This is a genomic window from Leptolyngbya sp. FACHB-8 (genome assembly GCF_014695575.1).
Lineage (GTDB): Bacteria > Cyanobacteriota > Cyanobacteriia > Elainellales > Elainellaceae > Vacuolonema.
Map to the genome: position 1 here is coordinate 1 of NZ_JACJOO010000016.1, position 57671 is coordinate 57671.

At 48.7% G+C, this 57671-nt stretch carries 43 protein-coding genes and 3 pseudogenes (1 of these 46 running past the window's edge); 21 read left to right on the top strand and 25 right to left on the bottom strand.

Annotated features, from left to right (window positions below; all coding sequences use genetic code 11):
• Window positions 1-158 precede the first annotated feature (158 nt).
• A complete protein-coding gene (gene hpsU, locus H6F91_RS03750; RefSeq protein ID WP_190772821.1) occupies window positions 159-773 on the bottom strand; it encodes a hormogonium polysaccharide biosynthesis acetyltransferase HpsU in 615 nt (204 codons plus the stop codon).
• 84 nt (window positions 774-857) lie between these two features.
• Window positions 858-1628, bottom strand: a complete 771-nt coding sequence (locus tag H6F91_RS03755; RefSeq protein ID WP_190772822.1) for a hypothetical protein — start codon at window positions 1626-1628, stop codon at window positions 858-860.
• Between the two features lie 309 nt (window positions 1629-1937).
• Between H6F91_RS03755 and cobU the strand changes: the two genes are divergently transcribed.
• From cobU to H6F91_RS03770, 3 genes are all read left to right on the top strand, one after another.
• The gene (cobU, locus tag H6F91_RS03760; protein WP_190772823.1) at window positions 1938-2489 is read left to right on the top strand and encodes a bifunctional adenosylcobinamide kinase/adenosylcobinamide-phosphate guanylyltransferase; all 552 of its coding nucleotides are present in this window, start codon (window positions 1938-1940) and stop codon (window positions 2487-2489) included.
• 165 nt (window positions 2490-2654) lie between these two features.
• A complete protein-coding gene (locus tag H6F91_RS03765) occupies window positions 2655-3095 on the top strand; it encodes a hypothetical protein (protein ID WP_190772824.1) in 441 nt (146 codons plus the stop codon).
• A gap of 1131 nt (window positions 3096-4226) precedes the next feature.
• Window positions 4227-6137 carry an iron uptake porin gene (locus H6F91_RS03770; RefSeq protein ID WP_347280008.1) on the top strand — a complete coding sequence of 637 codons (1911 nt, stop codon included), beginning with the start codon at window positions 4227-4229 and terminating at the stop codon, window positions 6135-6137.
• Between the two features lie 382 nt (window positions 6138-6519).
• Here H6F91_RS03770 and ftsE read toward each other — a convergent pair whose 3' ends face one another.
• The 4 genes from ftsE to H6F91_RS03790 form a co-directional block, all read right to left on the bottom strand.
• On the bottom strand, window positions 6520-7284 hold the full coding sequence (gene ftsE, locus H6F91_RS03775) for a cell division ATP-binding protein FtsE (protein ID WP_190772825.1): 765 nt from the start codon (window positions 7282-7284) through the stop codon (window positions 6520-6522).
• Between the two features lie 292 nt (window positions 7285-7576).
• Window positions 7577-8350: a WecB/TagA/CpsF family glycosyltransferase gene (locus tag H6F91_RS03780; protein ID WP_190772826.1), complete on the bottom strand. Its 774-nt coding sequence runs from the start codon at window positions 8348-8350 to the stop codon at window positions 7577-7579.
• Between the two features lie 114 nt (window positions 8351-8464).
• Entirely contained in the window at window positions 8465-10450 is a 1986-nt protein-coding gene (locus tag H6F91_RS03785) for an adenylate/guanylate cyclase domain-containing protein (protein ID WP_190772827.1), read from the bottom strand.
• A 165-nt stretch (window positions 10451-10615) separates the two neighbouring features.
• On the bottom strand, window positions 10616-11431 hold the full coding sequence (locus tag H6F91_RS03790; RefSeq protein WP_190772828.1) for a FecR domain-containing protein: 816 nt from the start codon (window positions 11429-11431) through the stop codon (window positions 10616-10618).
• 269 nt (window positions 11432-11700) lie between these two features.
• Between H6F91_RS03790 and H6F91_RS03795 the strand changes: the two genes are divergently transcribed.
• Window positions 11701-13086 (top strand): aldehyde dehydrogenase, encoded by a 1386-nt coding sequence (locus H6F91_RS03795; protein WP_190772829.1) that lies wholly within the window; start codon window positions 11701-11703, stop codon window positions 13084-13086.
• Window positions 13087-13123: 37 nt separating this feature from the next.
• On the opposite strand, the gene H6F91_RS03800 is transcribed toward H6F91_RS03795, so the two are convergent.
• Window positions 13124-13363, bottom strand: a complete 240-nt coding sequence (locus tag H6F91_RS03800; RefSeq protein ID WP_190772830.1) for a hypothetical protein — start codon at window positions 13361-13363, stop codon at window positions 13124-13126.
• An 80-nt stretch (window positions 13364-13443) separates the two neighbouring features.
• Window positions 13444-14907 (bottom strand): DASH family cryptochrome, encoded by a 1464-nt coding sequence (locus H6F91_RS03805; RefSeq protein ID WP_190772831.1) that lies wholly within the window; start codon window positions 14905-14907, stop codon window positions 13444-13446.
• Window positions 14908-15023: 116 nt separating this feature from the next.
• Between H6F91_RS03805 and H6F91_RS03810 the strand changes: the two genes are divergently transcribed.
• The 4 genes from H6F91_RS03810 to H6F91_RS03825 all read left to right on the top strand — a co-directional run bounded on the left by H6F91_RS03810 (window position 15024) and on the right by H6F91_RS03825 (window position 21496).
• Window positions 15024-16058 (top strand): hemolysin family protein, encoded by a 1035-nt coding sequence (locus tag H6F91_RS03810; RefSeq protein WP_190772832.1) that lies wholly within the window; start codon window positions 15024-15026, stop codon window positions 16056-16058.
• 444 nt (window positions 16059-16502) lie between these two features.
• A complete protein-coding gene (locus tag H6F91_RS03815) occupies window positions 16503-17327 on the top strand; it encodes a carbonic anhydrase (protein WP_190772833.1) in 825 nt (274 codons plus the stop codon).
• Between the two features lie 341 nt (window positions 17328-17668).
• Complete coding sequence (locus H6F91_RS03820) at window positions 17669-18130, top strand: tRNA (cytidine(34)-2'-O)-methyltransferase (RefSeq protein ID WP_190772834.1); 462 nt, start codon at window positions 17669-17671, stop codon at window positions 18128-18130.
• 1269 nt (window positions 18131-19399) lie between these two features.
• Window positions 19400-21496: a peptidoglycan DD-metalloendopeptidase family protein gene (locus H6F91_RS03825; protein ID WP_190772835.1), complete on the top strand. Its 2097-nt coding sequence runs from the start codon at window positions 19400-19402 to the stop codon at window positions 21494-21496.
• A gap of 238 nt (window positions 21497-21734) precedes the next feature.
• Here the strand turns inward: H6F91_RS03825 and H6F91_RS03830 are convergent, their stop codons facing one another.
• A complete protein-coding gene (locus tag H6F91_RS03830) occupies window positions 21735-21938 on the bottom strand; it encodes a hypothetical protein (protein ID WP_190772836.1) in 204 nt (67 codons plus the stop codon).
• A 191-nt stretch (window positions 21939-22129) separates the two neighbouring features.
• Between H6F91_RS03830 and gloB the strand changes: the two genes are divergently transcribed.
• The 3 genes from gloB (at window position 22130) to dnaB (ending at window position 25160) form a co-directional block, all read left to right on the top strand.
• Complete coding sequence (gene gloB / locus H6F91_RS03835) at window positions 22130-22903, top strand: hydroxyacylglutathione hydrolase (protein WP_190772837.1); 774 nt, start codon at window positions 22130-22132, stop codon at window positions 22901-22903.
• A 158-nt stretch (window positions 22904-23061) separates the two neighbouring features.
• Window positions 23062-23529 (top strand): 50S ribosomal protein L9, encoded by a 468-nt coding sequence (gene rplI / locus H6F91_RS03840; RefSeq protein WP_190772838.1) that lies wholly within the window; start codon window positions 23062-23064, stop codon window positions 23527-23529.
• Between the two features lie 275 nt (window positions 23530-23804).
• Window positions 23805-25160 carry a replicative DNA helicase gene (dnaB, locus tag H6F91_RS03845; RefSeq protein ID WP_190772839.1) on the top strand — a complete coding sequence of 452 codons (1356 nt, stop codon included), beginning with the start codon at window positions 23805-23807 and terminating at the stop codon, window positions 25158-25160.
• Window positions 25161-25389: 229 nt separating this feature from the next.
• Here dnaB and H6F91_RS03850 read toward each other — a convergent pair whose 3' ends face one another.
• The 3 genes from H6F91_RS03850 to H6F91_RS03860 form a co-directional block, all read right to left on the bottom strand.
• Window positions 25390-26085: a lipase gene (locus H6F91_RS03850; protein ID WP_190772840.1), complete on the bottom strand. Its 696-nt coding sequence runs from the start codon at window positions 26083-26085 to the stop codon at window positions 25390-25392.
• 76 nt (window positions 26086-26161) lie between these two features.
• The gene (locus H6F91_RS03855; protein WP_190772841.1) at window positions 26162-27052 is read right to left on the bottom strand and encodes an alpha/beta fold hydrolase; all 891 of its coding nucleotides are present in this window, start codon (window positions 27050-27052) and stop codon (window positions 26162-26164) included.
• Window positions 27053-27150: 98 nt separating this feature from the next.
• Complete coding sequence (locus H6F91_RS03860) at window positions 27151-27753, bottom strand: hypothetical protein (protein ID WP_190772842.1); 603 nt, start codon at window positions 27751-27753, stop codon at window positions 27151-27153.
• A gap of 299 nt (window positions 27754-28052) precedes the next feature.
• Between H6F91_RS03860 and H6F91_RS03865 the strand changes: the two genes are divergently transcribed.
• Window positions 28053-28505 (top strand): hypothetical protein, encoded by a 453-nt coding sequence (locus H6F91_RS03865; protein WP_190772843.1) that lies wholly within the window; start codon window positions 28053-28055, stop codon window positions 28503-28505.
• A gap of 236 nt (window positions 28506-28741) precedes the next feature.
• Here the strand turns inward: H6F91_RS03865 and H6F91_RS03870 are convergent, their stop codons facing one another.
• The gene (locus H6F91_RS03870) at window positions 28742-28963 is read right to left on the bottom strand and encodes a hypothetical protein (RefSeq protein ID WP_190772844.1); all 222 of its coding nucleotides are present in this window, start codon (window positions 28961-28963) and stop codon (window positions 28742-28744) included.
• Window positions 28964-29021: 58 nt separating this feature from the next.
• Window positions 29022-29183, bottom strand: coding sequence for a hypothetical protein (locus H6F91_RS03875; protein ID WP_190772845.1), 162 nt, complete (start codon window positions 29181-29183; stop codon window positions 29022-29024).
• A gap of 603 nt (window positions 29184-29786) precedes the next feature.
• Here H6F91_RS03875 and H6F91_RS03880 point away from each other — a divergent pair.
• Complete coding sequence (locus tag H6F91_RS03880; RefSeq protein WP_190772846.1) at window positions 29787-29984, top strand: hypothetical protein; 198 nt, start codon at window positions 29787-29789, stop codon at window positions 29982-29984.
• A 99-nt stretch (window positions 29985-30083) separates the two neighbouring features.
• On the opposite strand, the pseudogene H6F91_RS03885 reads toward H6F91_RS03880, so the two are convergent.
• Both H6F91_RS03885 and H6F91_RS03890 read right to left on the bottom strand, forming a co-directional pair.
• Window positions 30084-30911, bottom strand: a pseudogene (locus tag H6F91_RS03885) (arylamine N-acetyltransferase).
• A 1056-nt stretch (window positions 30912-31967) separates the two neighbouring features.
• A complete protein-coding gene (locus H6F91_RS03890; protein ID WP_190772847.1) occupies window positions 31968-32249 on the bottom strand; it encodes a hypothetical protein in 282 nt (93 codons plus the stop codon).
• Window positions 32250-32872: 623 nt separating this feature from the next.
• Here H6F91_RS03890 and H6F91_RS03895 point away from each other — a divergent pair.
• Window positions 32873-33865 carry a methyltransferase domain-containing protein gene (locus H6F91_RS03895; RefSeq protein ID WP_190772848.1) on the top strand — a complete coding sequence of 331 codons (993 nt, stop codon included), beginning with the start codon at window positions 32873-32875 and terminating at the stop codon, window positions 33863-33865.
• 211 nt (window positions 33866-34076) lie between these two features.
• On the opposite strand, the gene H6F91_RS03900 is transcribed toward H6F91_RS03895, so the two are convergent.
• Complete coding sequence (locus H6F91_RS03900; protein WP_190772849.1) at window positions 34077-34697, bottom strand: exopolysaccharide biosynthesis protein; 621 nt, start codon at window positions 34695-34697, stop codon at window positions 34077-34079.
• A 1204-nt stretch (window positions 34698-35901) separates the two neighbouring features.
• Here H6F91_RS03900 and H6F91_RS03905 point away from each other — a divergent pair.
• The gene (locus H6F91_RS03905) at window positions 35902-39171 is read left to right on the top strand and encodes a PAS domain S-box protein (protein ID WP_190772850.1); all 3270 of its coding nucleotides are present in this window, start codon (window positions 35902-35904) and stop codon (window positions 39169-39171) included.
• Window positions 39172-39219: 48 nt separating this feature from the next.
• On the opposite strand, the gene H6F91_RS03910 is transcribed toward H6F91_RS03905, so the two are convergent.
• A complete protein-coding gene (locus H6F91_RS03910; RefSeq protein WP_190772851.1) occupies window positions 39220-40362 on the bottom strand; it encodes a response regulator in 1143 nt (380 codons plus the stop codon).
• 659 nt (window positions 40363-41021) lie between these two features.
• Between H6F91_RS03910 and H6F91_RS03915 the strand changes: the two genes are divergently transcribed.
• The 3 genes and pseudogenes from H6F91_RS03915 to H6F91_RS03925 form a co-directional block, all read left to right on the top strand.
• Complete coding sequence (locus H6F91_RS03915; protein ID WP_190772852.1) at window positions 41022-41504, top strand: PAS domain-containing protein; 483 nt, start codon at window positions 41022-41024, stop codon at window positions 41502-41504.
• A gap of 437 nt (window positions 41505-41941) precedes the next feature.
• Entirely contained in the window at window positions 41942-42286 is a 345-nt protein-coding gene (locus tag H6F91_RS03920) for a response regulator (protein ID WP_190772853.1), read from the top strand.
• Window positions 42287-42332: 46 nt separating this feature from the next.
• Window positions 42333-42542, top strand: a pseudogene (locus H6F91_RS03925) (HetP family heterocyst commitment protein); the annotation flags it as partial.
• A 384-nt stretch (window positions 42543-42926) separates the two neighbouring features.
• Here H6F91_RS03925 and H6F91_RS03930 read toward each other — a convergent pair.
• Together H6F91_RS03930 and H6F91_RS03940 are read right to left on the bottom strand one after the other, a co-directional pair.
• Window positions 42927-45545 (bottom strand): GAF domain-containing protein, encoded by a 2619-nt coding sequence (locus tag H6F91_RS03930; RefSeq protein WP_277874359.1) that lies wholly within the window; start codon window positions 45543-45545, stop codon window positions 42927-42929.
• A gap of 9 nt (window positions 45546-45554) precedes the next feature.
• Window positions 45555-47408, bottom strand: coding sequence for a PAS domain-containing protein (locus H6F91_RS03940; protein WP_190789227.1), 1854 nt, complete (start codon window positions 47406-47408; stop codon window positions 45555-45557).
• 592 nt (window positions 47409-48000) lie between these two features.
• On the opposite strand from H6F91_RS03940, the gene H6F91_RS03945 reads away from it, so the two are divergent.
• Window positions 48001-51069: a PAS domain S-box protein gene (locus H6F91_RS03945; RefSeq protein ID WP_190772856.1), complete on the top strand. Its 3069-nt coding sequence runs from the start codon at window positions 48001-48003 to the stop codon at window positions 51067-51069.
• Window positions 51070-51253: 184 nt separating this feature from the next.
• Here the strand turns inward: H6F91_RS03945 and dnaK are convergent, their stop codons facing one another.
• From dnaK to H6F91_RS03970, 5 genes and pseudogenes are all read right to left on the bottom strand, one after another.
• Complete coding sequence (dnaK, locus tag H6F91_RS03950; RefSeq protein WP_190789228.1) at window positions 51254-53179, bottom strand: molecular chaperone DnaK; 1926 nt, start codon at window positions 53177-53179, stop codon at window positions 51254-51256.
• Window positions 53180-53561: 382 nt separating this feature from the next.
• Window positions 53562-54002 (bottom strand): Hsp20/alpha crystallin family protein, encoded by a 441-nt coding sequence (locus tag H6F91_RS03955; protein ID WP_190772857.1) that lies wholly within the window; start codon window positions 54000-54002, stop codon window positions 53562-53564.
• 347 nt (window positions 54003-54349) lie between these two features.
• A pseudogene (locus H6F91_RS03960) lies at window positions 54350-54610 on the bottom strand (hypothetical protein); the annotation flags it as partial.
• A 343-nt stretch (window positions 54611-54953) separates the two neighbouring features.
• Window positions 54954-55394, bottom strand: coding sequence for a hypothetical protein (locus H6F91_RS03965; protein ID WP_190773173.1), 441 nt, complete (start codon window positions 55392-55394; stop codon window positions 54954-54956).
• A 197-nt stretch (window positions 55395-55591) separates the two neighbouring features.
• A complete protein-coding gene (locus H6F91_RS03970) occupies window positions 55592-56287 on the bottom strand; it encodes a hypothetical protein (protein ID WP_190773172.1) in 696 nt (231 codons plus the stop codon).
• Between the two features lie 785 nt (window positions 56288-57072).
• On the opposite strand from H6F91_RS03970, the gene H6F91_RS03975 reads away from it, so the two are divergent.
• The gene (locus H6F91_RS03975) at window positions 57073-57297 is read left to right on the top strand and encodes a hypothetical protein (protein WP_190773171.1); all 225 of its coding nucleotides are present in this window, start codon (window positions 57073-57075) and stop codon (window positions 57295-57297) included.
• 269 nt (window positions 57298-57566) lie between these two features.
• Window positions 57567-57671 carry the 5' portion of a type 1 glutamine amidotransferase domain-containing protein gene (locus H6F91_RS03980; protein ID WP_190773170.1) on the top strand. 987 nt of this gene lie beyond the right edge of the window, so only the first 105 of its 1092 coding nucleotides appear in the window; its start codon is at window positions 57567-57569; its stop codon lies off the right edge, out of view.

Sequence of the window (57671 nt, forward strand, 5' to 3'; positions counted from 1 at the left end):
GGTGCTAATGGCGGTTTGGCCCCACTCTCATCCATCCCGAACTGAGGTGTGAAACAGACCAGCGGCGAAGATACTTTGGGGGTTGCCCCACGGGAAAATAGCTCAGTGCCAGGGTAATACTTAACCAAAAGCCTTCCTCAGATTGAGGAAGGCTTTAGTTATTGATGCAAAATTTGTCGGGGGGTACGCGGCATACAGGGGCTTCCCCAGCAGATGTATTGTGCTGGCATAGAACGAAAAACGCTGCTACGGGCACCAATGACAGCATTGGCGCCAATCTTTATATTAGGCGCAATGAAACAATCGGTAGCAATCCAAGCTCCATTGCCGATCATGATCGCCCCCAACTTTAAACCGAAAGCAGGGTCATGAATATCATGGCTTCCTGTACAAAGGTAGCTTTTTTGGGAGATGACGCAGTGCTCTCCCACTTCGATCGTGTCCAAGCTGTAGAAAACGACATCATCGCCAACCCAGCTGTAATTACCGATTGAGATCTTCCAAGGGTAAGTAAAGCGAGCTGTAGGACGAATGACGACGCCTTTGCCGATCTTTGCGCCAAAGAGTCGTAGTAAGAAGCATCGGGGGGCATGAAAGGAGTGAGGGGTTAGAGGAAAAAGTGTGCCTTGAAGGAGCCACCAAAGGAGAATGATCCAGCCAGGTCTGCCTTTATCAAATCCGTTCTGATGATAGTGGCGTAGATCAACTTGCGAGGGCAGATTAGGATCGGGTTCGCTGGAATCTGAGGTTGATTGAGAGGAAGGTAAATCCATGAAAGGTTTACTATCAAAACGATCTGTTTTGACTTAACGGAATTTCTGCAAGTTGTTCAGGAGTTTATCCATAAAAATTTGGAATTAGCCTACTCCGGGAGGGGATAGAGGTTCGGAGGGCTCTTTAGATGGAGTAATTGAGTTGGGCTCTTGGAGATAACTGTGAATGGTTACAAGATTTTCGGCTAGCTGGCTTAAGCGAAATTCCAGATAGTGTTTGCGACTAAGGAGTTGACGTAGCTTTTGGTGACGAGCGATCGCCAAACTAACCTGGGGAATCTGTTCAGATGGACAGGGTTGAGACTGAACGTGACCATCTGCATCGAGTGTGCAGAGACGGTAGATTGTGCGGGAGTGATCTGGGGAGGAGGGGAATGAACGATCCTCCATACTGTTAACGTATTGAGATATTTGAGAGATTTCAGCATGCTGCAGAAAGCCATGCTCGGTTTGGACTGGTGCGCCAAGTTGGGACTCTAGCCAACCGTCTATGATTGGGCCTTCTAGCTGAACATCTTGAATATTGAGGGTGAGCTGCTGAAGCTCTGCCTGCCAAGTGGTTAAGACTTTTTCGATCTCTTTGAGAATGCCAAGACTTAAGCCAGGTTGGAGTATTTGGCGAGGTTGTTTGGGCTGGATTGAATTGAGGTGAGGGAGGGTGAGAGGCGGGGAAGTCTCAGTGCCTGTAGAAAAAGGTCGTACAGTGACTGGATCTACTAAAGGTACAGAGATTAATGGAGATGGCTGCTGTACGGTTTGATCTTCGGATTGCTTATTTTGTGTGGGCTGTTCAGATGAGGATTGGCTGAGTTCAGAAAGGGTTGCTTGAATACGTTGCAGATTTGATTGGCTCATAGTTGTGCTCTTTGGCTATTTTCTCCATTGAGCTGAAATTTATCGCAAGGGTTAGCTTGTACGTACCTAGCACCCTGTTCGTTTTCGCCTTTTGCCATATTAAAAGCAAATGCTCCTAAATAAATTCATTTGCAAAACTATTTCATCTGCTTTGGACAAATGATGCTGGTAGAGACGTAGGGTACTTTTAAGGGATTGGATGAGGAAAAATGGGACAGCTAGTGTTCTAGACATCAGTTATGAGGAGAGACAGTTAAAGCTACCAAATCAGGCTCTTCACAGGGATATTGAATTCATGGTTTTACAAAAATGGGGTTGATATTGATTACGGGGCCTGCCCGTTCTGGCAAGAGTGAGTGGGCCGAGCAGTTAGCCGCACGATCGCAACACCAGGTTACCTACATTGCTACAGCTATGGTTGATGAATCCGATGATGAGTGGCGATTGCGCATCAACCAACATCGTCAACGTCGGCCTATAGAGTGGAAAACGCTGGAGGTATCCCTTGATTTGGCTTTTGTGATTGCTCAAGCTGGTGCTGAAGACTGTCTATTGGTTGACTCTTTAGGAACCTGGCTGGCGAATGCTATTGACCAATCAGAAGTAGAGTGGAATAGGGCTGAGCAGGAGTTTCTAGATGCATTGCACAAGACTGAAAGTGAGGTCATTTTAGTGGCTGAGGAGACCGGATGGGGGGTAGTGCCTGCCTATTCTTCAGGGCGGCGGTTTCGCGATCGCCTAGGTCGACTGACTCGAAAAATTGGGACGATTGCTGACTCAGTCTATTTAGTCACAGGAGGATATGCTTTGAACTTGAGCCAGTTGGGTACACCAATCGCTCAAATCCCATCTCCTGATTAAATTTCGCTCAACCTTAAGATTGACTTTGCTTTTGCAGCGCAGGATTTTAGAATTTGCTCGATAGGATAGAGTTAGGGAAAAAATATCCTGGCGTTACGCTCCCTATTGTTAATTGACGCAGGCCGGGTTTCAAGAAGTCGGATACTGACGAGTTTGAAAAATCCTATGGCAACTGCTGCAAAAGTTCGAGAATATTTAGCGTTTTGGTTTCAGTTAGGGAAGCCAATTTTGTTGCAAGGTGGGCGAGAGTCCATTTTGCCCAGTCCTGTTATTGAGGGTGGTCGATATAGCGCAGCTTTTGAAGATTGTTGGGTACGCATTCTCTCTTCCGAATCGGGAGATTGCTATCTACAGGGGACAGCACAGACTGTTACAGAGCTGTTATCTTCTAAATGGGAAGTTTATGGGTGTGCTCGGTGTAACATGCCGGTACCCATGATCGATCTGGGAACCCAGGTCAATAGTTGCCCTTGCGCGGATTTGGATAATTGGCCGAATTTGGATTTGCCTAGTCCGCGATCGCCGGTTAATACAGATGCTCAATTACAACGGATTCGCGATCGCTTAAGCATCACGAGACAGAAACTCTCATCTGGAGATGATTAGTGACGGTATATCTAGATTTTGCACCTATTTTCTAATGAACCTCCTGCATGAATTGATTTTGAGGACGTGAATTGTTGTACGGCGAAGCTGCGCAATGGTTCATGCAGAAGCCTATTATCCATATTGGTCGCTATTAGCGGCGGTAGCATGGATAGTAGAGGATCGATTTATTGAGCTGTAGAGTGAGAATATAACTACACAAAAGACAAGGCAGGGGTAAGGCTTTTTTCTTCTCTTCCTTTGTATTGCTATAACTATAAACAGCTCTGATTGGGTAACTATAAATTTTCTATATAAACTACGTTTAATATTTAGTATTGTACTCATTCTATATAACGGGTTTGTCACTGAATTCTATTGAGAGTAGTAGTGGATTATGCAGCATGCTTCATTATATGAATGTGAATTAATACCACTATATTAGTGAATCTAGATGATTCCTATAATGAATAGCGAACAAAGACAAACACAAGGCATATTAAAATCTAACGGTATTGGAAGGGCTCAACATTTTACCTAGGGCAATTTGAGATTTTCAAACTCATTCTATCTTTGGTTCAGAACAGAACTAAACGTCTTGTTGTGTTTGAAATTGCTCAGGTGTGTTCTTAGGAATTTGGGACTTTTGCTTCAAGTTGAGGGCGATCGCACAACCACACTTCTATAGTGTGTAGAGGATAAAGCTTGAGTAGGTATGTAGTAGGAACTTCTTCCCTATTACCTATTCAAATTTTTAGTGAGTCTTATAGATGATGTTTGCTTAGGGAATCTTTCACTTGTTTTATGACTGAAAGCTCTCTTGCACTGCTTCTAAGGTAACTTTTTTAAGTTGCTTTGAAGAAGGTTTTTCTATGGATAAAACTGTAGAAATTCAATGAGCATTTCAACATCTCCACTAGACCTCTGCGACTAGAACCTGCTTTAAATTTGTTTTTTCGTGTACCTCGTGCACGAAAAAACTTTCAGTAAGTACTAGAACACGCTCTAGTACTTCTAAATGTTGGTTGTTGGCACAAATCCTGCTTGATAAAAATTGTTCATTAATTACTAAAAAACTAGGAAAACTTTCCTAGAGGTTCCTTAACGGTTGCCAGTTTCTGTTTTTGTACTGTCATTGCGTGAGGATTGATTGTGAAGAAACCATTGCCTGTCTATGCGGCTCTTGGCTATTTTTGCTGCGTACTAACTGCCGTTTTAATGGGGGCGAGTTCTGTTAGGGCTCAGAATTTAGAGGAACCTGTTCAGGAGCCAGTGGGCAATTTTTTAGAGCTAGAGGATTTAACAGCAGCAAGTAACAATACGATTACGTCGGCTACAGATATTGTTACGCTAGAGCAAATTCGTGCACAGAGTCTGGAAGCTGGGGGTGAAGGAGATTTAACCTCCAGCCCGATGGCTCAGGTAACCTCAGTAACTCAGTTTTCAGATGTTCAACCCGGTGATTGGGCTTATGAGGCTCTATCTTTTCTGGCCAATTCGGAGGATCAAGGGGGGTTAGATTGCCTGGAGGGATATCCCGATGGCACTTATCGTGGGAACCGCGCACTAACCCGTTATGAGTTTGCGGCGGGCTTGGCAGCTTGTCTTGATGCCATTGGCAGTAGCGCCCTCGACCCAGAACAGCTTGCCCGTATTGAAGCCCTACAACGGGAATTCGCCTCAGAGTTAGCAGCTTTGCGAGGCCGAGTTGATGCATTAGAAGCCAGTGTCGCGGAGCTAGAAGAAAATCAATTTTCCACGACAACGACCTTAAATGGCCAGGTCATCATGGGGTTTGTAGGTGCAACTGGAGCTTACCCAGGCGCAGACGAAGACGATGCGACCCCAGCAATTTTGAGCAATACGAATGGCGAACCAGGAAGTGATGCCCAGTTTTCGTTGAACTATCGGGTACGACTGAATCTGGTTACCAGTTTTTCAGGGAATGACTTGCTCATTACAGGACTGCAAGCCTATAGCTTTCGGGGAGACCCTAATAGCATTCAAGGCACGTTAGGGTATTCGGATCCACAACCTGTAGAGCTGAATGCTAGTAATGTTCGGTTAGGGTATGAACCCCAATTTCCAGGCGTTGATCCGTCGGATCTATCGGCCCGTTCTGCGGATGACTTTTATCTTTATAAACTGCTGTATGTCTTTCCTGGGTTTGATAATGTCACCTTTTTTGTCGGATCCCATGCTGAGGTGACGGATGCGTTTCCAAATGTGAGCCCCTTTGCTAGTGAGACTCAGGGGGCTATTTCACGATTCGCACCTTACAATGCCGCAGTGCGCGTTTCTGGTGGTACTTCTGGAACAGGGTTGGCGTCTGCGGCGGGTTTCATTTGGGATATTTCAGACGACATCAATCTGACAGGGTTGTATGGCAGTGTAAATGCTTCTGTCTCGGAAAACCGGGGTCTGCTGGGAGGAACGCCGCTGGGTGCTGGAATTTTTAATGGGAGTTATGTGCTTGCTGCCCAACTGACAGTTCGGCCTTCGGATACTCTGAACATTGCACTTAACTATGCCAATAGCTATCACCAAATCAATATCTTGGGAACTGGGCTGAGCAGTTCTGATATTGGTTCAGTGTTATTTAATCCTTCAACAAATCAGCTTGATGCTGTTGGGGGAGACGCGGTATTGGCGATCGCCAATGAAGGTATCCGCCTCAATTCGTTAGGGGGAACGTTGAGTTGGGAATTTTTGCCTGACCTAACCCTGGTATTACAGGGAGCCTACATTTTTTCAGACCTAACGGGAGTGGATGCTTCTACGAACTTTATTAGTTGGATGGGAGGGTTGCACTTCCAGGATGTGTTTAGCGAAGGCAATACAGCTGGGATTCTGTTTGGGCAACCACTGAATCGGGATTCTGTTGGAGGCAATGCCTTTAATCCTGAAAATAATGATCCTTACCAGCTGGAAGGGTACTTCAGCTTCCGAGTGTCGGACAATATTACGATTACCCCTGGAGTGTTTGCAGTCTTTAATCCCGAAGGTTACAGCGGTAATGATACGGCTATTGTGGGGGTATTGCGAACAGCCTTAACTTTCTAGTTGGGTAGCTAAAATCTGCTTGGAGGCACATTGCCCTCCAAGCCTCCTCGTTGGGGGACAGTCTGCCGTCCCCTAGTTCTTCCTCGGCTATAGCGCTGTGCGGGTTGATTAAGTACGGTGGTGTGTGGCACTTCGTGTCCCACACCACCGTTGCTGTACTTAACGCACTTGCACATTGCTATAAAGAGTCTGGAAGGAAATGTGTTAGGCCGTCTTGCATCGATGAGGTATACAAAATAAAACCCCAATTCTTTTTGAGAAGGGTCGATGTAGTCGACCCTTCTCAGAAAATTGGAGTTTTATGAAATTCACGATTCGAAGAACAGTGGTGCATAACTCCTAAAGCTATATACCACTGTTCTTAAGTGACTTATGCCAATGGTTAGTTAACTAGATGGAAAAGCCTTCCGTGACGAAGTTGAACGACTGGATTGTCGGATAGACGAACGAGTTGCTCGTCGTGCGTGGTGATGATGACGGTAATGCCGATAGAATTGAGCTTTTTGAGAATTTTGACGACTTGGTGAGAGTTTTCGAAATCCAAATTGCCGGTAGGTTCATCGGCTAGGAGAATTGGAGGGGTGCCAACGATCGCCCGAGCAATGCTTACCCGCTGCTGTTCTCCCCCGGAGAGTTGATCGGGGAAGCATTCGGCCTTGTCGTGTAGCCCGACCATGCGGAGGGTGGGCAGGAGACGACGACGAATTTCTTTGCGAGTGTAGCCTTGAGCCCAGAGAACAAAGGCGACATTTTCGGAAACAGTGCGCCGGGGGATGAGTTTGTAATCCTGAAACACAACCCCGATGCGACGACGCAGGAGAGATAGGCGATCGCCCTTCAATGTAGACAAATCAGTTCCATTGACAATCACCTGGCCCTGGGTTGGCTTTTCGGCCCCATAGAGCAGTTTGAGTAACGTCGACTTGCCAGAACCCGATGGCCCTGTGATGAAGAGGAATTCGCCCTGCTTGATCTGAAGATTCAAGTTGATCAGGGCTTCGGAACCGTTGGGGTAGGTTTTGTGAACGTTTTGCAACCGCACCATGATGCTGTTGCTAGAACGGGGCTGAGAACCCACAGGCGATGCAGTCGGTGCATCCAGGGGGGACGGGAAGAAAGTTGAAGGGCGATCGCTAACGGAAGTCATACCTGATGTCGGGGAACTCGGGTTCTAAGGAGCGTCGAAGTCAATTCAGCAGGCTGCACCGGGGAAGTCATTCAAGCAGGCTTAGGTTTGCCTACCCTTTGAGCGGGTGGGCTTAAAGGTACCAATCAAAACGCTAACTTTATCCCGTTAATGATACTCAACTCCTGAAATTTGCCAACCAATCCGGAACAAAAGATTGTTAAGAACGTCAAGAACTTAACATCTATCTGCATTCCGGGCGGATTAGAACCTTGCAGTGGGGACGTGCACAAAACACCCACCAGTAAATTGATCAGCGGCCCAGGTGGATTAATGCTTTCCAGGCAAACTTGGGCAGAGCCAGCATTCGCCGCCATCGCCAAGGCTCTTGATAGAGGCGATAGACCCATTCCATGCCGTTGTTGCGCAGCCATTCGGGAGCGCGGGTTTTGCTTCCAGACCAGATGTCGAAGCTGCCACCTACTCCAATCCAGATGGCATTGGGACAGAGAGCGCGGTTTTCGAGAATCCATTTTTCCTGGCGGGGAACGCCCAGGCCAACCAGAATGATGCTGGGTTGAAGGGTGCTGAGTTTTTGTTTAAGGCTCTCTTGCTCCTCAGCGGATAGATAGCCGTGTTCTGCTCCGGCGATCGTCACGCTAGGAACACGCTCTTGCCAACGGCGGGCTGCTAACTCCGTTACACCGGGTGCGCCGCCGAAGAAGAACAAAGATGCTGGCCGTCCATCCGGAGTTTGTACTGCTGCGGATTGTTGAATCAGGGTTTCGGCTAGTTCAATGCCAGGGCATCGCTGAATGCGTTTGCGTCGCAACCAGAGGTAGAACACAACTCCAATGCCATCCGGAATGACCAGATCGGCCTGGCGGATGATAGCTGCCAGGGAGGGTTCCTGCTCCCCCTGCATCGCCATCTCAGCATTGAGGGTGACAACGTGGACTCCCTGCCCCTGTTGGGCTCGGTTGAGTAGCCAGGCGGGATAATCGGACAGGAGATGAATCGGCAGACCCAGCACTAAGGCTGTCTGCGGCGATTCAGATTCAAAGCGACTTTGCAGCAGTTCTGGCATGACGTGTCTGTCCTCTCCCACACCCAAATATTATCAAGGAAGTTCTAAAAGCTTGCGTTGGCGTCCACAGCTTCCGCACCTCTTTATAGCCATGCATTGTACTGAAGGATGGGTTTACGATTCCTTTAAATTCAATCCATGATGCTGATGGAGTTTCCGGTGCATTTGACGATAAGGTTCAGATGACGTACCTTTCAACCCCACCAGACTGTAGAGCATAACTTTGTTCTGACCCCGTCCCTTCATTTCGTGAGCGCCCACTGGCACGACCTCAACGGCATCCTGAACCTTTTCGTACAGGGATTCGGTGATCAGAATGTCGGTGATGAGTTTGCGGGTAAGCCCTTCCACACGGCTGGCAACGTTAACAGCATCCCCAATCAGCGCATACTCCCGGCGGCGGGCTGAACCGATGTCTCCGGCGATCGCCTCCCCAAAGTTGATACCTACCCCATTAAACAGGACGGCCTGCCCCCTAGCGGCCCACTCATCCTGCAACGCCAATAGTGCTTTGCGCATGGCCAATGCCGCGTGGATCGCATTTAAGGCATCGGCCTCTTCACCCTGGGAAATGGGAGAGCCAAACTCGGCCATGATGGCATCTCCAATGAATTTATCGACGGTGCCCCCTGCTTCAAGAATGACTTCCACCATGGCGTTGAGGTAGGTGTTGAGCTGCTCAACCAACTGCTCCGGCTCCGTTTCCAGAGAAAAGTTCGTAAATCCACGAATGTCGCAAAACAATACAGCGGCTCGAACTCGCCGTCCCTTCAGTAGCGATTGGAAGTCATCAGAGTTTGTCAAGATTTCGCGGACGATGGGAGCTGCAACGTAGCGTTCTAAAGTATGGCGCAGGCGGCGTTTTTCGAGTTGATCGGCAATACTGCCCGTTGTGAGATTGGAAAGGCCGCTGAGGAGCAGAATGGTGAACGGCACGGCAACGGGCAAAATGGTGTAGCCATACATCAAGCTGAAGTAACTAATGCCTCCCCAGGCGATCGCCACTCCCAAAAATCCTAAAAACAGTGGCACTGGGCGTTTGAAGCGATAGATCAGGAAGGTGGCGATCGCCATGGTTCCTAACCCAACCGCCCCAGCTCGTCCAAGTGGATTGGGCAGAGCGTCCTGTATGACCCGGTTCTCCATGAGGGTTGCCAGAGTATTCGCGTGCAGTTCAATTCCCGGCATCCGTTCGGAAAAGGGTGTCGCGACAAAATCTTGAAATGACTCAGCAACAGGCCCGATGAGCACTACTTTTCCGGCAAAGGTTTGCTGTTGCTGGTGGTAAGCCCAATTTTCGGGGGACAGCAAATGCCAGAAGGGAATGCGAGGAAACGTTGTGGGGCGACCATAGAAATAGATATGGCCTGTTGTTTTTTCCGGGCTGGAAAACTGAGCGGCTTTCAGAGCCGCCAGGGCAAACGAGTGAGTGTCTTGAGCCAGGCCGAGTGGCTGTAAGACTTGTTGAATAAAGTTTTCAGGAAGCTGGGAAACGCTCTGATCCGGTTCAGGCAGAAAGTTAATCAGGTGATAGGGCGGCTCTGCTTGAAATTGGGGATTGGGGACAACTAATTGCCCCATTTCGCCAGAATCTGGGTTGCCGAAGGTTTCGTATTGGCTAGCCAGGACGACGCGATCGCCATACTTAACCAGCACTCGGCCCAACTCCGCATCCCCGGCGGGGTCATCCTGCCGGGGATCCACAAAAATGACGTCGACGGCTACGGCTTTTGCCCCGGCTTGCATCAAACGTTCGATCACACGGGCATAGGCGCTGCGTTTCCAGGGGTAGGTCTGGAGGGGTTCAAAGTCCGGATTGCTTTGCGGATCTGCCAGGTAATCTTTACCCCGATCAAGAGAGCTTTGATCCATTTCCAGAATCACAACGTTCTCGGGGGGTGGGGTAGTGCCTCGCAGACGGAAGAAAAGGGTTTGGGCCCGGTGTTCCATCCACTGAACTGTGCCGAGATTTACGGTGGTGGCGATCGCACCCAAGGTTGCCCAGGTTATGACCAATCCATATCCCAGGCTGCTAAGAGCGATGGGCGATCGCAATGGCTGAAGTTTGGGGGCTCGGGGGGCAGTTTGTAATGGCTTCATTCAGCGTAGTGAGAGGTGGTTCTACTTAAAAGGGTGATGGTGCGCGCAGCTTTGCACGCGCCATCACTCTTTTGAGTATCTTGATTTGGGCGCGCTTTAAAACTCGCTGAAAGGGTCGTTTTTCCAGGCGCGAAGCGCACGGAAAAACGACCTTGAAAACAGGATCTAGAAGGGGAAGCCAGGGATAGATGGAGTCGATGGAATAGATGGACCGGGAATGGGGAGACCAGAGCTATCCAGGGGGAATGGAATATTGGGGTAGAGTTGCTGGAAGCTTGATTGGATGCGGCTCAAACCTGGCAACAATTGCAGAAAGCCGTCGAACAGTTCTCCCAGCAAAATATCTTGGAACTCATCGGCGGTAATTTGTTCAATGTCGCTCAGGCGATCGCCCTCCTGGGTCGAAACCTTCTCGCCTGCTTTTAATACAACGCTCTCAGGTTCATCAGAAGTCGCCTCGGGAGCTGTGCTATCGGGGCTTGTCACGATTCCGCCACTCTCGTTTTTGGTAACGGTTACTTCCCCCTCAAGAACTTTGACCTGTTCCCGACCATCGTCATCGACTTCCATCAGGTAAGTCGTGCCTCGCACCCCAGCGGTGACAGAACCCGTGCATCCGTTAACAGCGCCATTCACCAGCAACACGCCGCGCTGAAGCTGGGCACACTGCCCGACTGTGAGGGACGAATTGCTAGAAAGGCGGGCGACAGCTCCCGTATTAAAGTTCACCTGAGCGCGGGCACTACCTGTGCGAACGTTTTGCCCACGATTAGCTGTATCACCGACACGGGCCTGGTTGTTTTGAATAAAGACTTCAGAACCGTCTAACACTTCAGCAATAGTGCCAGCGGATACGGTTTGGGCCGTTCCAGGGGAGTTCCAACTACCGATGCCAAGTACGATCGCAAAACCGAATACAAGACCAATCAGCCACGGGCGCAACGGGCGAAGCGTTAGCCTCGCCATAAAAAATTGGATCATAGGGGCATCTCACAAATTAACGGACGTCATTCACGTCTTCGAATCACCTGTCCTGTGTTCCGTGCAGCGTTTTAAACTGCGGATGCACCCATTTCCCAGTTTATTTTCCCCATCAGGCTGCCTGCATACTTGTAAGTTTGCGTAACAATAGAGTTGGGTCATGCTAAATTGCGAGGATTTTTGAGCATAAAAACTTCTCTATATTCAAAAATTCTTACAACTCAGCAGAACCAGGATTTATTTGTGTAAACCCACCCCGTGAGAACGCTATGGTTCAGTCTGTGCAGCAATCCTTCACTGATGTTATCCAGCGTCAGCGTCGCTTCTTCGAAACGGGAACTACACGACCTCTAACGTTCCGGCTAGAGCAGCTACAGCGGTTGCGACAGGCCATACTGGATGGGCGCGATCGCATCATTACTGCCCTTGCGTCCGATCTGGGCCGGCCTGAATTCGAAGCCTACGCCTTTGAAGTTGGAGTGCTGAAGGAACTGGATTATGCGCTCAAGAATTTAGCCAAATGGGCCAAACCCCAACGAGTGCCCATCCCCCTGGAACAGCGACCTGGCAAGGCACAGATTGTGTCAGAACCCCTGGGTGTTGTGCTAATTATGGGACCGTGGAACTATCCAATACAGCTGGTGTTGGGGCCATTGGTCGCTGCGATCGCTGCCGGAAACTGTGCTGTCCTCAAACCTTCGGAGCTGGCTCCAGCAAGTTCTCGCTTTGTGGCTGAACTGGTGAAGGAAACCTTTGAGCCTGATTTTGTCACCGTGGTGGAAGGCGGCGTAGAGGTGGCACAATCCCTGCTGGAGGAACGGTTTGACCATATCTTCTTCACCGGGGGGACGGCCATTGGCAAGGTAGTGATGGCGGCGGCGGCGAAGCATCTCACCCCTGTAACCCTGGAATTGGGTGGAAAAACTCCCTGCATCGTAGACGCCGATGTCGATTTGCCCACAACAGCCCGACGGATTCTCTGGGGTAAGTTCATCAATGCGGGGCAAACGTGTATCGCTCCCGATTATTTATTGGTAGATCGCAAGCTCAAACCTGCCTTGCTGGAGCAGTTACAAACGACACTGCAGCAGGCGTATGGTGAAGACCCGAGCCAGAGCGCAGACTTTGGGCGGATTGTGAGCGATCGCCACTTCGCCCGTGTCAGCTCATTGCTCAACTCTGGCACTATCGTCGCCGGAGGTATAACGGATGCCAGCCAGCGCTATATTGCCCCTACCATCCTGGACAATGTTGCGCCTGATTCTCCAGTCATGCAGGACGAAATTTTTGGTCCGATTCTGCCAGTGCTGGAATATGACGATTTGGGGGAGGCCATTGCCTTCATCAACCAACGCCCCAAACCCCTGGCTCTCTATGTTTTCTCTCGCCAGGCAGCCGTACAACAACGGGTCATTCAACAAACCTCATCCGGTGGAGTCTGTATCAACGACACCATCATGCATATTGGCGTGTCGGAGCTGCCTTTCGGCGGCGTAGGAGACAGCGGCATGGGTCGCTATCACGGAAAAGCCGGGTTCGATACCTTTTCCCACGCTAAAAGTATTCTGACTAAACCCTTCTGGCTGGATTTAGATTGGCGTTATCCACCCTATGCCAACAAGATGGGGTTGCTGAAGCGGGTGATTGGTGGCTGAAAGATTGATATCAAGTTCGGTTGAATAACGTCACTCATCACTGTTGCTGCCCCAACAGCTCCCGGCATTGTTGAATTGTTAGTGCACTAGGTTGGTCCAGGGTGCCGACCCAGGCCCCCAAAAAAACGAGTAACAAAATGGCCAGCACAATGGGGGTGGGGTCTCCCCAACCGTTAGGGTTACCGGGTGGATCAATTTTGGGCATAGGCTCGCTCTCGTTGCGGGTAGACAGTGGTACTCGCTCCGGCATGGCACGGAAGCTTTTAATCGCTTCCATTACAACATGGTTACTCGCAAGTCGGGTAAAACCCTCTCAAAAAGAGATGGCACAGGGTTAGCGCACTATCTCTTTTCGGGTCAACGACGGTAAACCTGGAGTGCCTCATTATAAAGTTGCTCGTTGGTCTTAGCCGATTTGAACAAATCCACAAGGGGCCTTGGATAGTCAACGCCAACCCGGACACCAAAGCGCTGTTGCTCAACGGGCTGAAGCTTCCATGGCTCATGAATTTTGGCCGCTGGAACTCCTGCTAACTCGGGGAGCCAGTGTTTCACATACGCGCCCTGGGGGTCGTAGTCTTTTGACTGTTTCAGAATGTTGAAGAAGCGAAATCCTCGGGCATCGTTGCCAACTCCAGCCGTATAGTTCCAGTTGCCATAGTTGCTGCACACGTCGTGGTCGATCAGCTGAGATTCAAACCATTCAGCTCCCATACGCCAATCGATACCGAGATTTTTAGTGAGGAAGCTGGCGACATTCTGCCGCCCCCGGTTAGACATGAAGCCGGTGGTTGCTAGTTCTCGCATGTTCGCATCCACTAACGGGAACCCCGTCATACCCTGCTGCCATTGCTCAAACCGTGGCCAGTCTTGCTTCCAGGGGATGGGAATACCCTGTAACCCGGCGGGTTGAAACACCTTGGTGCCGTGCTTGGCACAGATAAAACGAAAGTAGTCTCGCCAGAGCAACTCGAAGATGAGCCAGTAAGTGGAATCATTTTTGATCCGCTCGGCTTCATACTGCTGCACTTGCTCGTAGATCAGACGGGGAGACAGGCACCCCAAAGCTAACCAGGGGGAGAACTTAGAGGAGTAATCGGCCCCCAGCAGGCCGTTGCGAGTTTCTTTGTAGAGATGGAGGCGATCGCCCTCCCATATATATTGATGTAATCGCGCCATCCCCGCTGTTTCCCCGCCCCGGAAGGGTAGAACCCCTCGCTCATCTGGTGTGACAGGTTTCAAACCCAAGTCAGCCAGGGTGGGCAGTTCTCCAGGTTCAATATGAGGAAGCGGGGGAAGGGTTTGGGGCGATCGCCATGGCGACCTCACGGCCGACCGCTGCTCCACCTGTTTGCGAAAGGTGGTAAACAACTCTGGCAGTTGTGCCATGGCAAAGGGGAGATCCTCAGGATGGTAAAGGGTATGGCCCCACACCAGATCCAACCGCACATTTTGAGCGGCTAAAGCTTTTTGCAATGCCCGTTCCACGTGAAGCTCTTCGGATGTTGCTTCAGCTTGGGCATAGACTGTATCGATACTCAGCTTTTCTGCTAATCGCGGAATCTCGATTTCGGGCTTCCCGTAACGAAGAATTAAATCACTCCCTAAACGACGCAAAGTTTGGCGTAAATCAGTCAAACTTTCTAGTAGGAATTGAGCACGAAACGAACCCGTTTTAGGAAAACCGAAGGATGTGGTGTGGAAGTGCCGTGGATCGAGACAGTAAACCGGGAGGATGGGAGTTTGAGAGGCGATCGCCCGCCTTAAGGGCTCGTGATCGTGAACCCGCAGGTCGTTACGAAACCAAATTATCTGGGTCATCCGCGTGGTATTCGATGGGTGAATTTGCCAGGAGCCCAACCCCACGAAACATCCTCGCTGTAAATAGAGGATGATAAGACATTAGTACTGCCTTTGCTGCCCCAGGGCAGGTTGTTATGCTAACGCTCCTTACTATTACATTAGCCGTCATTTGTGGCTCCGCGATCTGCTCCTGCACCGAAACGGCGCTGCTGTCCGTCTCGATGATCAAAGTCCGTCAATGGGCTCAGGGAAATCGGCGGTCGGCAAAAGCACTTCTAGCTATCCGGGAGAAGATCAACCGTCCCATTGCTACTCTGGTTATCTTCAATAACCTATTTAATATCCTGGGCAGTATTGTGATTGGTTCTCTGGCCTCTTCCGTGCTGGAAAGTGCTCTCCTGGGGGTGTTCTCGGGCATATTGACCTTTCTTATTATTATTTTTGGAGAAATTTTACCCAAAACCTTTGGCGAACGGTTTGCAGAACCGATCTCCCTGGCGACTGCGATTCCATTGGCCGGGCTCACATTTGTTATTACGCCACTCATTTGGATGTTGGAGAAGGTGACTGCTCCCCTAGTGGGCGATCGCCCCCTCACAACGACCAATGAAGCTGAAATTCAATTTTTGACAACGGTTGGTCGTCAGGAAGGGGTGATTGGTAATGATGAGGCAGAAATGATTCATCGAGTTTTTTCCCTGAATGACACCACGGCGGTGAAACTGATGACTCCTCGCGTGGCGCTGACTTTTATTCAGGGAGATTCTACGCTGAGTGACGTTCAGCAGCAGCTCGTGGATTCGCAGCACAACCGATTGATTGTAATTGACGAAACGATTGATCATGTTCTGGGGGTCGCATTACGGAACGAGTTGCTGGCCGCCATTGTGGCAGGGCAGGGCGATCGCCTGGTGGCAACTCTGGCCCGTCCGGCCTGGTTTATCCCCGATACCTTACGGGCGGATAAGTTGTTGCGTCTATTTCAGGCGAAGCGTGAACACCTGGCTGTTGTGGTGAATGAATACGGCGTGGTGATGGGTGTGGTGACTCTAGAGGATGTTCTGGAAGTCATCACCGGCGAAATTGTGGATGAGACCGATGATGTGACAGATATGCAGGCGTTTGCTCGACGGCGGCGCGATCGCCTCTTGAAGTCCTATCGAATCTAGAATCACAAATAACAACATGCTCGCCATTTTTTTGAAGCCCTTGATTTTGCGTGCGTGTCGCGCATGCAGAATCAAGGGCTTTAGAAAAATAGGGTAAGCCCTGAGCAGAGTCTTGACCTGGGGCGATCGCTATACCAACCATTGAGAACCGCTATAGCCAGGTTCAAAAGGTCTCATAGGTCAAATTCAAAAATTCTCCAAATCCCTGGTAGGCACCGTGATACAGTCCTTAACAGAGGTATGAAGTTTGCTAATTAAATTTGGACGCTAGTAAAGAAAGAGATCAAAACTCTTGATAGAAAGTGTCCGGGCAACTTTATCCGAGATGATATATAGTGCAGCGGGCGAAACAGGATACATTTCCAGCGTCAACCCCAGAGACACCGGTTTCTGAGTTGGTGTGGGCTGCTCCTTCTAAACCCCCTGTCTGGAAGGGACGTACCAATGAAAGAACTGATTAAAGGGTTACGGCGATTTAAGTCGGAATACTTCTGTCGCAACCAGCAATTGTTTGAGAAACTGGCCCATGGGCAGCAACCCCGCGTGCTGTTCATCACCTGTTCAGACTCACGGGTTGACCCCGAACTACTCACGAGCGCGGCTCCAGGCGAAATTTTTGTGATCCGCAATGCTGGAAATATTGTGCCACCCTATGGTGCGACCAACGGCGGGGAAGGGGCCACAATCGAATATGCCGTACAGGTTTTAGGTATTGATCAAATCGTGGTATGCGGCCACTCCCACTGTGGGGCCATGAAGGGCTTGCTCAAGTTGGAGACCCTGCGCGAAGAACTACCCCTAGTCTACGAGTGGCTCAAACATGCAGAAGGCACTCGGCGCTTATTGCAGGAGCACTATGGCGATCGCACGGGAGAAGATTTGCTGGATACAGCGATCGCCGAAAACGTGCTCACTCAAATCGAAAATCTTCGCACCTATCCCGTCATTCGTGCTGGGCTATTTAATGGTGACCTAAAAATTTACGCCTGGATTTATGACATTGACACTGGGGAGGTGGTGGCCTATGACCCCGAAACCCATGCCTATGTTCCTCCTCAAAGTCTTCTGTCCCCCGAAGAACTGGATGCAGAGCTTTTAACACCCGCGATTGAAGGCTGTGCCCTGCCGACATCTTCTAATGGGTTCTCCTCGCAACCGACAACCGCATCGACACGCGAAATGGTTCCGGCCAATCAGCGTTTCCCCTTTGTTTATATGTCTCCAGAACAGGCGGACCGCATTTATCGAGGCTCAAAAGCATCACGTTAGCCTCAAGTTCGTTTGGTTTCTTCCGCGATAGGGGTTTTATCGTCTCGATCTTGCCTGCTTTATGGGAGCCATTGCACTATGGCTTCCTACGGGCTTTTATGAACGAAAGGGAGCTGAAGAATTAGAGTTACCTATATATCCCTAACCTCTTTCGCTGCCTAGTTCGGTTTAAAGCCCCTAAGCCGAGCCTATGAATAGGCAAAACCCTGGGTATTCTTCATCCGGAAGGAATCTATAAATGGATTGATTAAAAAATCCAATAACTCATCCCAAGGGCCGTGGCGTTTTTCATAGGCTTAACTTATTAATCCTTCGTTGATCTTTTTGAGCTGCTCCTCGTTATGCCCCGTGTTGTTCTTGTTAATCCTCAGATTCCTCCCAATACTGGAAATATTGCTCGAACCTGTGCTGCGACAGGCACAGAGCTACATTTGGTAGGGCCTTTAGGGTTTGAAATTAGCGATCGCTACCTGAAACGTGCGGGTTTAGACTATTGGAGCTATGTGAATCTGCATTACCACCCAACCTACGCTGACTTCCAACAGTACCACTCAGTGTTTTCAGGCCGTCTTCTAGGTTTCAGCACTTCAGGAAAATGTAGTTATGTTAAGTGCAGTTACGCAGCTGACGACTGGCTCCTGTTTGGTGCAGAAACTACGGGGTTGTCCCCGGAGGTTTTGCAAGCTTGCGATCTAACCTTGCGAATTCCTATGGCAGAGGTAGGAGTGCGGAGCCTGAACCTATCCGTGAGTGTTGCCGTTGGCTTATTTGAAGCGAAGCGACAATTGAATCAACTGACCTGAATGAACGTAAGCTTTATTGATAAATCCCTGTAGAAGTATTGCTGCGTAGAAAACCTAAGTCTTCCGCCCAGCAATGCTTCTACAGGGATTTACCTACTTCTGTTGCCCTATATAGGTGGAGCATTGGTGTGGCACCTTCTGGTTAGCCGTTCGTGCAAGACCCCGATCAGAACGTGTCAGATCAACCTAAATATTAAATTCACATACTGGTAGAACCGCATGGATATGGGTCACTGCTAAAGCTACTTAGCAGCCCAATGTAAGGAATGAAGTTTCTCACCCCAGGAAGTGGCAACATCTAAAACCTATACCGTTAGCGACAGGTGTGCTTTGAGAGACGCGCAACAAGCTGTCCATTTTCATGCTAGGAAAGCCAGCAAAACCATCTATTACTGTATAGCTGATTGGAAATTCATAGACCGTCTCCGTAAAATCCCTGAGCTTTTCGCAGCGCTTCATGGAGTACAGCCTTGCTACTGGCAGCGAAGATTTTTGAACCAGAAATGACTGTTTTCCCGGAGGATCCTTCGTTTAAAGGGAAACAATAAGGGGAAAATACGCATGACTTATAGAAATAGAAATTCAGTAGTCTGCAATACCTTGCCACCTAGTCTTGTATAAGAAATCCCAATAAACAAGTCTGGAAATGCGCGTTAAGCTAAAGCGGTTAAGAGGGTGTATTGGCACTTCGTAAAAAAGGGTAAATGCATGCTCGTAAAAACAGGTTTGGGGCGAATACTTCCTTCAAGCCTGTAGCCAGAATTACTATCCAGGTGCTGCAAAAAGACAGCCATTGGGTTCTGGAAAAGATCTTTTAGGTTGGGTGTGAGTAATTTGGAAAAAAGCTTGAAAGCTCTGCTGAATAAGGATTTTGGCTTTCGGTGTTAAAGCAGAAAAGCCCTTAAGAGTTGACAAGGGGTGTTTGCAAAAGGTAAAAAGCTAAGCTTGTAATTCAGATTTGCTAAAGGGTGTTGCGTTTGGCAGTTTCTGAATGCTTTCTGGATCCGGTGAGCACCTTGCTAGTTCAGTTGTTTCATCGATTCAGGAATGTCGGTTAACACATTGCTTTCGATTTTGTTTCCAAGCAGGTGTTGATTTTTCTTAAGTCTGGTGTAATCTTGTCTAAGCTAACGAGTGAAGGTAATGTTACCTAGCCGTAAGCCTTTGTCAGTGATCTGAATCGTTCGTTCGTGTGATCCCTGTCACTAAGTTCAGGGCCACGGTTTGAACTATAGGACAGTTACACGCCGTTCACAGGGAGGTTTTTCTTTGAGACGCGTAGTTCCGCAGAAGGTTCAGCCCGCTGCTGACCAATCGTATTCCGGAGAGTTGCCGACGGAGATAAGTAAGCCGGGCAATCCCGGCGGCGCCCGTCGCGCCCGTACTTCAGCCGCCATGATTGGCTTGGCTATCTCTATGGGAGCATCCGGGCTCCTAATTCCTCGCCACGATGGTCGTGCAGTGGCCGCTGAGCCCCAAACGGCAGAGGCAGAGTCGGCTCCTGTTCCCGTTGATTCTAGCGACTTGTTACAGCCCGCCGCTGCTTCCGATGAGATTACCCGTTCTGAGTCTGTGGGTGAAGTCACAGGTTCTCTCAGCACCGATAGTCCCTCTTCCAACGCCCTCGAAAAAGCTGAGGGCGTTTCTCCTGAAGGAAGCTTTGAACAGCTGCGCATGGATCGAGATACGTCTCTCGAGCGCCTGAGATATCAGCGAAGCCAGCTCCAGCAAAGCCTATCAGGCTCAAGGGTTGCCCCAGAGTCTGTAGAGGTTCCCGAAGCGAACATTCCTAAAGCGATCGCTCCCGACACGACTCCTGAAATGCTTCCTCCGGAGCTATCGGGAACCGTACTTTATCGGGTGAAGCCTGGTGATACGATTGACTCCATTGCCCGCGACCATGGCGTCTCTCGACAGACCCTAATTTCCCTAAACGATCTGCAAAATCCTGACTTTCTGCGAGTGCATCAGGCTATCCGAGTGCCCCAGGTTTCTCAGGAAGCTCAGTTGCCTCATGGTTTTGTTAATGTGTCGGCTCCTACTGCTGAGCCGGAAGCTCAACTCCCCCAAGTGGTGCGCCCTTCTGTGGTAGCGGCCACGGTGTCCCCTGCGCCTCGGTCTACTGTTCATCGGGTTGCCCCAGGGGAGACAGTGGCGGCGATCGCTCGAGCTTACGGTGTTTCCTCAGCAGCGCTCATTACAGAGAACAGGTTGACGAATCCCAATCGCATTTGGGCTGGCCAGGAGTTGCATATTCCTGGTGGTACCCGCGTCGAACAGTCAGCTAGTTTACCTTTGACCATTGCATACAACCCTGAAGGGGCGTCTTCTGCTGAACCCTTAACTAAGGATTCAGGATTTGAGGCTTCTGTGCCTGAAGTGGCAGCGCTTCCGTCTGGTGCTTTGGAGAACTTGTCCCGCCCGGAACCAATTGTTTCCTCCAACAGCGCGGTTTTCTCGACGGAATTCATTGCGGTTGAGTCTTCAACGCCTGAGGTTTCAGGAGTTGTGCCTCCGATTGAAGCTTTGCAAGCTTCTACAGTTCCGGCTGTGGGAGGAAGCAACCTCTACGCGGCTCAGTTAGCAAGTGAGGTATCTGACCTCCAAACTCGCTACTCCAGTGAGCGAGTTGAGGTGCCCTCTGCTGCTCAGCAACCGACTCTAATTGCCTCCAGTTTTGTTGGCCGTCGTTCGAATTCGGTAGCGTCTTCTGATCAGCAGCGTGTTGCGGCAGTGGCTCCAACCACTGCTCCCGAGGTGATCGATGCTCAGCTGTCGACAGAAGAGTTGCAGGAGCGGGCTACGGAACGGAAACCAGATGCCGTTGCGACTGATTCTGCTACAGAACCTCAAGTGGTGGCTGCAGCTCCTATCGGCTCTGAGAATTACGCGCCGTTACTCGAACCGATTGTTGGTCGGATGGTAGCTCCTGAGTTGCCACCTCTCCCTGCCGCAGATGCCTTCTTGCCTCAGGGTTCGAACATCTTTGCAGGTTATGCTTGGCCGGCTCGGGGCGTTTTGACTTCTGGCTATGGTCCTCGCTGGGGTCGGATGCACCGGGGAATTGACATTGCTGCTCCTGTGGGAACTCCTGTTTATGCTGCTGCGCCGGGAGTAATTGAATATGCGGGTTGGAACTCCGGTGGCTATGGCTACATGGTAGACATCCGCCATCCCGATGGCAGCATGACTCGCTATGCTCACAACAGTCGTCTGTTGGTGCAGCGTGGTCAGGAAGTCGCTCAAGGTGATCAGATCTCCGAGATGGGCAGCACGGGCTATAGTACTGGCCCTCACCTCCACTTCGAGATCCACATGCCTGAGCGAGGTGCTGTTAATCCTATGACGATGCTGGCAGCTCGCTAATTTCTAAAGCGTTAGCGTCTACCCTTGACTCAGGAAAACCATTCAGGTTTTCCTGAGTCTTGTTTTTCCAAACGATGGAGTGCTGTGAAAACCTGTGCGAAGCACAAGGTCTCACAACACTATTAGCTTATTGCTTAAATGCTTTTTACAAAGAGCAAGACCTGTATTCTGCTTCAAGTAGGGGAATACAGGTTTAATGACCAAAATAGAGGGGGCTTAGCCCCCTCTATTTTGGTCATTAAACTAGTCGAATCTTTCCCGTTCGTAAGGCATCAAACACTTGATTAATGCGACGGCGATCGCCATCATTCAGTCGACTATCGGATAGAAGTGCCGTCATGAGGCTCTGGTGGTCCTTGCGGCTGATCTGACCTGTTTCTAAAATATGGTTGATTTCCAGAGAGTTATTGGAGTTGGGTCTCTCGGTGTTTGACGAAATCATGCGTAACGTTGCTCCTAATGCGTCCCTAGATGCTGAATCACTCAATATATTCCCGCTTGACTGTGAGAAGAGCCAGATGGGAACGTGTTGATGCTTCCTATGTTCTATTCTTCCGGAAGATCTTGCTGAACAGGCAAAGGATGGGTAAGACTTGGTTGAAGTTTCAATGAACTATTTCCGAGGAATTGCGGGTGGAGATTTATCGCATTCCGGCCCTGTCGGATAATTATATTTTTCTTTTGCATGATCCAGAGCGTCAGCAGGCAGCGGTGGTTGATCCAGCGGAAGCGGCTCCCGTTTTGAAGGAACTGGAGCAGTTAAGAGCAACCCTGGTCGCTATTTTTAATACTCATCACCACGGTGATCACGTTGGTGGAAATACTCAGCTATTGCAGCAATTTCCTGATGCTGTTGTCTATGGAGGCGCTGAGGATCGGGGCCGTATTCCACGCCAGCAGGTGTTTTTACAGGAGGGCGATCGCGTCATGTTTAGCGATCGCGAAGCAACCGTTTACTTTGTTCCAGGGCATACCTGTGCCCACATTGCCTATTATTTTCGACCAGAAGATCCAGGGGAAACAGGGGAGCTTTTCTGTGGCGATACCCTGTTTGCGGGAGGATGTGGCCGGCTATTTGAGGGAACGCCTGGGCAAATGGTGGAGTCCCTACGCAAACTGCGATCGCTACCTGACAGTACACGGGTCTGGTGTGCTCATGAGTACACCCTAAAAAACTTGCAGTTTGCCCATTCTGTGGATCGCCATAACCCTGTCTTAGAGCAACGCCTGGCTGAGGTGGAGGTCCTCCGCCAGCAAGCTCAACCTACGGTGCCTTCCAACTTGGGCGTTGAAAAATTTACCAATCCATTTCTGCGTTGGGATGAACCGGTGCTACAAACAGCCATGCAAAGCCACGACCCTATCCAGACGTTTGCCCGATTACGGGGGAAGAAGGATCAGTGGTAGTGCAGATAGTGGAGAAAACTAATTTTTCCCACTACCTGCTTAATTCTCGCGGTCTCGGGCTTGATTCCAAAATGAGAATTGCTGTAATTCTCAAATAAAGCTTGCGATCGCCCTATCTTCTTCGATATAATCCGAAACTGGTCTATCTGAGAAAGTTCATGGCTAAGCGGGTTCAGTTAGTACTTAACAAAGATGTCAGCAAGTTGGGCAAGGTCGGCGACCTGGTGGAAGTCGCCCCCGGCTATGCACGGAATTATTTATTGCCTCAGGGGCTGGCGGTGAATGTAACCCCCGGAGTCCTGAAGCAGGTAGAGCGGCGGCGTGAGCAAGAGCGTCAGCGCTTGTTGGAGTTGAAGAAAGAGGCCGAAGTTCAAAAGGCTACGCTGGAGAAGCTGGGCGTTTTGACCATCGCCAAACAGGCTGGGGAAGGCGATGCCATTTTCGGCTCGGTGACGGATCGGGAAGTAGCCGAAGTTGTTAAAGAGAAGACTGGGCTGGAGCTGGATCGTCGCGAAATCGAAGTGCCCGAAGTTCGCAAAGTTGGCAGCTACAAGGTGCAAGTGAAACTGCATCCTGAAGTGGTTGTAACCCTCAACCTCTCGGTAGTTGGCGAAGCCGAAGCATAAAGATTCTTCGAAATAGTGGACTAGTTCACTTGTACTCTGCAACAATAGTTGCAGGGTCTTTTTATAGGCACTGAGGGTGATGAATAATCTTCAGTAGGTGAGCAAAGCCGAACTGGCTCTAGAGTTGAGCCACCTGTCTGTTACTTATTCAGGTTGAGTAAGGCTCTGTATCTAGTGTTATTTTCTGAAAAAGATCCGTTTCTCTCTACTACAGATGGGTAAGAGATGCTAATCTGAAATGCACCCCTTCTGGTTCTCTATCCGGTGGACTGGTTATGGTTCAAGAATTGAACTTTCAGGCCTATAGCGATCGCCTGCCGCCCCAGAATATTGATGCCGAAGAGGCGATATTGGGCGGGATTTTGCTCGATCCAGAGGCCATTGGCCGGGTAGCAGAATTGCTGCGTCCTGATGCTTTCTACATCAGTGCCCACCAGGAAATTTATCGGACGGCTCTGTCGCTCTATAGTCAGGGAAAACCCACAGATCTGATGACGGTTTCAACTGCCCTGCACGATCGAGGTGTTCTCGATAAGGTGGGCGGGCAGAGCCGTATTGCTCAGTTGGTGGATCGGACGGTCAGTGCTGTCAACATTGATCAATACGCTCAACTGGTCACCGACAAATACCTGCGGCGAAAGATGATTCAGGTGGGGACTGAGATCAGTTATCTGGCCTACGAAACCGCATCCCCTTTAGAATCCGTTTTGGACCAGGCGGAGCAGAAGGTATTTAGTATCACCCAATCGCGACCCAATCAAAGTCTGATTCCTACCGCCGATATCCTGACTGCCACGTTTTCAGATATCGAGGAACGCTTTGCGGGCATGGTCATGCCAGGGATTTCCTGTGGCTTCTATGATCTAGATGCCATGACGCAGGGATTCCAGCGCTCTGACCTGATTATCACCGCGGCTCGCCCAGCGATGGGGAAAACTAGCTTTTGTTTGAATATTGCTCGCAATATTTCAGCATTTCATAAATTGCCGGTGGCAATCTTTAGCTTGGAGATGTCGAAGGAGCAGTTGGTTTATCGTCTGCTCTCCAGTGAAGCGCAGATTGAGAGTGGGCGGCTGCGGTCGGGCCGAGTGAGTCAGAATGAGTGGGAACCGCTGGGCCACGCCATCAGTTCCCTGTCGCAAATGCCGATCTTTATTGATGACACACCCAATATTTCCGTGACGGAGATGCGCTCGAAAGTGCGACGGCTTCAGGCGGAACAGGGAGGAGCCTTAGGGTTAGTGCTGATCGACTATTTGCAGTTGATGGAAGGCAGCGGCGGTGATAACCGGGTGCAAGAGTTGTCAAAGGTGACGCGATCGCTCAAAGCTCTGGCTCGCGAACTCAATGTGCCCGTCATGGCACTCTCTCAGCTCAGCCGAGGAGTTGAGTCCCGAACCAATAAGCGTCCCATGATGTCGGACCTCAGGGAATCGGGCTCCATTGAACAGGATGCCGACCTGATCATCATGTTGTATCGGGACGAGTACTATAATCCTGATACTCCGGATCGTGGGATTGCGGAAATTATTCTAACCAAACACCGGAACGGTCCGGTAGGTACTGTCAAGGTTCTGTTTGAGCCGATGTTTACTCGCTTCCGAAATCTAGCCACTCCGGGCCGCTCATAGGCAAAAAGAATCTTGCATAAAGGATGTGTGGTAGATTTTACTCCTCACATCCTTTATCTAACCCTAGCTCTGCTTAAGGATGCTTTCGAGTACCGCACAATGCCCGACCCTCAAAAACACCCATTTTCGTATGTGCGAAGCGCACGCAAAAATGGGCACTTGAGTTTATCTAATAGGCAACAAAGAGAAGACGAATCCTCTCCCTCTCTTTGTTGAAATATCATGGTCGCTACAAGAACTGTGCCCACGCTCGAGCAATTTCAGGGGAACCATACCAAAGTTTGCCAGGTCGAGGAGAATGCACCACGTTATCTAAAACATGGTTCTCAGCTCCGTCGAGCAAAGCAGCTTCGATAGGGGTAATGCCATCTCCCCAGGCATTGCCTTGACCTATAGTTTGTTCATAGCTGCTATAGCTAAACCAGTTGCGAAAGCGATCGCCCTCAATTGATTTGCCTGCCACGCAGACATAGCGCACCGTGGAATAAAATGCGCCAGGGTAATTATTTTTGACGAAATCGAGATTACGACGCGTCCAACGCTCCTGGCTTACATGGGGGGTGCCCAGAGTGACAAGAGTGGCAACGTTTGGGTGCGCTTTCCAAAGGCAAGTGTAAGCAGAGTCAGTGTCGTGAACCTGGTAAGGCACTTCTCCCAGATAAATCCGCGCAATCCATCCCCCTGCCGAGTGGCCAACGAGATTAATGCGATCGCTCCCGGTCCGTTCTTGTATTTGGCGGACGGTTGTATCTAACTGTTCCAAAATAGGACGTACTGAACGTCCTCCCAGAGTTGGTAACCAGTCACGCCGTCGCAGGGGTACTGTGGCGACAGAAATTCCACAGTCCTCAAGGGCCGTTTCCATTTCACGGTAGGGTAGGGCACTGGCAAGGTATCCGGGGAGGATGACGGTAGGCAGAGGCATAAAGGCAAGGGAGCGAAGAATCAGGGGATGAGTTTTCGATAGTGAGGTAGTTGATGAGGCGATCGCTCGGGTGCAACTATTCGAGTCCCTTCAACCAGTCCGAGATATAGGCATTCACCTGTTCGGGACGCTCATCGTGAGGACAGTGGCCAGTATTGGGAATAGATGCGAACTGAATTCGTTCAGGTTCTTGCTCTGCCAGCATCTGGTAGAGTTTGGAGCCTGAGATAGGCGTCCAGGGGTCAGCGGCGCCCCAGAGAATTAGAAGCGGTTGAGTGATTTTGGGCAGCAATTCTGAAGGATGAGGGCCGGGAGGAGCGGTGAGGATGGAGGCGAATACCTGCTGGGCACCCGGGTCGCAAGATGGTTCGTAGATGATATCTACGAGTTCATCGGTAACGGCGGTGCGATCGCAATACACTTGCTGCAAAGTGCTGCGAATGCGTGATTTCTGCCGCACTAGATTAAACATCAATGGGCCAAAACCAGGGGAGCTAACGACTCGGCTAAACGTGCCCATGACCATTCGGAGAGGCGGGTTCAGTTCTTCAGGCCGGTGATTTAGACCCCCGGCAGCATTAAGGAGTACTCCGCCCCGGCTCAAGTCAGGATGGTGAGCCAGCATCATGAGAGCTAAGAGGGCACCGATAGAGTTGCCCGCCCAAACGGCAGGAGCCTGGATTAATTCCCTTGAAAAGTCTGCCAGGAGGTTTTCCCAGAGTTCCAAAGAGTAGTCAAGAGCGGGTTTATCGGAGCCACCAAAGCCTAGTAGATCTATAGCAAATACCCGGTAGCCTACTTCCGCTAGAACGGGGATATTCTTCCGCCAATGGCCAATAGAGGCACCAAAGCCATGGATAAGGACGATAGGAGTGCCCTGTCCCCGAACGGTGTAGCGGATACGGTGGCCTTGCCAATTCCAGGTGGAGAACTCGATTTGAGAGGTGGGAATTGCAGAAATGGTCACGGAACGCAGCTCAATGAAACTTCATGATTCTGATCATAAAGCCTTTTTACGGTTGAAACAGGGGTAAGAAACCGTCCTTGACGCTCTGGTTAGGTCGACTAGCCAGTCATGTCAGCACACCAGCGCCAGTTATAACGATTCCAGTCGTAAATGCCTTGAATTTCGTACTCCATCCCATTATCAAATCGCACAGTACACCGATTAATCGGGCGTTCTTCGGAGGGAAATTCTTCGACGTGGATAACGGTGCAGGGAACCCATTCCCGTATGCAGGGGCCATCTTCCTGCACCCATTCCCAGAGATTATTAGCGACTTCAATGCGATCGCCCACCCGTAATCGTTGGGGTTGGCGATAGGCTAGCACATGTTCTGGTTGTACTCGTTCCAACCAGGCTAAACCGTAAGCATCTCGCAAAAATTGCACCCTTCCAGAATCATGTCCGGCCAACCAATCATTCAATAACTGTGCTTTCCAGGGACGATTAAGCTGGTCTTGTTCCTGGATGAAGTCCAGTAGGGTCTGGCGTTCCTCGGGGGTCAATTCCTCTAAGGGGTTTGGGGCTAAAGTGCTGCTTTGCTGAGTAATACGGGCAATCGCCTGACGCAAAATCATTTGTTGCTGGGCGTTCAGCGGTTGCCCCAGCGCCTCGCATTCTGCGAAAGCAGCATTAAGAATGTCATCCCAGTCGGCGTCTAACATCGCGATCACCTACCGAAACAGGGTTATGAAGACATTTTGACCTAAGAACGCGCCCTTCTCAAGGGTTCGCTACTGGAATAGCTGAATACGTATAACCTTCGCGCCCGTTAGGACATAGGAACGAGTGGCAGCACTGCCTCTGATGTCCTAACTAACGCGACACTAGCAATAAGTATAAAATGCGAAGTGAAGTGCCTGTACGGACAGGCCGTTTGACGCGAGAATTTAGGAAATGCTCCAGCAACCAATCATCGAGGCTGAGCGATGCATTCCTCCGTTGTTTCATTTCTATAGTTGCTATGCAAATTAAACTTTCTTTTGGCCTGAAGCGGTTAGCAGCGTGGGGGGCGATCGCACTCTTAACGCTGGTTCTCTGGCTGCCCGCTGGTACTGCCCAGGCGCTAACTCAGATCCGCCTGTTTGATCTGAACTATCGTGAGTGCCCGCCAGAGCTAGCAGAAGGAGCGGTTACTCCAGGTGGTGCAGCCCTGGCTGCTAACTGCTTCATTGTGTATGGCAAAACCGAAAATACTTCGGGGCGTCCAGTACTCAATGCTGATATTTTTGGTCGCATTCTCGATGCGAATGATAACCCAGTTATGCAAAACCGTACGCGTCTTGGTTCCATTGAGGAAGTACAACCAGGGATTGGAGAGTTTGAACTGCGGATTTCAGTGTCAGAAAACCAGGCTACTCCCCTAAAACTGGAGCAGTTTAAAGCCTCTGGATTTGCTGGAAAAGTGCGGCGGTAACTTCGTAGCTATTAGTTCCGAGACGAAACCAAAAGAGAGAGTGGGGTTCTGCTTCCACTCTCTCTTTTATTAGCCCTCGAGAAAGATTTTCTGAAATTCCTGATTTCAACACAGGCAAACTTAAGCCGTGCATTACTAACTGCAAAAACAGAACCACCCTTTGCGACGTTAAAGGGTGGTTCTGTTTGAAGTGCCATGAGTCTTGTTGCAATGCGGAATAAGAACCCGAGGCCAGATTAATTCAGTTCTGCCAATGTTGCAGAGAGGGTTGCAAGTACTCGATCTGTACTACTACCTGATAGATTAGGCCCCCAAAAAACCATGTCTGGCCGTTCTCTTTGAATAATTTCCAGGCTGCTCTCGACAGTGGAAACGGTTAAAACGCTATAGTTTTTTTCCAGAATGGCTCCAACATTTGGGGAGTCATTAAAACCTTCTTCAATAATTAAGACTTTCATCAACAGGATTCCAAACTAATTGAACACACCGTTATCTAAAATCAGACGCGCTTACTGTTTAGGGCAAATGTTCCAGGTCGAATCGTGCAGCAAGATCGCTCAAGCGATAGGCAACAATGGTGGAGCGGCCAACAGGACAGAGCGAGATTGTTCCCTGAACAATCTCAAGCACCCGGTAACGAGTGCCGTCATTCGAAACTAACCAAGCACCAGGGACCATATCTGTAGTTCCTTAGAATGGATTTTAAAGAGTTGGAGATGCAGATTTTGTTGTGATTGTTGATACAAAAGAATATACGGCAGAGTCAGCCTCAGTTAAGCAAACATTAAGAAAATGTACTTAAAGATTAATTAATTTTTCTTTTTATCAGAGCTTTTTGTCTGTCTTAATGGGTTTCTGTGAGTTTTCTTTAATTCCTGGCCACGTTTCAAGTGCATCAGCGGTATTGAGAAGAACATGGAAACCTCTAAAACCACTGATACGCTTAAAGCGCTCCAGTTATTCCTTTGCTTTGGAGATTTCCAGTAATAAAATTACCTCCGTGATGTGAGTGCTTTGCCCGCGAAGCGGGCAAAGCACTCACATCACGGGTAAATTCTATGCAGAGATTTCCTTTCATGATGATGCGGAACCTATTGCTGCTAGAAGAAAACCTGAAAATACTGGTTTTTAGCGGTTTTAGGGGAGACTACTAATTGTAAAAATGACTGTATCCCAGTTGTCTACCTAAACAGGAGTATTAAGAAATGTATCTAAAAGAAGATATAAGTACACCAAGTCGCAGGCTTTGATGGAGGTAATCCCTACACTTCAGATCGCTGCATGACTGTTTTCGAGACGATCAAAAAGATTGCCGCTAATTCTGGCTACCAGCTTTACACCTCCGAAACCCATTCTTTGGAGGGCTATGTTCTTAAGCAGAAAGACGCTAGCTGCCCTGATGGAATTTTTCAGTCTCTTGACGAGGTGATTGTCTATTTAATGGCGCAAAGCCAGGAGAATGGCCAGGTTGGCAAATAACTGCCATTCTTAGAGAAGGTTAGAGTCTGTTTAAGGGTTGTTTTTTCGTGCGAGATGCGCACGAAAAAACAACCCTTTCAGCCAGCTTTAAAACATGCTCTAAACAAAGCGATCGAGAACAGAGGTAACATCAGTCGTTGCAGGCAAGGTTAGCAAGAATTCTTTCTCAAGAATGTTGTGTAACTCTACAGTTGTACTTAAAGTATGATGCTCTGTTTTACCGTCTAAATAACGTATCGTGAATTTATTATTATGTAATGCGTAACGGCACTGAGTGTCAGGTCTTGCAAGGATAAGGGAGTTAACAAATAACGAATTGGGATGAGTTGATACATACCAATTACTGACCTCATAATCAGGTAAGTAATGTTCTTGAAGATTAAAGCGGTATAGAGAATTCCACTCGCTTTGTAACTTAGCCTGCAAGATGTAAGTGCTCTCGGATTTAAATAAACGAAACGGTTCATGAGGAGTATTCTGCTCCAGATCTGGAATAAGTGCTAACGGAGCAGTCAGGGTTAACCCGCCAAATCCTACATCCACGATGTAGGGCTGAGAACCAATGTCAACACGCAGCAGCATGTGTGTCAACGGATTAATGATTTCTTCTGGAAGATTTCATAATACGCGTGCTGCCAAGCAGGTTACTTGAAAACCCAGCGTCAACAGAACCGATCGCAGCAGTAAGTTATGTTCAAAACAGTAGCCTCCACGACCTTGGTCAATTAACTTTGACTGCAAGGAGGTTAAGTCGAGGCGTACTGGCTGTTTGAGTAGCGGACTGAGGTTCTCAAAAGCGATCGCTTTTGTATGACACAAATGTATTGCTTGTAGTGTTTCAAGGGTAGGAGTGCGATCGCCACTATAATGAATGCGTTGGAAATAAGCATCCAAATTAATGTTTTCAGGTGACGTTTTTATTTCCATTTTCTGTACCTAATGGTATCTCATTACCCTACTATAGCTATTCTCAACACTTGTATTTTGCGTGGAAATTTAAATAGTTTCTAAAAAGTGGAATGATTTACCCTCACCTTTCAAAAATTATTTCAAGCTGCGTGAAGAAACACTGTTGGAAATAGATTTTAGGAATATCGGCCTCATCTATAATGTCATTTTGAGAAGACCGTCTTACTCACTTAATCCCGTGTTCTCAGAATCTCAAGAGATAGCTATTGGGTCGTTTGGGTGTTGATCCCGTTTGGGGCGTTAAAGAGTCTTTACCCAGTTTTACAGTAGGTCCTAATCCCCAAACATCTACCTAGTAGGCTGCGGCCTAAGTTCGCAACCTATGTTTTTGTGTAGGGTGCGAAGCACCCTACACAAAAACATAGGTGATGGATTTCCGCCTCAGCGTACTAGATTCTTTGAAGACAAAAAGGTCGGCGTTTATTCTAAAGTTGTTAAGAAATGTGCTTCAGAATAAACATTGGTCATCGCCGAGACGTGTTGTAGTAAGACAAACAACCTATAGAGGGCTACCGTGAAGGCATACAACGATCCAAGATTGAGGTCCGGCTAAAGAACTGAGTTGTCCTCCTGGCCGAACTTGCAGATTATCTTTAGACTCCTTGCTGTAGGTCAGTGGTTTATCTTTACAGGCAGAGCTATCAACGGCTTGATTGTTGTGTACGGTATCTCAAAAACACTAAGTTTTTGTATTTCGCAAGACATTGCTGGGTGAAACGATTCCATAGTTTCACTCAGTGAAATATGAGAGAAAGAGGTGTGTTTCTTAGGAGTGATTGGAGGGCGATCGCTCTCCAATCACTCCTAGACAAAAGAAACTGTAAGTTTCTTGTGAGAAATATTAAAAAATGCAACAGAGATAGAACATTGCTATTGCCGCCACTTCGGGACAGCAATAGGAATGCTCTGAACTTTAATTTTATAAAAGTGTAAGAACTAAACAACGAATCGCGCACAGGTGTAAAGCACCGCGCACGATTGGTTTCTTCATTTTCCGGTCCACCAAAATGGACTTTAAAGGCAAAGAACCTGCCAATCCTGGTTCAACCAATACAAGCCGTCGGCCAGCTTAACCACAGCCCCCGGAGTTAAAACTGAGAGGATACCGTCGTTCGATAGTTGATGTCGGACGATTTGGGCGATCGCTTCCTGTAACTGCTTTCGAGTGGCGGGAGTACCCTGACCTTCCTGGTTGATGCCGGTTTGCGCTTCCCAGTAAAGGGCAATGGGATGATAAGGGCTAGTGGGTCTTAGGGTGGAGACTATCTCTTGAGAGGAAGTCGAAGTGCTACTCATGAATCAATCACAGATAAAATTATGTTCTAAACAGAGCAACGCATGGCTCTATCATGCCCGATTGTGGCGGCAACTGCCATCCCCTTCGCTTTGCTACCTATGAAGGAAGTAGGGACTAAGGAACAAGGGAACATCACTGACTATATTAATGAAATCATCCTCCATTCAGGGTAGTACATTGTATCTCGTATAGCAAACTTCACAGGGTCTGAATACACTACAGCTCAAACTGTTTACGTACCTTCCGGTATGTTTTCTTGAAGTCTTAATACTGTATTCAAGCAATACGCGCAATATCCCATCAAATCTTCAAAATCCGCTTGAAAAAGCAAGATGCGCAGGAAGTACAGCGTTTTTTGCATCTTTATAACCTATTTCCTCCCTGAATATGCCTTAGAACAACACTTTGCAGGGGTTTTCTGAAACGTTTGATACTCTCCAAGCTACTACCCTGAATTATTGGCTATAAAAGAAATAGACAAGAGTTGCTGAAAAGAGATCGCTGTACTCCTAGCGGCTCTTAACCGTGATAATCTCTAGGATATAGGATTAGGCATCGCTGGATACGGCAACCTTTGCCAATTTGGTATGCTAGCTGATTTGTTGGATCTCGTATCACCTCCATGAGTTTACTGTTCGTTCTAGGGGTTCTCCTCACTCTGTTAGCTGTAGGCATTGGTCTCTATTTGCTCACGGCCCGCCGCTATCAGACCTCTGATTCTGTCGCCAATTCCTATGACCAGTGGACTGAGGACGGAATCCTGGAATTCTACTGGGGCGAACATATTCATCTAGGCCATTATGGCTCGCCACCCCGACGGAAAAACTTTTTAGTGGCGAAAGCCGACTTTGTTCATGAAATGGTGCGCTGGGGCGGTTTGGACCAGTTGCCGCCGCACACAACAGTCTTAGATGTGGGCTGTGGTATTGGTGGCAGTAGTCGCATCTTGGCTCGAGATTATGGGTTTTCGGTAACGGGAATTACCATTAGTCCTCAGCAAGTGCAGCGGGCGCGAGAGCTGACGCCTAAAGGGGTAGACGCCCAGTTTTTTGTAGATGATGCCATGGCGCTCTCGTTCCCAGATGCCAGTTTTGATGTGGTCTGGTCTGTAGAAGCAGGGCCGCACATGCCTGATAAAGCAATCTTTGCACGAGAGTTGATGCGGGTACTAAAACCCGGAGGTATCTTGGTTTTAGCCGATTGGAATCAACGGGACGATCGCCAAAGCCCCTTAAATGCTTGGGAACGTCCGGTGATGCGGCAGTTACTGGACCAGTGGGCGCACCCTGCATTCTCCAGTATCGAAGGGTTTGCCGAAGTGTTGGAAGCCACAGGTCTGGTTCAAGGAGTTGTGACCACCGCCGATTGGACGCAGGAAACTCTGCCATCTTGGTTGGACTCTATCTGGCAGGGGATTGCTCGTCCCAGTGGCCTGATTCGTTTTGGGCCGACAGGTTTGATTAAGTCGTTACGAGAAGTGCCAACCCTATTACTGATGCGGTTAGCTTTCGGTACGGGACTGTGTCGATTTGGAATGTTTCGAGCCCAGAGGGCAGATGCATCACCTCCACCGATTACTCAGTCGGTCCCTATGGTTGTTGAAAAGTATAAGTAGGCTGGGATTGGTTCCACCTTTCAACAATGATTCAGAATTTCTCCCATTGTTGTCCGCAACTTAATTTAAGTCGGATATATTGTTGAGTCATATTATCAGAAATATTTTAGCCCCAGTTCAGGATAAGCTGGAGTGCCTATTTTGGCGTGCGCGAAGCGCACGCCAAAATAGGCTTTTTCAAGTACCGTGTTAGCAAGGGAAAAGCTCACTGTTATAAAGACTGGAGGCGATCGCCCAAGTGTAAGAAAAATGCTAGAGCCGCACCACTAATACTGGAAAAGAAAAGAGTCGTTACGATGGTCATACCAAATCCTACCAGCATCAGAAACCCATCAGCTTCCAGAACGCCTATCGACAGCACGAGGATGGTATAGGCGGGAAACATGTTTGTAAAGGGAATGGGGAGTGGTAATGACATTAGCAACCCATTCCAGAACAAACACAATCCTCCTAATCGATACAACATCCAATTCTCTCGAACAAATAGCAGGCGAGAGCGAGACAGACGCTCAATTGGGTAAAGAATGCGCGTCAGGTTTTTAAGAAGTTCTCGCGATAGCTTGGGGGTGAGTTCTAATCGGGCGATTGGAGAAGGTAGGCGAGGCTGATGCCAGCCTATGGCGATTTGGAATCCCATAAGTGTAGGACCAGCTGCAAATAGCGCGGATATGCCGGGTAAAGGAATGGGTACCGGAAGGAGCAAGGGTAGCGTAAGGATGATACTAATAACGCCAAATCCCTTCTCGCCAGTGCGTTCTAGCAGGGTTGAGATACTGAGTGAGCGATCGGTATATTCTTCAAGTAGAAGCTTAATAGTTTCAGACAGTTTCATGGGGCTATGCTCGCCTCTTCCACCACTTCAGGACCAAAACCCAGAACCCTCTTTTTTCGTTGTACAGCCATGAAAAAAGAGGGTTCTAAGTTTTGATGCAAAATGGGGATGCGTCCTGTTTGCCCCCGTGTAAAATTGAGTGTGATTGAAACTCAACCAATCTAATAAACTTCCCTCAAAGCTTAACAGAGTAGTAATCCCAAAAGGACTTTCATAATAACACTTCGGATAGAATATTCTTGAGTATTCAGTCAGCTTGTTCTAATTTTCATATATAGCTTTTGAAGGGTGAATTAGGCGCTTTTCAAGGGCCATTCAAACTGCTAACTAGTAGGCTGCGGCCTAAGTTCGCAACCTATGTTTTGTGTGGGGTGCGAAGCCCCCCACACAAAACATAGGTGATGGATTTCTGCCTCAGCGTACTAGGTAGTCATGATTCAACATAAGGGCAAAAAGGCTGTGTTGCTTCTTTCGTAGGTGATACAGTCTTTTTGCTCCTATGTTGAATTCAGCTGAGCTACTTGTAGGAAACGCAAATGGCTGTTAAAGAGTGAGTAAGTCTGTGGCGATTCTACCTTTCAAAGTTATTCTACAAACAATGTACGAGTGCTATGTCAGGAACCCATGCTTTAAATAATATTATGTTTGGGAAAAATGTAGCAGTACTTTAATACTAAATGGCTCAGCTTAATTAAAACTAATGGACAGAAGACTGTGCCATGGTGAGTACAAATATAAGACTTGCTATACTTTTGCTAAGAAATCTTTTGTTTATAACAATAAAGATTAAACTATTTTCCTATTGTGTTACAAAATAATAGATTGAGTTGGTTAGCTGACCTGGACCAGAGTTAAGTCTGGTGTCTAGCTGGACTTGGCTGGGCTGTATTTACAATAGGCAGATTCTGCTGGCTTACGGCTTAGTCAACTCCAGGATGCGTTCCCTGGTTGCTATGCATTCTCTCGAATAGAAATTTGGAACATCTGAGCAAGTTACGCCTCCTTGCTCCAGTTAAGTTTGCCTCCCTCATTGGCTTTTTATATCAGCTCTAATTCATTCTTAAGAAGAACATTTGATCGATTTTGGACATCCTTGGTTTTCCTATTCTAAATGTAGGAAAAATAACTTTCTATCTCATCTTCCAGGAGAAAACGAGTATTATTTTAAATTTTGCTCTCGTCACTTAATATAAAAAGATGGACTATGAAATCCGATCCCTCCGCTAAAGCTGAAAGTCCAGCGATGAACGATGAATTGGCGGCGTGTCAGACCATGCAGGATCTTGAACGGCGTCGGTATCTCGATTCATCCGAAATGGCCTTGGATGGGCACCTGCTAACCGACCAGAATGGTCTGATTCTGGAAGCAGATGCTGCTGCTGCTATTTTGATGGGCAGCTCGCAAACGGAGTTGATTGGTCAGCCCTTACTCAACTTTGTATCGTTTCGAGCGCAAGAAGCTTTTCGGGCCCGTTTGTCCCTGGTGCGACCTATCCAGTGCTGGGAAACGGTAATTAAACCGCGAGAAACCCCTGAATTTCCAATCATGGTGGCGCTTAGCCGACTTGAACAGCCACAAAATTCTGAAGTTGCCCTTTGCTGGCTGCTGCATGATATTCGCCACCGCCAACGGGTAGAACAGCAGCTTCAGTCGGCCTGTGATGGTTTAGAACAGCTGGTTGTTGAACGCGCTGTTGCTTTAGAGAATGCGGTTGATGGAATCTCCCGGCTGGACCCTCAGGGGTATTACATCTCCGTGAATAAAGCTTATGCCAGAATGCTGTGTTATTCCCAGAATGAACTGATTGGAATGAATTGGGAAGCCACGGTTCATCCTGGTGATCTGGATGCTATGAGAAGGGCCTACCAGAAAATGTTGGAGGATGGCAAGGTTACTGTTGACGCTAGAGGCCTCCGAAAGGACGGCTCCCTGTTTTACAAACAGTTGGATATGGTGGCCTGTTATGACGACCAGCAGCATTTCATTGGGCATTACTGCTTCATGAAAGATGTGAGCGATCGCCGTCAACGGGAATCCCTCCTCAACAGCATCTACCAAAATGCTGCCCAGGCTATCTTTCTGCTGGATGTTACCCCTGATGGAAATTTTCGCTATTTTGATTTCAATCCCCTGGCAGAACAGTTTGGAAACGTAACCAATGACCAATTGCGAGGCAAAACTCCTGAGGAACTATTTGGGGACGCGATTGGCGCAAAATTGCGGCGAAATTATGAACGTTGCCTTCAGCAGGGAACCGTTGTTACCTACGAGGAATGTAACGAGTTTGAGGCAATGCCCCGCTGGACATTGACGACCCTATCCCCGCAATACAATGAACAGGGGCAGATTTATCGCATTATTGGTACAGCCGTTGATATTAGCGATCGCAAACAGGCTGAAATCGCGCTACAGAAGCAGCTGGCCTCGGAACAACTAATGTCTGAGGTGACACAGTACATTCGGCAATCTCTGGATGTTAATGATGTGTTTAGCCGTACGGTGGAACGGATTCGGCAGCTCCTGAACACAGATCGGGTCGTGATTTTTCGCTTTGAGCCCGATGGGCAGGGGCGTGTTGTGATGGAATCGGTGGGGGAGGCATGGGCATCCATTCTTTCGATGGCCATTTTCGACTCCTGTTTTTATGAGCGCTACACCGAAGCATATCGCCAGGGGCGTGTTTCTACCATTTCAGATGTTTATGAGGGGGTAATAAACCCCTGCTATGTAGAACTGCTAGAAACCTTTGAAGCTCGGGCCAGTATGGTTGTCCCTATTCTGCAAGGCGAATACCTGTGGGGCTTACTGATTGCCCATCAATGTTCTGGCCCACGGCATTGGCAAGCAGATGAAATTCACCTATTTCAGCATCTAGCGGCTCAGGTAGGGATCGCTATTCAACAATCTGAACTCTATCAGCAGACCCGGCAGGAACTGGTCACACGACAACGGGTGCAAGCAGCCCTTCAGGAGAGCGAGGAGCGTTTCCGGGCGCTGCTCGATAACTCCCCAACGGTGATTTACATGATCGATGCTCAAAATCGTCACATTCTGGTAAATCAGCGCTACGCCGAATGTGTGGGAAGCACGGCGGAGAAATTGCAGGGAAAGAGTATTTATGATTTTTGGCCTCAGGAAATAGCAGATCGGTTTGCCGCCCAAAATCAACAGCTGCTGGAGGGCAATGAACTCTTACAGGTAGAAGAAGGGATTCCTTTAGAGGACGGCATCCTCCATAGCTTCTACACGGTCAAGTTTCCCCTACGGGATAGTTCCGGAAAGCCCTATGCAATTTGTGGCATCTCGACAGACATCACTGAGATGAAGCAATTGGAAGCTCAGTTTTATCGGGCTCAACGGCTGGAAAGTTTAGGAACGTTAGCCAGTGGCATTGCCCATGATTTGAATAATGTATTTACGCCAATTTTGGCGATCGCCCACCTATTAGGAACGCAAAAGCGCTATCTGGATGGGCAATTTCCTGAGCTGTTGCAAATTCTGTCTAACAGTGCGAATCGTGGAGCGGCTCTGGTTAAGCAGGTTCTATCTTTCAGCCGGGGAACGGAAGGTAAGCGCCTTTCACTTCAGGTCGAGAACGTGCTGCAAGAAATTGTGCAAATCATCCAGCAAACGTTGCCGAAATCCATTCGAATCCAGTGGAAACAACCTGTTCAGCTTCTCAATGCAGTTCATGCAGATCCCACTCAACTCCATCAGGTTTTTATTAATCTGTGTGTTAATGCCAGTGACGCTATGCCCCAAGGCGGAACCCTAACCCTTGAAGTTGAAAACTGCTGCATTGACTCGGGATACGCTCAAATGAACCTGGATGCGCAGCCGGGCAGCTACGTCGTAACTACTATTACCGATACCGGAACTGGCATTCCTAAACATTTAATAGAGCGTATTTTTGACCCATTTTTTACAACCAAGGAGGTAGGAAAAGGAACGGGTCTGGGCTTATCAACCGTGTTAGGAATTGTTAGAAACCACGGTGGATTTATTCGGGTTCGTAGTGAACCCGGTCAGGGAACAGAGTTTCAGATTTACCTACCCGCACTTGAAGGAACAACAGCCCCGGAAGCGGACGTAGAAGAAGCTCTACCCCAGGGGCAGGGGGAGATGATTCTGCTTGTAGACGATGAGCTGGCTGTTCAGCAGGTTGTTAAAACGGTGCTGGAAGACTGTGGCTACCGTACTTTGACCGCTACCGATGGGGCGGAAGCGATCGCCCTCTACAGGGAGCATCAACACGATATTAACCTTGTTCTCCTTGATCTGATGATGCCTAACATGGATGGGCTAACCGTTATTTGTACCTTGCGCCAGATCAATCCTCAGGTTCAAATCATTGCGTCAAGCGGTTTACCGGCCAACAAAAACAGTGCTGTCGCTGCAGGGGCACAAGTATTCTTATCGAAGCCCTATGACACTCAGGAATTACTCAAATCGATTCAGCAGTTGGATTTATAAGCCTTTGCCACACTGATAAACATTCAACCGAGGCATATGAGAATCGGGTTATCGGCTCGTTTTGAACCAGACGCGGGTGCGAGCCAGGAGTTCAGGCCCTACGATAGGATAATTGACAAAATCGCTGGCTCCGGCTGCAAATACTTGCTCGATGACAGTGGCGTTGGAGCCGTGGAGCAGCATGAGGATGGGCAAGTTTTGCCAGGGTGGTGTCCGGCGAATTTGCTGACAAAGCTCAAGGTTGGCCTTGAGCTTGCCATCAACCGTGCTATCCAGAATGAAGAGACGGGGATCATACGTGGTTGCTGTTGTCCAAATATGGGTTAAATCGGTAACCATCGCCACCTGGAAATTGTGAGGCTCTAGTAATGCTTTAATTTGGGCTGCTGTGTCAGGGGATGGGGTGATGACCAGGGTCGCCTGTTCAGTGCGTGTTGGCTCTGCATCCTGTTGTAGCTGACGCGTCTTTGGGGGCGATGGAGACAACGTTGTTGGAGTGGGCGGCGTTGACACCGACTCTAATGGTTTGAGCCGATATCCAACCCGGTAAAGGGTTTCAATAAAATCTCCGGGAGCCCCTGCTGTGCTTAATTTTCGACGTAACTCTTTGATATGAACGCGGACGGTTTCTTCTCCTGGATTTTCAGCAGCTGTCCAAGCATGTTCCAGAATAATTTTGGAGCTCAAGATGCGTTGGCTATTCCGCAAAAATAGCTCTAGAATGGCAAATTCTTTCGGGGTAAGGGCAAGAGGCTGAGTGCCATAGATGGCTGTATGCCCAACGGGATCAAGTTGAAGACTGGCCCAGGTAAAGGTTGTTTGGGTGACAACAGATCCCCGTCGTAGTAGGGCCTGAACACGGGCAATCAACTCTTCGGGATCAAAGGGCTTAACCACGTAGTCATCTGCACCGTTGTTGAGGGCGATCGCTTTCTGCTGTGTATCATTCTGCCCAGTCAGCAGCAGAATTGGCATGGAGTAACCTTGAGACCGAAGTCGCTGACATAACTCAATACCATTGATGTCGGGTAATAGGACGTCGAGCACAATCAAATCATATTCAAAAGCTGAAAGCATTTGAGAAGCGTTTTCAGCATTAGAAGATAGATCTACAAAGTAATTATTAGTTGAAAGCAAAACCCCTAAAGTTTTTGCCACCAAGGAGTCATCCTCTACAACAAGAATCTTCATGGCTGGACCCCCATTGGAAGTACTCGCTTGATTCAAGAACTATTGAGGAAGACCCAGCATATTCCCCAGAAGAAGCAAAAGTGGTGAGATGCTTAAAAAACAAGAAAATAAGATAGAATGATAAGATTTTTTCGAGCAGTTTACTAAACTAAAACACCTGTTAAAAGAAGCCCATCATTCGTGGGATGAATAATTGACTTACTCAGCAAAGCTACGCCAGAAGAAACTTCCACAGACACTGGGCCCAAGAATTCTACTTAGCTTAACTCTGCTAACTTCCGCTGAAACATGCCTAAGCTTCTCAAAAACTAAACGGTAGTAGAATCACAACTGCTTCATACACCGTTCAGATTTAGTAGCAAATCTAACCATTTATATTTTAATCTGAACAAATACAGGAGGCATGTTAAGAAAATTAAAGTGTACCCTGCTCTTCACGCTTCTTTTACAACTTATGGCCAAGAATGGCGACAACCCATCAAAACTTCTCGGTGACTGATGCAGAGAAACTTATTTGCCTCCTTTGCTTAAGTTTTTTGTAAGCTGTTTTCCTTTGCTTTCCTGAAACCAGGATTCGTGATGGGTCAGCTTGGGCTGGATAACGTTGCTATCAGAATCATGCTCCTGTTCGAACCCTAGCCGTTTAGTCAGATGTAACCATGTCTAACATCTCTGAAGTTTGCCCCCCAAATACTTCCCCTACGCTGCTTTTGCATACGCTTGAGCATCTAAAACAGTATTGTCAATCTGATGCTGATGCCACCCAGAGCAGCATCTACATTTACGATCTGGCGTCTCAGTGCAACACGTATTCCAGTAGCTCTTTGGGTGCCATGCTGGGCTATTCGGATCAGGAGATGCACTCAATGGGAGCAATGGGTCTGGCTCAACTCATTCATCCATCTGATTTGGATGCTCTATCTGCCCATTTTCAACGCCTTTTCACATTGGCTGACGGAGAAGTCATTTCCATTGAGTACCGGATGAAGCGAGCGGATGGGACTTGGTGCTGGTTGCGATCGCAGGAAACACCGATGGCGATGGTAGATGATGCTCCGTTACAGGTTTTAGGGTTGATCCAAAATATCAATCACCAGAAATCTATCCTGCCATTCAGTGATTTTCTTTCGCTCATGGTTTAACCACGAATCAACTCTAGACGTAGAACAGGCTTACCTGCGTCTACACTCATTGACCTACTACTTTTTTAAGAAAATTATCCTTCGTCATCCTGGGTTTGTGCCTTCCAGAAAACGAAAGCCGTCATTCACCCTGTTTATAAAAAACACAAGCACATTCTACGTGCTGTGTTTTTCTTCAATTTTTTTCATGTAAATACCCTTAAAAAACAATGTTGTGATGCCTACTTGTCCTTGCTGTTCGGAAGTATTACTTCTTCACGTTCGCTCAAATAAAACCTACTGGTTTTGCCGACGCTGTTGGCAAATAATGCCAATTTTGAGCTTAAAGAATCCCCTTAAATGGCCGCATAGAGATTGTTGTTTGATCCAGGATTGTGGGTAGAGACAACAGAAATCTGTTCAGCTGCATCCTTTTATTTGTTCTTAACGCTGAGGTCATGAGAAAAATCCTCATCATTGATGAAAACTCTGTCTTTCGCCTATTATTGGCTGATTTTCTGTCGTTTCAAGGATTTAATGTAATGACAGCCGAATCGGGCCAGGATGGCTTAGATATTGCTCAAAAGCACCATCCAGACATGGTTTTTTGTGATGTTGATATGCCTGGGATGACTGGATTTGAAATACTGGATAGGATACGCAGCGACCAGCAAACAGCAAATATTTCATTCTTCTTTTTAACAGCCGAGCCAAAAATTGAGAAGCAGGTTTGGAGAAGAGCTAATGGCTTCCTGAAGAAGCCAATCGATTTTGACGAATTGAATCAGATACTTGTTACTTAAAAGTCTGTGCTTCTTCCTGTCCTTTTCCTTTTGAATGGAGGTGTGAATGTTACCCCAGTTATCTAACCTCAACGACATAAAGGATGGTCATCATCATGCTGATAAAACTTTAAGTGCGGAACAATTTGAACAGATTGTGACCGCTATTTTAGAAGGTAAATATTCCTGGGCATGTGTTTTAATGCTTCGCTTTGGAGGTTATAACCCTATGCAATATATCCCCTATCGAACCTATAAACGATTAATTCGAGATAATAAAATCAAACAGAGTATAAAGCAGCAAAATTTTCATGGAAATGATACCCCCAGGTATCCTCACATTCGCTTTCATTAGAGCCTGCTTTAAAGGGTTCAGGACTTACGCAAGTTCGCTATCTGTAGTACATTTATGTTGTGGGTGGGGTGCAAAGCACCCCACCCACAACATAAATGCGTAAGTCTTAGGGTTGTGTTTTTGTGTGCTTTGCACACGAAAACACAACCCTTTCAGCAAGCTTTAAAACACGTCTTAAGCTTAACTAAGGAGAAACTGAAACGGCTATTTCTGCATACATGAAGTGCACTTAAGGAGATTTCCAACAATGAAATTACCCCCAATATCCTGGGTAAATTCTTAGGCAGAAACCTCCTAAAAATGACCTTAACCTTCTAAGGGGATCTGTAGGATAAATTGAGTACGCTGATTACCACTTTCTACCCAGATCGTCCCTCCCAATTGTTCTATCAATTTCTTGACCAGAGCCAACCCCAAGCCTGTTCCACCGTGTTTCCAGGGGTCATTATTGGGGATGCGGTAGAACTTATCGAAGATGCGATCGCGTTCCTCTGGTGGAATTTCTACCCCTGAATTGGTGACCTTGATATGGATCTGGGAGACACCATGAGCATCTGCAAAGGGAGAGACTGAAATGGAGATTGTTTCCTGGGGAGGGGTGTACTTGAAGGCATTGTGCAGTAACTCGGTGAGTGCCCGCTCCAGATAAGAAAAGTCAGTTGTCAAGGTTGGTAAATCTTCAGCTATCTGAATTTCTAGCTGTTGATTTTGGTGGAAGGTGCGCTGCGTGAAGGGCTCAGCAACATGGGGAATCCAGTACTGGAGGGGAATAGACGTGAGGCTGAGTGGTTCGGAACCCGAGTCAATGCGGGCCAAGTCGAGCAGGTCATTGACCAGACTCATTTCACGCTTGCATTCTGTTTGCAAAATTTGGAAATTGCTACTGATGGCATTCGTTTCAGGCTCAAAAAGCCCTAGAGGACGTAAGCAAATATCCAGCATTTGGAGCGCCATTTGCATGTTGGATATGGGCGTTCGCAACTCGTGGGATACGGTACTGAGGAAATCATCTTTGAGTTGATTCAGCCGGGCCAGTTCCTCCACCTGAGTTTGGGCTGCCCGGTACAGGCGGGATTGCCGAAGGGCGATCGCACACTGATTGGCTACCTGCTTCACCAGTCGCACCTCGGCAACATCAAAGAGAGCATCGGCGGGTTTGAATAGCCAGAGATCACCCAATACTCCCTGATCATCCACAATGGGACAAGCCAACACCGACAGAAGCGCTTCATGGGATCGTAGGGGATTAGGAACCACGTCACAGAATTGACAGACTTGTCCTTGCAGTAGATGCTTGTAGACTTCCGCGTGGGGAGCAGTGGCGATCGCAAACGTTGCACCCTGAGCCGAAGATAAGGGCCCATTGAATTCGTAGGCGATAGTGGAGGTCGTCTGGTCGGCGTTGTAAATGCCCGTATCGCAGCAGATAGTTCCCAACCCTCGGCTCAGTTCCAGCACCGCCGATTGCAAAATTTCCTGTTCATTCAGGCTGTCGCGCACGCTATCCGTGATGCGTTTGAGAAGGGCTTCAAAATCGAGAGACTGTTGGAGTTGTGCCGTGCGTTCTTGTACTTGATATTCCAGATGGGCGTTGAGATGCTGTACCTGGCCATATAGCTCGGATTGTTGGATGGCGATCGCCACCTGGGTCGCCAGTTGTAGCAGCAGGTCGCACTCTAAGGAAGTCCAGTGGCGGGGCCCCTGGCACTGATGGACAACCAATAAACCCCAGAGGGAATCTCCCTGCCAGATGGGTACGACGAGTTTGGCTTTTACCTGAAGCCGCTCTAGCATCTCAATATGGCAGGGATTCAGGCCAGCGGTATAGATGTCATCCCGGGCTTGAATGGCTTGTTTTGTATAGGCCTGCTCGTGGTGTTCAATAAAGTAGGTATCTGTAATTTCCAAGTTGAGAATTGAATTCCAGCCTGGGGCTACGGATTCAGTAACCACAATGCCACCCCAATCGGGGTTGAACCGATAGACGATCACGCGATCGGTCTGAAGGAACTGGCGTACATCGGTAACGGTAGCACTGAGGATGTCGCCCAAATCCAGGGATTGGCGAATGTGTTGGGCGATCGCATAGATCATCCGCTCACGCTCAGCCTGATGGCGTAAATGCGTTTCTGCTTGCTTTTGCGCTGTTATGTCGACAAACGAGGCCACAACAGCGTAGATCTGAGATGCTCCTGGCTGTAGTAGGGGCTGTGAATTGATGGAGATCCAGGTGAGGTCTCCACTAGGTTTATAAATTCCCATCACAACATTGCACTGAGGGTGACCGGTGCGAAGCGTTACCATCGCTGGGTGGGTTTCTCCGGGGAAAGGAGACCCATCCTCGTGAATGGCTTGCCAGCGTGGATCAATGGACGTGCGTCCCATTATCTGATCCTGCGTCAGCCCTAATATCTCTTCGGCACTGTGGTTACAGGCCGTGATTTGACCGTCGGCTTGCTGCAACACAATCCCTTCGGCCATAGTACTAACAACCGAGCGATAACGCTCTTCACTCTCCTGCAACGCGTGGACTAGCGCATTTTTAGATGCGAACTCAGAGGCTAGTTGAATGGATGCGGTGAGAAAACCCGCCATCAGTTGCAGGGTTTGGGCATCCTGCTCTGAAAAGGCAGCGGGCACTTGGGAAAACACCTTCAGCACGCCAAGACTGTTACCCGCGGAGAGAAGCGGCACCACAACCATGGAGCGCGCGCCAACGCGACGGCAGGCATCTCGATCCACTCGGGGATCCGTTTCAGTATCGTCACTTTGCAAAATTTCTTTTGCTGCAATGCAACGCCCCGACAGGCTTGTGGTTCGCTGAATCCGCAGGCCAATGAGATCCGCAGCGGCACCGCTTCCGGCGCGATAAACCAGTTCGTCTCCTTCCAGTAATTCAACGACCGCTCCGGTGGCTTGCGTCAGAGCCTGGGTTTATTCGGCGATCACAGCCATGACCGCATCCAGGTCGGAATAGTTGAGGGCAATGTCTTGTTGAACCGTGATAATGGTAGCTAAGCGCTGGGATTTTTCCCGCAATGCGACTTCAGCCTGTTTGAGTTCTGTAATATCAACGGCGTTACCAATAATGCCTTGAGCGCGATTGTGAGCATCCACCCAGGGTCGAATCACGGTCTGATACCACCGCACTTCCCCGGTAGCCGTCGTAATTTGCTGAATCTCTTGCTGAGGTTGGCGGCTATCCATAACCTCCCGGTTGGTTGTCAAAAACTGCTCCAGCTGAGCCGCCTCAAAGTTGGGGTTGAACTCCATCTCGTGTTTGCCAACCATGGCGTCAACTGTTGTGCCATGAACTTCGGCGCTGGCTTGATTCACAACCTGAAACCGACCATCTGGGCTTTTGGCAAAGATTGAACTGGGGACGGTATCCATAATTTGACGGAGAAAGATGCGCTGGGCTTCAAGTTCTGCTTCAGCCCGAAGGCGATCGTCCAGAGCTTCATGCTGAGCAGTGGTATCCTGCTCATTCACCAGGATCATGGCTTTCCCAGTAACAGGGTCGTTGACACAACGGGCGTCCACACCGTGCCAACGCAAGCCCTGCCGAGTCAGCACCTGGGCTTCGGCTCTGAATACCTCCCCGCTTTCCAAAGCCGTCAGGGCTTGCGACCGAAGCTCTAGATCGACAAAGTGGCGCAAGAATGCATGGTCATTGGATGGCTGAGGATGTTGGGGATTACCGTAGCAATCTAGCGCCGCTGGATTTTGCAGGAGTACTTCCCCCTCCAGGGTGTAGAGGGAGATTATGACACTTGTGTGCCGTAGGGCTTCAATGGAACGCAGGGTATCTTGATCAATCTGATGGGCCAGCTCAAGGGTGCCTTCCACCAGCATGGCCAGTCGCCCATGTTCAATGGAAATGCCTGAGCAGCGGCAGTGGACTGTAACAGGTTGCCCTTTGGGGTAAAACGTCCATTGTTCGACCAGGGTTTTACCTTGCTGAAATTGTTGTAAGTAGCTCTGCAAGCGAATCTGCACCGATTCAGATATGTCGCTAAAATCCCGGCGCAGTAATTCCTCTCGATGGGGCGCATTCCAGAGCGAAAGCGATGCTTGATTGGCCCAGTAGATGTGGAGCCGCTCAATATCAAACACCCATACGGGAGTTTGTAGTTGATCAAAAGCATGGAAGAATGCTGCTTCGCTTGAGCCGTACTCTACAGGAGGGACTATAGGCGGCGTTGCCGCGTCCTCCGCCAGGGACAACTCCGGAAAACTTGTGTGCTCTGCTCGCAGGGTTTGAAGTTTGCCACTGACCTGCATCGCGATGTGGCGCAAAACCTGCGTTTCTGATGCTTGCCATTGCCGGGGGCCTTCACATTGATGGACGATCAGTAATCCCCATAGCTCAGGGAGCGGCTGCTCAGATGGCAGCAAAATGGGCACTACAAGATTGGCTCGCACCTGGAGCCGTTCCATCATTTCCCGGTAGCACAAGGGGAGATCCGCAGTTTCGAGATCCTCAATACTACTCACATGTCCCTGCTGGTACTTCAGATGCCATTTCGTCTCGAAGCAAGGATCGTAGATGAGCTGGCCCTGGATGGCTGGCCAGTGATAATCGATCGCTTCGGCTATCACAACTCCATCGCCACCCGGTAGGAAGCGGTAAATCAGGGCGCGATCGCACCCTAAAATCGCCCGAACGCCTGTGACTGCTGTAGTCAGTGTGGTATCTAGCTCAGTGGCTTGCTGAATCTGCTGTGCCGTGAGCGTCAGTTGTTCTAAAACCTGTTCTAGGTAGGCTTCAGGGTGACGAAACAACATAGTAGTAGCCGGTTAGATGACAGGGATATTTGTAGTATTCACTACTGTATGGGGATTTATTAAAGGGACTGAAGAATTTCTGTGAAGTATTACACTGCGTAAACAATACTGGCACTTCAGAAATAACTAAGAATCTCCTTTTTGGGTCACGAGCTAATAAACCTCAGTTCGGGTTAAGCTGAAGTGCTCATTTTGGCGTGCGCTTTGCGCACGCCAAAATGAGCGTTTTCGAGTGCCGCGCAACGCGCGGCACTCGAAAACGTCCTTAACCCGAACTCAGGTTAATAACGGGTAATCTTTGGAGCAACAATATTACAGCTAACTCTGTTATCTATGAGACCCATGATATCGTCTTGAGACTGGCTGTTGGTAGTGTTCCAGACATGTGGATAGGGCGTGGTGAAAGGGGCACGAGATACCTCTTTCACCACGCTCTATTCACATATTTGAAATGTGGCCTGACTGTTGTCAAAAGATAGAAACTTTAGAAAGACTCAATAATTCGTCCCTTGGAGAGGTGCGGAATGTGGGGTGCTCCCTCTAACCTGTTGGGCGTCCAGCCCATTTGTGTGGCGATACGAGCGTTAGGCGCATGGTCAAGCCTTCCCAACTGCTAAGCTATGGAGTTGCCATTTTGTCTGTGGCGCTGGCGTTGGTTCTCACTCTATTGCTCCAGCCTCTGCTCTCGCCAGCCGTTCTGCCCTTATTTTTTCTAGCGGTTACCTTCAGTGCCTCTTTCGGTGGTCGAGGTCCAGGCTTTACCGCAACGATTCTTTCGGTGCTGGCAACCCGATATTTTCTACTCCCCCCCCTTTATTCATTTTTTCCCGTCCCTAGTGCTGCGATCCTGACACTGATAGTGTTTAGTCTGGTTACCCTGCTGGTGAGCTTTCTAGAAATTGACTTGCGGATGATGAATCGACGCAGCCATCGGCATTTTCTAGCGCTCAAGCAAACGGAAGCCGCTCTCCAGGAGAGCTACGCCCGTTTCCAGGCAGCGGCAGAAGGCAGCTTTGATGCCATTTATATTCTGAGAAGTGTACGGGATAAGACAGGAGCGATCGTTGATTTTGAATTTGTCGATTTGAATCAACGGGGGGCCAATTTAATTAGTCTGAATAAGAAAGATGTAATTGGCCAGAAGCTCTGCGAGCTATTGCCTGTCAATCGAACCCAGGGTTTTTTTGAGAAATATCGACGGGTTGTTGAAACAGGCATTCCCCTGGAGGAAGAGTTTTCTCGCCCTGCCACTTCGACGGTGGCAGCGGAGTGGTTGCATCATCAAGTTGTCCCTCTGGTAGATGGAATTGCAATTACCACCCGCGACATTACCGAGCGAAAACGGGCTGAAGAGGCATTACAGGCTAGTGAGGCTCTCTACCGTAGCCTTGCCGAAGGGATGCCTCAACTGGTTTGGATGCAGAATGCGGAAGGCCAGATAGACTACGCGAATCAACAATGGCAGAAGTCGTTGGGCACAACCCTGGAGGAGGTTGAGCACAAGGGTTGGGCTCATTTGGTGCATCCGGATGATCTGGCACAACTCAAGTTCAAAGAGTTAACCTCCGTTGAAACGGGTGATGCCCGAGAAGCGGAGTTTCGCTACCGCATGGCGGACGGCAGTTATCACTGGTTTTTGGGGCGCTGTGTACCTGTGAAAGACCCCCAAGGGCAGGTTATTAGATGGGTTGGTACCAGTACTGACATCCATGACTTAAAACGGTACGAACAACAATTAGCTCAGCATCGACAACAGTTCAGAACATTGGCGGAGAATTCCCCTGATATTATTTCTCGGATGGATCGCCAGATGCGTCATGTCTACGTCAATTCTGCGATCGCCCGAGCCACGGGTATCTCTCCTGACGTTTTCATTGGTAAAACCCATGATGACTTGAATATACCGGCCCATTTACGGCGCGATTGGCAAGCTCGATTACGGCAGGTATTTGCAACAGGCCAGCCCTGTTCTTATGAGTTCGCCTTTCCGGCTCCAGACGGAATCCGGCACTATCTCGCACGCCTGGTTCCTGAGTTTGGCCCGAATGGTGTAGTGGAAACGATATTGGGTATTACGTCCGATATAACCGAGTTTAAGCGGGTCGAACAATCCCTTCGGGAGAGTGAGTGGCGGTTTCGGCGGGTGATGGAGTCGAACATGATCGGCATGGGTTTCTGGTCATTGGATGGCACCATCTCTGATGCCAACGATGCCCTATTGAATCTCCTGGGCTACACCCGAGAAGAATTTTTAGCTCAGAAACCTCGCTGGAATGATCTGACCCCGCCGGAATATCATCACCTGGAGGAACAAGCGCTCGAACAAATACAACAATCGGGGGTTTGTACGCCCTTCGAGAAGGAGTATCTGCGGCAAGATGGCTCTCGCGTGCCAATTCTGTGTGGTGGCGCTTCGTTCCGCAACAGTGCGGAGGGGGGCGTGTTTTTTGTGTTGGATTTGAGCGATCGCAAACAAGTTGAGAAGGAACGCGATCGCCTGTTCCAACTCGAGCGGGCGGCTCGGGCAGAAGCGGAGTCTGCCAGTCGGGTTAAGGATGAGTTTTTAATGGTGCTTTCCCATGAGCTGCGCACGCCTCTAAACCCCATTTTGGGTTGGGCGCGGTTGCTGCAAACCCGGCAGTTTGAGCCTGGTATGGTTAACCATGCTCTCAGTACGATTGAACGCAATGCCCGTCAGCAGGTACAAGTTGTGGATGACCTGCTGGATGTGTCACGGATTTTGCAAGGAAAGCTGACGCTGAATTGTGCGTTGGTCAATTTGTTAGAGGTGATTGAGGGGGCGATCGCCAGTGTTCGGCTGTCAGCCCAGGCCAAATCTATCACTATCGAAACTCATCTAGATGCAACGGTGCGCCCGGTGCTCGGCAATGCTGCACGGCTCCAGCAGGTGGTCTGGAACTTGCTCTCCAATGCGATTAAATTTACCCCGCCCCAGGGCCGAGTTGAGGTGCGTCTGGAGGCTGCAAGTCCTGTCTACGCCCGCATCCAGGTAATTGACACGGGAAAGGGCATTGCGTCTAGCTTTATTCCCTATGTGTTTGATTACTTCCGTCAGGCCGATAGCACGATTACCCGGTCAGCGGGCGGGCTGGGGTTAGGGTTAGCGATCGCCCGCCATCTTGTGGAGTTACACGGGGGCACCATTGAAGCCGCCAGTGAGGGGGAAAGCAAAGGCTCTATCTTTACCGTTCAATTGCCTGTGCAGTTAGATGAAGTAGATATCCGGCCTACAGCTTCTGAGGGGACTGAAGCCAACGCTCTATTGCAATCTAAACAGATACTGGTCGTTGGCGCAGAAGATGATACCCAGGAGCTAATTGCGGTCATTTTAAGACAGGCAGGGGCTGCTGTTGTGACCGTTGGCTCAACAGCGACGATGTTGGAGCAGTTGGCGCGATCGCAACCCAACCTAATCATTAGCTCACCGGATGTGCTTCGAGAGAACAACTACGAACTTACTCAACGGCTACGATTGTGGTTTCAGGAGTTTGGTGAGGAAATTCCCCTGGTGGTGCTCGTCAGTGCCCCCGAAGAGATACCGCCCCAGGAGATGTTTCTCGCGGGAATTCAGCGAGTTTTGCCGATTACCCTGGAACCGGATGTATTGGTGGAGGCGATCGCCCAATTGTCAAACTCCTAACTTGTGCGTTTACAGCGCTTTTCAAACGCTTAAAATCTGGTTGTTTTTGTGAGAACCGCGCTCCGCGCGGCTCTCACAAAAACAACTTGTAAAAAAGTGGCACTGTGCGAAGTACAGTGCCACTTTTTATCTTGGTTTTGAAATAGGGTTGAGTTTTGAATCAACCCTATTTTGATGAGTGGGATTAACTAACGACGTCGGCATCAATGACATCGTCGCTGCTATTCGAGCTAGACGAACTGTTGCCGTTATAGCCATTGCCGTTGTAACCGTTGTCATTGTAGGAAGCGTTACCATTAGCGGCATTCGCCTGAGCATATACCGCACTGCCTACTTCCATCAGGGCTTTCTGCAGGTCGTTGCCAGCAGACTTGATGCGTTCCAGGTCATCGCTGGGAATGGCATCACGCAGGTCGCGAATGAGGGCTTCGACGCGAGTGCGATCGCTCGCAGACACCTTGTCGCCCAGGTCGGCCAGTTGTTTCTCGGCCTGGTAGGCGAGGGAGTCAGCTAGGTTCTTCGCATCAATCAGTTCGCGGCGACGGTGATCAGCTTCGGCATTGCGCTCAGCTTCGTTCACCATGCGTTCGACGTCACTCTTATCAAGAGTAGAGGCACCTGTGATGGTAATGGATTGCTGACGGCCACTGGCCTTATCCTTGGCGGATACTGACAGAATACCGTTGGCGTCAATATCAAAGGTCACTTCGATCTGAGGAATGCCCCGGGGAGCCGCTGGGATACCATCTAACTTGAAGGTACCCAGGCTCTTGTTATCCGAAGCCATTTCCCGCTCACCCTGCAATACGTGGATTTCTACGCTGGTCTGACCATCTGCGGCAGTGGAGAAGGTTTCCGACTTTTTCACGGGCACCGTGGTATTGCGAGTGATCAGCTTGGTCATCACACCACCCAGGGTTTCCACACCGAGGGAGAGGGGTGTTACGTCCAGCAGTAGAATGTCTTTCACATCCCCAGCCAGTACACCCGCTTGAATCGCTGCACCAACAGCGACTACTTCATCAGGGTTCACTCCCTGGCAGGGGTCTTTGCCAATAATCTGACGTACCAAATCTTGTACAGCAGGAATTCGGGTAGAACCACCCACCAATACAACTTCCTGGATACTGCCAGGGCTTAGCTTGGCATCCTTCAGAGCTTGCTCCACCAGCTTGCGGCAGCGGCTCAGGAGGTCAGAGACCAGCGCTTCAAATTGAGCTCGGGTGAGGGTCACATCCAGGTGCTTCGGCCCATCTGTGGTTGCGGTAATGAACGGCAGGTTGATCTGGGTTTGAGTTACGCTAGACAGCTCAATTTTGGCCTTCTCAGCAGCTTCCGTCAGCCGTTGCAGGGCCTGCTTATCTTTGCGAAGGTCAATCCCTTCCAGCTTTTGGAATTCGCCTGCCAGCCAATCCACAATTTTCTTGTCGAAGTCGTCACCACCCAGGTGAGTGTCACCCGAGGTCGACAGCACTTCAAACACGCCATCACCAACTTCCAGGATGGAAACGTCGAAGGTCCCGCCACCCAGGTCAAACACCAGAATGGTTTCGTTACTTTTCTTGTCTAATCCATAGGCTAGAGCGGCAGCGGTGGGTTCGTTGATAATCCGCACGATTTCCAGACCGGCAATCTTACCCGCATCTTTAGTGGCTTGCCGCTGGGAGTCGTTGAAGTAGGCAGGAACAGTTACCACAGCTTTGGTGACGGGCTCGCCCAGGTACTTGGCTGCATCATCGGCTAGCTTCCGCAGCACTTGTGCCGAAATCTCTTCAGGGGCGAACTGCTTGCCTTGCTGAGGGCTTTCAAGCTTAACGTTTCCACCAGAGCTTTGCAGTACTTTGTATGCAACTTCTTTGGATTCATGGGTGATTTCGTCGTACTTACGCCCAATGAATCGCTTAACGGAATAGAAAGTATTGTCGGGGTTCATCACCGACTGGCGCTTGGCAATTTGGCCTACAAGGCGATCGCCATTCTTAGCGTAGGCCACAACAGATGGGGTCGTCCGGCCGCCCTCTGCGTTGGCGATAACCGTGGGTTTGCCGCCTTCCATTACAGCAATACAGGAGTTTGTTGTACCCAGGTCAATTCCGACAATCTTACTCATAGCTCTACATCCTCAGTTGCATCAATTGGGTTTGAAACTCAATAGGTCGTGCTCACAGCACACGAAATGCTGAGTTGGTGTTGGTAGCCTCAACAAACGGAATCAACTATTTGTGTGCTACGTGAACGAACCATTTATTTGAAAACTTATTTACATCACAGACTCGGTATCGGAATACATCAGATGAAAAGCTGCGATCGCTTTAATAAAACCTGCTTGAGAACTATTAGAATGAGTGCTGCAAGCAGGTAAAAATGGTAGGGGTTGAATTGTTGCGCGTGTAGCGCGCAACAATTCAACTTTTCAGACACCCTTGTAATGGCTTGTTCAGGAGGCTGTGAATCCCCTTTGAAGTGCAAGGTTAATCACAGCCCCGTTTCAATTAGCCGAGGTTAACTTTCACGACTTTGTTCTTTTCAGCTTCAACCTTGGGCAGGGTCAGACGCAGCACGCCATCTTTGTACTCAGCCTGCACGTTCTGATTGTTGATTCGAACGGGCAGAGGGATAACACGTTGGAAGTGACCATAGCGGAACTCACTCCGGAAGATGCCTTTCTCTTCGGTACGAGTTTCAGCTTTGCGCTCACCACTGATGGAAACAGCTTCCGCCATGACTTGAACATCCAGATCTTTGGCTTCCATGCCTGGGATTTCTAACCGCAGATTAATTGCATCTTCGGTTTCTTCGATCTCTGCGGCAGGAGCAAAGGTCATACCATTTTCGCGACGTGTAGTTGGTATAAACCAATCATCAAATAAACGATTCATTTCCCGTTGCAGAGTGTCAATTTCACGGAACGGTTCCAATCGAACGAGAGCCATAGTTGCCTCCTTGGGAATTTGGGAATCTCTCTGGGTGTAGGAGGTTTGGACTTCCTCATCACCTTTGATACCACTCTAAGCAATCCTCCAAGCCAGGAGGTTCGGCTTTAGGAACCTGTTCTTTTTGGGATCACCGCACCGTACCGAATTAGCCTTCTCAAAAATGGAACTGATTATTGTGAAACTCTTGTTTTTTCGTTGTAGGACTCTTTCAAAGACCATCAAAAATTTCAAAAAAGTACGGTTTTCCTTACTCAACCGTACCTTCTGGAGTCATAAATTTCATTTATTTCTTCCATACTTCTGTTCATTCTAGTTATGACAATAAGAGAGTCCAAAGTTCAATCTCAGGCTCTCTTGTTGTCATAACTGAGAGCCCATTCCTCCTGCCGCTGATGTATAAGAACCTGAATCTCGGCTCGTAATGCTGCAATCTCTGTCCGAAGGTCTGTAATTACCTTTGCGCCCGTCATCTCTGCTTCTGAATTTTCAGCATCACGCCCCACAAAAAAGGTGGCAAGGGTTGAGGTGACATACCCGAAGACAGCAAAGGCATAAAGTGCGAGCAGAAAGCACAATATCCGTCCTTCAGGCGTTTTTGGGAAGAAGCTTTACCCTTCAAGAGAAAATATTAAAATACTGGGCTATCTCGAAAACGTGGCCTAAAACGGGCTGAAAGGATTTATTTTTCGTACGCAAAGCACACGAAAAATAACCTTCAAAGCGGGTTCTGTTAAATGAATATCATCAAACATAAAGCCCGAACTGCTATAGCCTTTCTCGAAGCAGATGGCACAGCACTTTGGGCTTTATGTTTAATTGAGTTGAGTTACCTGTGGAAAGCAGGAAAATTTTGACGACTCAGATCAGCATTCTTCTAATGCCTCTTATTACTGGTTTGGGTGCGATCGCCTTTCCCCATTAGTAATAACATCAAAATTTCAGAGGTTTCTAATACCTCATGCTGGGTGTGATAAACAAATCAATTGCTTCACCCAGCCCTAAGCTGAATGTCGTAATCATAATCGTCCAGATCAATACATCAGTTTGTGTGAATTCAGTTGCTCGCATTTCCATAATTGCGTATAGCAATGTGGCTAATGGCAGCAAGACGAGACTTAATAAAATTGGTTTGATAAATGCCAACGCGACAATCAAACTGAGAACTAAGCTTAGCCCAATAGCAACAACCACTTCTTGCCGAGCAAGCCAAAGTAGAGAATCTAGAATAGGATTTTTCTTCCAGATGACAGTAAAAGTCAGGAGCAAAATGAGAGTTCCAAGCAGCCAAAATATATGATGGGCAGCCAAATACCATCCCAATAGGACATACTCTCCACCTAGCAATAGGAGAGCAGGTAAGGGCTTTACGGCCAATACTTGATTATTCATATCGGGTATTTCTAATGTCGAGCTTGCTTAAGGATGCGATGCTATTACTATAGCTAGCATTCCTGCAAAGGGGATGGCTTGTATACGAAACTCCATGTAATCATCCACGGCTTTACAAGTTTTAAGAATGCCTGAATTGGAGAGTTTCGATTTACTTCTTTTGCTCGGCTAACGAATGATATAGATTTTTTCAGTTCTTAACGCCTTGTCTGTAGCCATTCGTCAGAAACCCTTTGTTGGTTCCATGCTACAGCTTGTTCAACCTTACGAATACGACGCAATTGATCTTGTACCAGTAGGTCTGGATTATTGTTAAATCCGCTGGCGTCTAGTTCCCCCGTTTGAGAGTCATAATAAGACCTCACACGGGCACACAATATGATGCTGTGCTGCGGCTTGTTCTGGCGCTGACAATTCTTAAGATTCGAGATAAATGCAGTTCCCGCAGCAGGGGATTGAATCCATAAATCAACGCCCTGGATCAACAGCCTTGGGTTTAACATGACTCCCTGTTGTGCCCCATCCTCTAGGAGGGATGGAATCACTGTCGTCTGAATGTGGTTAATGGCTTGTTGGTCTGCATGTCTGGCAGAAATCGCGTTTCCCTGCCAGGAAAAAGTTCCTTGATTAATAGCCTCATTCGCTGGGTCAACGTGAGATTGCCAGGCAGAGGTTCTGTCTCCTTCAATTGTTCGGGTTCCTTCTGCCATGCCGATCGCGATCGCTCCTACACTATTGGTAGTTGCAAACAATGTTTGAGCCTGTTCGAGTGTTAGTGAAGGTGGAGGCCACAAGACCTCAAAGTTTTTTACTTGCCCTGGAAGAACCTGGGGGCGAGAAGGCAGAAGTTGAGCGGCCCCCCATCCTGTCATTAAGGCCAACTGAAGCAGCATGAGGAATCGCCAAGTGCGACGTCGAAGTCCTCGTTTTAGCTGACGCCGTTGAGAAGCAGGAGAAAGATAGCACCCGTTCACAGAGTTTTTGCGGAATGTGCCTGCCTGGTGCCGTCTAAATCGCTGCTGCCGTTGCAAATGGGATGAATGCCGAAGCAAGAAAAAAAGTTCTCCAAAAAGACTATTAAGAACAAGATATTGCAGAGTATTTTCTGTCACGTCTATCTTGTGCTGGACTTTTTACTAAGGTGCTCTTCTGCCTTTTAGAAGGTTTTTAGAAAATGAAATAATTGCTTTGATCCCTGAAAGGACCTTCAAATAAGGCAAAAAAGGAAATATGAGAGCAGCTCGCTTACTGATTAAAAAAGCCTATATAAGTCTTTCGGATTGATAAGGTATAAGCGATGGATGTAAGACAAGTCTCATATCCATCGCTTATACCCATCAGTTCGGACAATGCTTTATCTATTTAAGATGAACCGTATGAAGATGGTTAAGTAGGTGATTGTGATCGAATATTAAGGCTCAAAAGACTGTGGTGTCCGTAAAGCAGACAGCGTAACCTTTTGGACCTTGTATTCAATTAAGTTGAGCTACTTAAGAATACAGTTGAGGCTCGTTAAAGAGGGCAGAAAAGCGTTTTTAAATACTCCTCAGGGCTGTGTTTCGCAATCTCAGCGTAAAGGAACAGATCTCAGCCTTCGTCTTTCTCCATCATGGGAGAGGGCTTTAATTTCTTTTACCCCTATGATGCTGTGGATAATGAATTGATGAGGTTATTTAAGATGAATACCTTATTGCTAGAAGTGGCAGAACAGATTACTGATGATACGGCAGCTTATTCCACTAGCCTGGTAGCTGTTTACGTTATTGGATTTGTGGCCGCTGCATTTTTGGGTTCTGTTGCTTGGTACAACTCGAAGCGTCCTCGGGGTTGGGAAAATAAAGAGCGGCCTGCTGCTGTGCCTGATTTGGATAAATCGGAATTTATCAACAACGAACCGAGCTAATGGTTTCTCCTGTACCAGAGAGTGCTTAGACGTAGGGCGGGGTGCGATGGAGCGATCGCGCCCCATTTTTGTGTCCTCACTACTCCAAAATTCAAATAATCCTATTTTGCCGCCTCGTTGTAACAGAAATAGAATCCCCAAGTTTTGCAGTAAAAATTAGCACCATCTTCCTAATGTTGCACTTTAGCTTCTAACTGGGGATCGAGGAAATGCTTGATTAAATCCTTTATGGTTAAGCATATTGAGCAGCAGTGTCTGAGGAATGTCCGATGGTATCCGAACCTAGTGGCTCGTCACCCAAACGCATTGCGTTTTTAGTCGAAAACCACTTTGAGGATGTGGAGTTCCAGATTCCATTTACGGCTCTTCGACAA

Excerpts from the sequence above, each read along its gene's own strand:
- H6F91_RS03850 (WP_190772840.1), bottom strand. The coding sequence starts at position 26,085 with ATGCCTCTGCCTACCGTCATCCTCCCCGGATACCTTGCCAGTGCCCTA.
- H6F91_RS03790 (WP_190772828.1), bottom strand. The coding sequence starts at position 11,431 with ATGATCCAATTTTTTATGGCGAGGCTAACGCTTCGCCCGTTGCGCCCG.
- dnaB (WP_190772839.1), top strand. The coding sequence starts at position 23,805 with ATGGTTCAAGAATTGAACTTTCAGGCCTATAGCGATCGCCTGCCGCCC.
- H6F91_RS03805 (WP_190772831.1), bottom strand. The coding sequence starts at position 14,907 with ATGACCCAGATAATTTGGTTTCGTAACGACCTGCGGGTTCACGATCAC.
- H6F91_RS03870 (WP_190772844.1), bottom strand. The coding sequence starts at position 28,963 with ATGAAAGTCTTAATTATTGAAGAAGGTTTTAATGACTCCCCAAATGTT.
- H6F91_RS03815 (WP_190772833.1), top strand. The coding sequence starts at position 16,503 with ATGAAAGAACTGATTAAAGGGTTACGGCGATTTAAGTCGGAATACTTC.
- H6F91_RS03910 (WP_190772851.1), bottom strand. The coding sequence starts at position 40,362 with ATGAAGATTCTTGTTGTAGAGGATGACTCCTTGGTGGCAAAAACTTTA.
- H6F91_RS03830 (WP_190772836.1), bottom strand. The coding sequence starts at position 21,938 with ATGATTTCGTCAAACACCGAGAGACCCAACTCCAATAACTCTCTGGAA.
- H6F91_RS03780 (WP_190772826.1), bottom strand. The coding sequence starts at position 8,350 with ATGCCAGAACTGCTGCAAAGTCGCTTTGAATCTGAATCGCCGCAGACA.
- H6F91_RS03880 (WP_190772846.1), top strand. The coding sequence starts at position 29,787 with ATGACTGTTTTCGAGACGATCAAAAAGATTGCCGCTAATTCTGGCTAC.
- H6F91_RS03915 (WP_190772852.1), top strand. The coding sequence starts at position 41,022 with ATGTCTAACATCTCTGAAGTTTGCCCCCCAAATACTTCCCCTACGCTG.
- H6F91_RS03860 (WP_190772842.1), bottom strand. The coding sequence starts at position 27,753 with ATGTTAGACGCCGACTGGGATGACATTCTTAATGCTGCTTTCGCAGAA.
- H6F91_RS03920 (WP_190772853.1), top strand. The coding sequence starts at position 41,942 with ATGAGAAAAATCCTCATCATTGATGAAAACTCTGTCTTTCGCCTATTA.
- H6F91_RS03970 (WP_190773172.1), bottom strand. The coding sequence starts at position 56,287 with ATGCTGCTTCAGTTGGCCTTAATGACAGGATGGGGGGCCGCTCAACTT.
- H6F91_RS03875 (WP_190772845.1), bottom strand. The coding sequence starts at position 29,183 with ATGGTCCCTGGTGCTTGGTTAGTTTCGAATGACGGCACTCGTTACCGG.
- H6F91_RS03785 (WP_190772827.1), bottom strand. The coding sequence starts at position 10,450 with ATGAAGCCATTACAAACTGCCCCCCGAGCCCCCAAACTTCAGCCATTG.
- H6F91_RS03890 (WP_190772847.1), bottom strand. The coding sequence starts at position 32,249 with ATGAGTAGCACTTCGACTTCCTCTCAAGAGATAGTCTCCACCCTAAGA.
- ftsE (WP_190772825.1), bottom strand. The coding sequence starts at position 7,284 with ATGACTTCCGTTAGCGATCGCCCTTCAACTTTCTTCCCGTCCCCCCTG.
- H6F91_RS03810 (WP_190772832.1), top strand. The coding sequence starts at position 15,024 with ATGCTAACGCTCCTTACTATTACATTAGCCGTCATTTGTGGCTCCGCG.
- H6F91_RS03895 (WP_190772848.1), top strand. The coding sequence starts at position 32,873 with ATGAGTTTACTGTTCGTTCTAGGGGTTCTCCTCACTCTGTTAGCTGTA.
- cobU (WP_190772823.1), top strand. The coding sequence starts at position 1,938 with ATGGGGTTGATATTGATTACGGGGCCTGCCCGTTCTGGCAAGAGTGAG.
- H6F91_RS03800 (WP_190772830.1), bottom strand. The coding sequence starts at position 13,363 with ATGGAAGCGATTAAAAGCTTCCGTGCCATGCCGGAGCGAGTACCACTG.
- H6F91_RS03965 (WP_190773173.1), bottom strand. The coding sequence starts at position 55,394 with ATGAATAATCAAGTATTGGCCGTAAAGCCCTTACCTGCTCTCCTATTG.
- H6F91_RS03945 (WP_190772856.1), top strand. The coding sequence starts at position 48,001 with ATGGTCAAGCCTTCCCAACTGCTAAGCTATGGAGTTGCCATTTTGTCT.
- H6F91_RS03795 (WP_190772829.1), top strand. The coding sequence starts at position 11,701 with ATGGTTCAGTCTGTGCAGCAATCCTTCACTGATGTTATCCAGCGTCAG.
- dnaK (WP_190789228.1), bottom strand. The coding sequence starts at position 53,179 with ATGAGTAAGATTGTCGGAATTGACCTGGGTACAACAAACTCCTGTATT.
- H6F91_RS03905 (WP_190772850.1), top strand. The coding sequence starts at position 35,902 with ATGAAATCCGATCCCTCCGCTAAAGCTGAAAGTCCAGCGATGAACGAT.
- H6F91_RS03975 (WP_190773171.1), top strand. The coding sequence starts at position 57,073 with ATGAATACCTTATTGCTAGAAGTGGCAGAACAGATTACTGATGATACG.
- H6F91_RS03765 (WP_190772824.1), top strand. The coding sequence starts at position 2,655 with ATGGCAACTGCTGCAAAAGTTCGAGAATATTTAGCGTTTTGGTTTCAG.
- H6F91_RS03940 (WP_190789227.1), bottom strand. The coding sequence starts at position 47,408 with ATGTTGTTTCGTCACCCTGAAGCCTACCTAGAACAGGTTTTAGAACAA.
- rplI (WP_190772838.1), top strand. The coding sequence starts at position 23,062 with ATGGCTAAGCGGGTTCAGTTAGTACTTAACAAAGATGTCAGCAAGTTG.
- H6F91_RS03955 (WP_190772857.1), bottom strand. The coding sequence starts at position 54,002 with ATGGCTCTCGTTCGATTGGAACCGTTCCGTGAAATTGACACTCTGCAA.
- H6F91_RS03900 (WP_190772849.1), bottom strand. The coding sequence starts at position 34,697 with ATGAAACTGTCTGAAACTATTAAGCTTCTACTTGAAGAATATACCGAT.
- H6F91_RS03865 (WP_190772843.1), top strand. The coding sequence starts at position 28,053 with ATGCAAATTAAACTTTCTTTTGGCCTGAAGCGGTTAGCAGCGTGGGGG.
- hpsU (WP_190772821.1), bottom strand. The coding sequence starts at position 773 with ATGGATTTACCTTCCTCTCAATCAACCTCAGATTCCAGCGAACCCGAT.
- H6F91_RS03755 (WP_190772822.1), bottom strand. The coding sequence starts at position 1,628 with ATGAGCCAATCAAATCTGCAACGTATTCAAGCAACCCTTTCTGAACTC.
- H6F91_RS03820 (WP_190772834.1), top strand. The coding sequence starts at position 17,669 with ATGCCCCGTGTTGTTCTTGTTAATCCTCAGATTCCTCCCAATACTGGA.